The organism is Chryseobacterium tongliaonense, from assembly GCF_041224435.1.
Lineage (GTDB): Bacteria > Bacteroidota > Bacteroidia > Flavobacteriales > Weeksellaceae > Chryseobacterium > Chryseobacterium tongliaoense.
This window is the reverse complement of sequence record NZ_JBGFFD010000005.1, coordinates 1-57,671: the sequence shown is the minus strand read 5'-3', so window position 1 is coordinate 57,671 and position 57,671 is coordinate 1. Positions and strand designations below refer to the sequence as shown.

51 protein-coding genes (1 of these 51 running past the window's edge) are annotated in these 57,671 nt (G+C 36.2%); 37 read left to right on the top strand and 14 right to left on the bottom strand.

Annotated elements, in window-relative coordinates:
• From AB8P06_RS12035 to AB8P06_RS11995, 9 genes are all read left to right on the top strand, one after another.
• Positions 1–1,328, top strand: partial view of a T9SS type A sorting domain-containing protein gene (locus AB8P06_RS12035; RefSeq protein ID WP_369842059.1) — the 3' portion only. 259 nt of this gene lie to the left of the window's left edge; 1,328 of the gene's 1,587 nt are visible here — the last part of the coding sequence; the start codon falls outside the window, past its left edge; the stop codon is at positions 1,326–1,328.
• A 288-nt stretch (positions 1,329–1,616) separates the two neighbouring features.
• On the top strand, positions 1,617–4,463 hold the full coding sequence (locus tag AB8P06_RS12030; RefSeq protein ID WP_369842057.1) for a SusC/RagA family TonB-linked outer membrane protein: 2,847 nt from the start codon (positions 1,617–1,619) through the stop codon (positions 4,461–4,463).
• A 10-nt stretch (positions 4,464–4,473) separates the two neighbouring features.
• The gene (locus AB8P06_RS12025; protein ID WP_369842056.1) at positions 4,474–5,940 is read left to right on the top strand and encodes a RagB/SusD family nutrient uptake outer membrane protein; all 1,467 of its coding nucleotides are present in this window, start codon (positions 4,474–4,476) and stop codon (positions 5,938–5,940) included.
• A 15-nt stretch (positions 5,941–5,955) separates the two neighbouring features.
• Complete coding sequence (locus AB8P06_RS12020) at positions 5,956–6,939, top strand: LamG-like jellyroll fold domain-containing protein (protein WP_369842055.1); 984 nt, start codon at positions 5,956–5,958, stop codon at positions 6,937–6,939.
• 46 nt (positions 6,940–6,985) lie between these two features.
• Positions 6,986–8,374: a glucoamylase family protein gene (locus tag AB8P06_RS12015; RefSeq protein ID WP_369842053.1), complete on the top strand. Its 1,389-nt coding sequence runs from the start codon at positions 6,986–6,988 to the stop codon at positions 8,372–8,374.
• Between the two features lie 12 nt (positions 8,375–8,386).
• A complete protein-coding gene (locus AB8P06_RS12010) occupies positions 8,387–9,778 on the top strand; it encodes a glucoamylase family protein (RefSeq protein WP_369842051.1) in 1,392 nt (463 codons plus the stop codon).
• Between the two features lie 214 nt (positions 9,779–9,992).
• Positions 9,993–10,709, top strand: coding sequence for a carboxylesterase family protein (locus AB8P06_RS12005; protein ID WP_369842048.1), 717 nt, complete (start codon positions 9,993–9,995; stop codon positions 10,707–10,709).
• A gap of 128 nt (positions 10,710–10,837) precedes the next feature.
• Complete coding sequence (gene bglX, locus AB8P06_RS12000) at positions 10,838–13,165, top strand: beta-glucosidase BglX (RefSeq protein WP_369842045.1); 2,328 nt, start codon at positions 10,838–10,840, stop codon at positions 13,163–13,165.
• 113 nt (positions 13,166–13,278) lie between these two features.
• The gene (locus AB8P06_RS11995) at positions 13,279–13,689 is read left to right on the top strand and encodes a hypothetical protein (RefSeq protein ID WP_369842042.1); all 411 of its coding nucleotides are present in this window, start codon (positions 13,279–13,281) and stop codon (positions 13,687–13,689) included.
• Positions 13,690–13,723: 34 nt separating this feature from the next.
• On the opposite strand, the gene AB8P06_RS11990 is transcribed toward AB8P06_RS11995, so the two are convergent.
• A complete protein-coding gene (locus AB8P06_RS11990; protein ID WP_369842039.1) occupies positions 13,724–13,873 on the bottom strand; it encodes a bacteriocin-like protein in 150 nt (49 codons plus the stop codon).
• A gap of 362 nt (positions 13,874–14,235) precedes the next feature.
• On the opposite strand from AB8P06_RS11990, the gene purB reads away from it, so the two are divergent.
• The 6 genes from purB (at position 14,236) to AB8P06_RS11960 (ending at position 22,115) form a co-directional block, all read left to right on the top strand.
• Positions 14,236–15,663, top strand: a complete 1,428-nt coding sequence (gene purB, locus AB8P06_RS11985; RefSeq protein WP_369842037.1) for an adenylosuccinate lyase — start codon at positions 14,236–14,238, stop codon at positions 15,661–15,663.
• 42 nt (positions 15,664–15,705) lie between these two features.
• Positions 15,706–16,236 carry a hypothetical protein gene (locus AB8P06_RS11980; protein ID WP_369842035.1) on the top strand — a complete coding sequence of 177 codons (531 nt, stop codon included), beginning with the start codon at positions 15,706–15,708 and terminating at the stop codon, positions 16,234–16,236.
• 15 nt (positions 16,237–16,251) lie between these two features.
• Positions 16,252–17,214: a WG repeat-containing protein gene (locus AB8P06_RS11975; RefSeq protein WP_369842033.1), complete on the top strand. Its 963-nt coding sequence runs from the start codon at positions 16,252–16,254 to the stop codon at positions 17,212–17,214.
• A gap of 29 nt (positions 17,215–17,243) precedes the next feature.
• Positions 17,244–20,939, top strand: a complete 3,696-nt coding sequence (locus AB8P06_RS11970) for a phosphoribosylformylglycinamidine synthase (RefSeq protein ID WP_369842030.1) — start codon at positions 17,244–17,246, stop codon at positions 20,937–20,939.
• The gene (locus AB8P06_RS11965; RefSeq protein ID WP_369842027.1) at positions 20,917–21,333 is read left to right on the top strand and encodes a barstar family protein; all 417 of its coding nucleotides are present in this window, start codon (positions 20,917–20,919) and stop codon (positions 21,331–21,333) included. Before AB8P06_RS11970 ends, AB8P06_RS11965 begins: the two co-directional genes overlap by 23 nt.
• Positions 21,334–21,488: 155 nt before the next feature.
• Entirely contained in the window at positions 21,489–22,115 is a 627-nt protein-coding gene (locus AB8P06_RS11960) for an SGNH/GDSL hydrolase family protein (protein ID WP_369842024.1), read from the top strand.
• A gap of 319 nt (positions 22,116–22,434) precedes the next feature.
• Here the strand turns inward: AB8P06_RS11960 and AB8P06_RS11955 are convergent, their stop codons facing one another.
• The gene (locus AB8P06_RS11955; RefSeq protein WP_369842022.1) at positions 22,435–22,797 is read right to left on the bottom strand and encodes a diacylglycerol kinase family protein; all 363 of its coding nucleotides are present in this window, start codon (positions 22,795–22,797) and stop codon (positions 22,435–22,437) included.
• A 197-nt stretch (positions 22,798–22,994) separates the two neighbouring features.
• Between AB8P06_RS11955 and dnaN the strand changes: the two genes are divergently transcribed.
• The 4 genes from dnaN to AB8P06_RS11935 all read left to right on the top strand — a co-directional run bounded on the left by dnaN (position 22,995) and on the right by AB8P06_RS11935 (position 28,758).
• On the top strand, positions 22,995–24,125 hold the full coding sequence (gene dnaN / locus AB8P06_RS11950; RefSeq protein ID WP_369842020.1) for a DNA polymerase III subunit beta: 1,131 nt from the start codon (positions 22,995–22,997) through the stop codon (positions 24,123–24,125).
• Between the two features lie 72 nt (positions 24,126–24,197).
• Positions 24,198–25,031, top strand: coding sequence for a M23 family metallopeptidase (locus tag AB8P06_RS11945; protein WP_369842017.1), 834 nt, complete (start codon positions 24,198–24,200; stop codon positions 25,029–25,031).
• 196 nt (positions 25,032–25,227) lie between these two features.
• Positions 25,228–27,630, top strand: a complete 2,403-nt coding sequence (gene pheT / locus AB8P06_RS11940; protein ID WP_369842015.1) for a phenylalanine--tRNA ligase subunit beta — start codon at positions 25,228–25,230, stop codon at positions 27,628–27,630.
• Positions 27,631–28,347: 717 nt separating this feature from the next.
• Positions 28,348–28,758 carry an META domain-containing protein gene (locus AB8P06_RS11935; protein WP_369842013.1) on the top strand — a complete coding sequence of 137 codons (411 nt, stop codon included), beginning with the start codon at positions 28,348–28,350 and terminating at the stop codon, positions 28,756–28,758.
• 52 nt (positions 28,759–28,810) lie between these two features.
• Here AB8P06_RS11935 and AB8P06_RS11930 read toward each other — a convergent pair whose 3' ends face one another.
• The 7 genes from AB8P06_RS11930 to AB8P06_RS11900 all read right to left on the bottom strand — a co-directional run bounded on the left by AB8P06_RS11930 (position 28,811) and on the right by AB8P06_RS11900 (position 35,750).
• On the bottom strand, positions 28,811–29,050 hold the full coding sequence (locus AB8P06_RS11930; RefSeq protein ID WP_007845674.1) for a DUF8828 family protein: 240 nt from the start codon (positions 29,048–29,050) through the stop codon (positions 28,811–28,813).
• Between the two features lie 36 nt (positions 29,051–29,086).
• A complete protein-coding gene (locus AB8P06_RS11925) occupies positions 29,087–30,400 on the bottom strand; it encodes a hypothetical protein (RefSeq protein WP_369842009.1) in 1,314 nt (437 codons plus the stop codon).
• 54 nt (positions 30,401–30,454) lie between these two features.
• Positions 30,455–31,345: a 3-hydroxyacyl-CoA dehydrogenase family protein gene (locus tag AB8P06_RS11920; RefSeq protein WP_369842415.1), complete on the bottom strand. Its 891-nt coding sequence runs from the start codon at positions 31,343–31,345 to the stop codon at positions 30,455–30,457.
• A gap of 18 nt (positions 31,346–31,363) precedes the next feature.
• The gene (locus AB8P06_RS11915; protein ID WP_369842006.1) at positions 31,364–31,774 is read right to left on the bottom strand and encodes a hypothetical protein; all 411 of its coding nucleotides are present in this window, start codon (positions 31,772–31,774) and stop codon (positions 31,364–31,366) included.
• A 33-nt stretch (positions 31,775–31,807) separates the two neighbouring features.
• Positions 31,808–32,686 carry a CGA/CIA family class A beta-lactamase gene (bla-A, locus tag AB8P06_RS11910; protein ID WP_369842003.1) on the bottom strand — a complete coding sequence of 293 codons (879 nt, stop codon included), beginning with the start codon at positions 32,684–32,686 and terminating at the stop codon, positions 31,808–31,810.
• Between the two features lie 65 nt (positions 32,687–32,751).
• Positions 32,752–34,482, bottom strand: a complete 1,731-nt coding sequence (locus AB8P06_RS11905; RefSeq protein WP_369842000.1) for a cellulase family glycosylhydrolase — start codon at positions 34,480–34,482, stop codon at positions 32,752–32,754.
• Between the two features lie 302 nt (positions 34,483–34,784).
• Positions 34,785–35,750: a Gfo/Idh/MocA family protein gene (locus AB8P06_RS11900; protein ID WP_369841997.1), complete on the bottom strand. Its 966-nt coding sequence runs from the start codon at positions 35,748–35,750 to the stop codon at positions 34,785–34,787.
• Between the two features lie 132 nt (positions 35,751–35,882).
• On the opposite strand from AB8P06_RS11900, the gene AB8P06_RS11895 reads away from it, so the two are divergent.
• The 4 genes from AB8P06_RS11895 to AB8P06_RS11880 all read left to right on the top strand — a co-directional run bounded on the left by AB8P06_RS11895 (position 35,883) and on the right by AB8P06_RS11880 (position 38,412).
• Complete coding sequence (locus AB8P06_RS11895; RefSeq protein WP_369841994.1) at positions 35,883–36,536, top strand: protein-L-isoaspartate(D-aspartate) O-methyltransferase; 654 nt, start codon at positions 35,883–35,885, stop codon at positions 36,534–36,536.
• A gap of 3 nt (positions 36,537–36,539) precedes the next feature.
• Entirely contained in the window at positions 36,540–36,932 is a 393-nt protein-coding gene (locus AB8P06_RS11890) for a DUF1801 domain-containing protein (protein WP_369841992.1), read from the top strand.
• 158 nt (positions 36,933–37,090) lie between these two features.
• Positions 37,091–37,354, top strand: a complete 264-nt coding sequence (locus tag AB8P06_RS11885; RefSeq protein WP_369841989.1) for a prevent-host-death protein — start codon at positions 37,091–37,093, stop codon at positions 37,352–37,354.
• Between the two features lie 80 nt (positions 37,355–37,434).
• Positions 37,435–38,412 (top strand): 2-hydroxyacid dehydrogenase, encoded by a 978-nt coding sequence (locus tag AB8P06_RS11880; protein WP_369841987.1) that lies wholly within the window; start codon positions 37,435–37,437, stop codon positions 38,410–38,412.
• A 40-nt stretch (positions 38,413–38,452) separates the two neighbouring features.
• Here AB8P06_RS11880 and AB8P06_RS11875 read toward each other — a convergent pair whose 3' ends face one another.
• Positions 38,453–38,842: a hypothetical protein gene (locus AB8P06_RS11875; protein ID WP_369841984.1), complete on the bottom strand. Its 390-nt coding sequence runs from the start codon at positions 38,840–38,842 to the stop codon at positions 38,453–38,455.
• The gene (locus tag AB8P06_RS11870; protein WP_369841981.1) at positions 38,829–39,374 is read right to left on the bottom strand and encodes an RNA polymerase sigma factor; all 546 of its coding nucleotides are present in this window, start codon (positions 39,372–39,374) and stop codon (positions 38,829–38,831) included. Before AB8P06_RS11870 ends, AB8P06_RS11875 begins: the two co-directional genes overlap by 14 nt.
• Positions 39,375–39,481: 107 nt before the next feature.
• On the opposite strand from AB8P06_RS11870, the gene AB8P06_RS11865 reads away from it, so the two are divergent.
• The 7 genes from AB8P06_RS11865 (at position 39,482) to AB8P06_RS11835 (ending at position 46,740) form a co-directional block, all read left to right on the top strand.
• Positions 39,482–39,814: a DUF6249 domain-containing protein gene (locus AB8P06_RS11865; protein ID WP_369841978.1), complete on the top strand. Its 333-nt coding sequence runs from the start codon at positions 39,482–39,484 to the stop codon at positions 39,812–39,814.
• Between the two features lie 93 nt (positions 39,815–39,907).
• On the top strand, positions 39,908–42,268 hold the full coding sequence (locus tag AB8P06_RS11860) for an outer membrane beta-barrel protein (protein ID WP_369841975.1): 2,361 nt from the start codon (positions 39,908–39,910) through the stop codon (positions 42,266–42,268).
• A gap of 87 nt (positions 42,269–42,355) precedes the next feature.
• Positions 42,356–42,643, top strand: a complete 288-nt coding sequence (locus AB8P06_RS11855; RefSeq protein ID WP_369841972.1) for a hypothetical protein — start codon at positions 42,356–42,358, stop codon at positions 42,641–42,643.
• A gap of 149 nt (positions 42,644–42,792) precedes the next feature.
• Entirely contained in the window at positions 42,793–43,209 is a 417-nt protein-coding gene (locus AB8P06_RS11850) for an endonuclease domain-containing protein (RefSeq protein WP_369841969.1), read from the top strand.
• 158 nt (positions 43,210–43,367) lie between these two features.
• Positions 43,368–45,353 (top strand): urocanate hydratase, encoded by a 1,986-nt coding sequence (gene hutU, locus AB8P06_RS11845; protein WP_369841966.1) that lies wholly within the window; start codon positions 43,368–43,370, stop codon positions 45,351–45,353.
• 18 nt (positions 45,354–45,371) lie between these two features.
• On the top strand, positions 45,372–45,926 hold the full coding sequence (locus AB8P06_RS11840; RefSeq protein ID WP_369841963.1) for a Crp/Fnr family transcriptional regulator: 555 nt from the start codon (positions 45,372–45,374) through the stop codon (positions 45,924–45,926).
• Positions 45,927–45,978: 52 nt separating this feature from the next.
• The gene (locus tag AB8P06_RS11835; protein ID WP_369841960.1) at positions 45,979–46,740 is read left to right on the top strand and encodes an MBL fold metallo-hydrolase; all 762 of its coding nucleotides are present in this window, start codon (positions 45,979–45,981) and stop codon (positions 46,738–46,740) included.
• A gap of 326 nt (positions 46,741–47,066) precedes the next feature.
• Here the strand turns inward: AB8P06_RS11835 and tpx are convergent, their stop codons facing one another.
• The gene (tpx, locus tag AB8P06_RS11830; protein ID WP_369841957.1) at positions 47,067–47,624 is read right to left on the bottom strand and encodes a thiol peroxidase; all 558 of its coding nucleotides are present in this window, start codon (positions 47,622–47,624) and stop codon (positions 47,067–47,069) included.
• 176 nt (positions 47,625–47,800) lie between these two features.
• Between tpx and AB8P06_RS11825 the strand changes: the two genes are divergently transcribed.
• The 6 genes from AB8P06_RS11825 to AB8P06_RS11800 all read left to right on the top strand — a co-directional run bounded on the left by AB8P06_RS11825 (position 47,801) and on the right by AB8P06_RS11800 (position 54,343).
• Positions 47,801–49,429, top strand: a complete 1,629-nt coding sequence (locus AB8P06_RS11825; RefSeq protein WP_369841954.1) for an NADP-dependent glyceraldehyde-3-phosphate dehydrogenase — start codon at positions 47,801–47,803, stop codon at positions 49,427–49,429.
• A gap of 215 nt (positions 49,430–49,644) precedes the next feature.
• Positions 49,645–50,148, top strand: coding sequence for an RNA polymerase sigma factor (locus AB8P06_RS11820; protein WP_369842413.1), 504 nt, complete (start codon positions 49,645–49,647; stop codon positions 50,146–50,148).
• Positions 50,149–50,165: 17 nt separating this feature from the next.
• Positions 50,166–50,978, top strand: coding sequence for a hypothetical protein (locus tag AB8P06_RS11815; protein WP_369841951.1), 813 nt, complete (start codon positions 50,166–50,168; stop codon positions 50,976–50,978).
• A gap of 111 nt (positions 50,979–51,089) precedes the next feature.
• Positions 51,090–53,102 carry a M4 family metallopeptidase gene (locus AB8P06_RS11810; protein ID WP_369841948.1) on the top strand — a complete coding sequence of 671 codons (2,013 nt, stop codon included), beginning with the start codon at positions 51,090–51,092 and terminating at the stop codon, positions 53,100–53,102.
• Between the two features lie 128 nt (positions 53,103–53,230).
• On the top strand, positions 53,231–53,731 hold the full coding sequence (locus AB8P06_RS11805) for an RNA polymerase sigma factor (RefSeq protein ID WP_369841945.1): 501 nt from the start codon (positions 53,231–53,233) through the stop codon (positions 53,729–53,731).
• Between the two features lie 18 nt (positions 53,732–53,749).
• Entirely contained in the window at positions 53,750–54,343 is a 594-nt protein-coding gene (locus AB8P06_RS11800) for a hypothetical protein (RefSeq protein ID WP_369841942.1), read from the top strand.
• 70 nt (positions 54,344–54,413) lie between these two features.
• Here the strand turns inward: AB8P06_RS11800 and AB8P06_RS11795 are convergent, their stop codons facing one another.
• Complete coding sequence (locus tag AB8P06_RS11795) at positions 54,414–55,925, bottom strand: S41 family peptidase (protein ID WP_369841939.1); 1,512 nt, start codon at positions 55,923–55,925, stop codon at positions 54,414–54,416.
• 167 nt (positions 55,926–56,092) lie between these two features.
• Here AB8P06_RS11795 and AB8P06_RS11790 point away from each other — a divergent pair, with 167 nt between their 5' ends.
• Positions 56,093–57,190: an MBL fold metallo-hydrolase gene (locus AB8P06_RS11790; protein WP_369841936.1), complete on the top strand. Its 1,098-nt coding sequence runs from the start codon at positions 56,093–56,095 to the stop codon at positions 57,188–57,190.
• Here the strand turns inward: AB8P06_RS11790 and AB8P06_RS11785 are convergent, their stop codons facing one another.
• Entirely contained in the window at positions 57,191–57,478 is a 288-nt protein-coding gene (locus tag AB8P06_RS11785; protein ID WP_369841933.1) for a GNAT family N-acetyltransferase, read from the bottom strand.
• Positions 57,479–57,671 lie beyond the last annotated feature (193 nt).

Sequence of the window (57,671 nt, the reverse complement as noted above, 5' to 3'; positions counted from 1 at the left end):
TTGCCACTGCTATTGATGCTAATATATCATCTACCTATATCACTTATGAACCGGGTAATTATTTATCAGTAGAGCTTGTAGCACAATCTTCGGGAGCAGTTTGGTACTCTCCAAGACCGGTTGTTGTAAAAACTCCTTCGTTTACGCTTTCACCAACAAGCATTACAATACCATGTGGCTCAACATCTCCGGTTACTCTTACTTGTAACAGCAGTACAAATGTGGGAACCTATGTTTATAAATGGAACGTTGGCACTGGATGGAATAAAGATGGTAGTCCGGTTTCAGGAATCATAACAACAAGTACTAATTCTATTACTTTATCACCTACTGACCCCAATATTTTACCTTCAAATATTTCACTGGAAATTATTTGGAATACAAATTATTCTTTTGGTATGACCTGTTTAGTCAAAAGAGAAATATTTGATAGTTCAGGCTCCCTACAAATTTCAGGTGGCTCGCCAACAGTGTGTACTTTCCCGGCTACTCAATCCTTTAGTATCAATTCCGGAAGTGGGAATACTGTTTCCTGGACCAGCTCGGATAGCTCAGTCGGAGAAGTGCAGACAGTTAACGGAACTTCAACAAGTGTTATTGTCAAAAGACAGGGAGAATTCACTTTAACAGCAACGGTTTCAAATTCTTGTAACCAAACCAAAATTGTAACAAAAAAAGTCTGGGCAGGAACTCCATTGGTTTACATGCCAAATGCATATTGTGGAAATCCATATGATTCCGTTTGTTTCAATTCTAATTATAATGTACCTACCGGACAATATAGTAATGTAGTTGTTGATGCGTTAGGTTTTGATGGTACACCAAATTTAGATACAGATTTTGAATGGGAGAAAATTGACGGACCATTTACGTTTGCATCGTACGGTAATGGTTATTATTCAAATGTATCAAACAACGGGACTAAAGTAACCGGAAGAATGGCAATATTGTATATAACTTCAGGGTATAATTATATGCAGGTAAGAGCAAGAGCAAAGAATAGTTGTGGTTGGGGACCCTGGAAAAATATTTTATTCCAAAGCGGAGGTTCAAAAATGTCTTTAAGTATAAAAAATTATAAAGTTTCTCCAAATCCGGCGACTGATTATATAAATATAGTTCCGGCTGATGAAAATGATACGGAAATAAATAAAAGTACAGCAATTGTTTTTGCAGAATTATTTAATGCAGCAGGAGTAAGAGTTGGTAAAACCGAATTACAGCATAATAAAGGAAAAATTTATGTTAACGGATTGAACCAGGGAGTATATACATTAAAAATATATACCAATAAACAACAGGAAGATCATCAGGTTATCATAAAATAAAGTAGAAATATATTCTTATAAAAAAAGCTGTTTTATCCTTTTAAAACAGCTTTTTGCTTTAGTTTAAGAATTTAATTGCAAAAAAATGAATACAAATTATGATTTTAATAAATTTTTAAGTTAACAAAAAAATTAAAAAAATTAAGTTAACTTAATATTGTTAGAGATATTTTTATAATTTTGAATAATGTCTTTTTTTGAGAATAACATGTTTTCCTTTATTAAAGGCAGTTTACAGGCGCTAAAGCTTGTTTTGAAATTTGATTGTACGAAATAAAAATGAACTATATGAAACAAAGTGATTTAAAGTATTCATGTCTCATTGCTGTTTTATACTTCGGTATGAATGTCAATGCGCAGGTTACCCCTCAAGATACTGTTACTAAAGAACAGAAGATTGAAGAGGTAGTAATGATCGGATATGGTAGCCGTAAAAAAGTAGATAATACTACAGCTGTAAGTTCTCTGAATGCGGAAGAAGTAACAAAAACCAAAGTATTAAATGCAACGCAGGCTATTCAAGGGAAGGCTGCCGGTGTACAGGTAACATCATCTGATTTGCCGGGGTCTACGCCTACAGTAATGATCAGAGGTCTTGGAACTGCTTTAGGGGGACGAGATCCTTTATATGTAGTTGACGGATTGTTTGTTGATAATATTAATAATATTAATTCAAATGATATTTTAACTTATGATGTGCTAAAAGATGCATCTGCTTTAGCTATTTATGGAAACAGAGCGGCAAACGGAGTTATTATTATTACAACTAAATCGGGAAAAGGAAAAGGAATCACTGTGGAATATGATGGATTTACCGGAGTAAGAATGCCTTTGAAAAAAGTGAAAATGGCTGGAAGTAATTTATTTTCCAGCTATAATAATATAGCTTTTGGAGCGACAAGATATTCCCAGGATCAACCTGTAAATACAGATTGGTTTAATGAAATTACAAGAACAGGAACTTATAATCAACATAATTTATCATTATCAGGAGCTTCAGAAAATGCTAAATATTTCTTAAGTTTAAGTAATTATGATGAAAAATCAATATTACAGGGAACAGATTATAACAGGTCTACTGTAAGAACAAATAATGAGTTTAAATTCTTGAAAAGAGTTACAATATCTCAAAATTTAAGTGCAACATTTACAAATACTACCCCTAAACCATTAAGTGCTTTCACTGCTGCATATAAACAATCTCCGATAGTTCCGGTGTATTTCCCTTCTGGTCAGTATGGAGTTTCTTTTGTAGGAAGTAATGGTTTTGCATCTCCAACAGGACAATCATTTAATAATGTCGGAAACCCTGTAGCAAGCTTAGCTTATAATAATGAAAGACAAAATTCATTTATTCTTCAAGGAGGATTAAAAATGGATATCGATCTGTTTAAGGGTCTTAAATTTACGTCTCAATTCTCAGGAGAATATTCTAATTTTAAAAGCTATAATTATGTACCTTCTTTAGCAATCTGGTTATCGCAAGATCCAACAAGAGTTCCGGGGGGATATAATACAGATCCTGATCCTGAAAAACAATTACCATTAAATTTATTAACCAATACACGGAAAGACTATTTTAACTGGGTTTTAACAAACTTCTTTACATACAATAAAAAGTTCTCTGATATTCATGATATTGAAATTACTGTAGGTACTGAATCTACCATGCGAAGTGGTGAAAATGAACTTACAATTCAGAGAAAAAATATGATTGAAAATAGTAATTATTGGGATATTTACGGTACCGGAACAGAAGCTTTTAATTACGCCGATCAAATTGTAAAAGCAAATTCAATTAATAGAAATAACAATACTACAAATTCTTACTTTGGAAGATTGCAATATAAGTTAATGAACAGATATTTATTAACAGCTACTGTAAGAAGAGACGGATCTTCGCAATTTTCAGAAGGAAATAAATGGGGGACTTTCCCATCGTTTGGAGCAGGCTGGGTAATTTCAGAAGAAGGTTTCTTAAAAGATAATTCGATTATCAATTTATTAAAAATTAGAGCTGGTTGGGGAAGATTGGGAAATCAAAGAATACCTACCAACTATCTTCCTTTTGCTACAGGAGTAGAATATAATTATGCTTTTGGTGGAAGTAGTACTTCAAACGGAACTACTATAGATCAAATTTATGATCCAAATCTAGGCTGGGAGATTACGGAAGAAACAAGTGGCGGAGTTGATTTCGAATTGCTTGACCGAAGATTAAAAGGATCATTTGATTTGTACAGCAAAATTACTAAAAATTTAATTCTAGCATCTAAACCTGTTTCTACAACTGGATTATCAAAAGTGGGATACTCTCACCTAGGAGAAGTATCTAATAAAGGTATTGAAGTCTCATTGGGATGGAGTGATACGATTGGAAAAGACTGGAGCTATTCAGTTAATGGAAACTTTTCAGTAAATAAAAATAGACTTGAGAAATTATTTGATGGTTATAACCCTATTATAGGAGGTGGATTAGGAAATGGACAAGATACGAAATACCTTAATGATAGTGCTATTGGCCAGCCTTTGGGAAGTTTTTATTTATGGGAATTTGGAGGGTTAGATTCAAATGGCAATTTTACTTATGTAGATACAAACGGAAATGGAACGACAGGATCTAATGATGCTAACGATAGACGGTTTTTTGGTTCATATATTCCCAAATCAACTTTAGGTATCAATGTTGGGGTTCAATATAAAAATGTAGATTTAAGTGTGAATGGTTATGGAGCTTTTGGACATAAAGTATATAATGGTAAAAAAGCACAGAGATTTGGTGGAGAAAATGTTGAATATGATGTAGCCAATAATTATTGGTCACCAACTAATACAGGATCATCAAATCCGGCACCATTCAATGCTGTGCCACTTGCCTCCACGTATTATTTAGAATCAGGTGATTTCTTTAGAATTAATAATATTTCTTTAGGATATACTTTAAGCAAACCGGTAGATTATCTGTCTAGTTTGAGATTTTATGTAAGTGCGATAAACCCGTTCATTTTTCAAAAATTCTCAGGATATTCTCCTGAATTGAACGCAAATGGAGATCCGTATGGTTTGACAGGTGTTGAATTGGACGCCTATCCGACATTAAGATCTTTTGTATTTGGTGTAAATGTTAAATTTTAATTAAGAATCTATGAAACGTAATATAATTTTAATTGCAGCATTATGTTCTGTTATGCTGGTAAATCAAAGCTGTGAAGGTGATTTTTTGAATACACAACCTACAGATGCAATCTCTGGACAAGAGTTGTCACTGATGAACAATAACGAAGGTGCAGAAAGTTTTGTAACTGCTATTTATGCCAAGTATTTAGATTGGAATATCAGCTCATTCGCATGGATAGGTGTTTCAAGTATTATAACCGATGACGCAGATAAAGGTTCTGATCCAAGTGATGCAGGTACTGATAAAGATATTCTAGATGCTTTAACTTTTACTGCAACTACACCTTCATTCCAATCTATTTGGGAAGGACATTATCAAGCGATAAACAGATCGAATCAGGCATTAAAGTTTTTACCATTATTAACGAATGCTGATGCAAATCTGAGAGCCAGATTAGAAGGTGAAGCAAAGTTTTTAAGAGCATTTTCTTATTTTATGCTGGTAAAATGTTATGGTGGAGTACCATTGGTTGATCATGTACCTGTAGCTGGTAATGAAGATGACAGAGTAATGACCCTTACCAGAAAATCGAAAGAAGAAATTTACACCTTTATAGAAAAAGACTTAAATGAAGCTATCAGCGCCCTTCCTGCTAAAAGTGCCTATACAGGAAATAATGTCGGGAGAGCAAGTAAAGGAGCTGCGTATGCGTTATTAGCAAAAGTTTCTCTCTACCAGAAGAAATGGCAACAAGTTATAGATAATTGTAATCTTGTAACCGGATATTCTTTAACGCCTAATTTTGCCGATATTTACAGAGTTTCAGGTGAAAATAATCAGGAATCTATTTTTGAAATACAAGGATTAGGAGGACAGGCTACTCCGGGTATTCAGCAATATTCTCAAGTACAAGGAGCGAGAGGTGCCGGTGGCTGGGGCTGGGGATTTTGTACTCCAACACAGAATCTTGTTGATGCATATAATGCGGAAGGAGATACAGAAAGAAGAAATGCAACAATTATTTTCAGAAATTCTACATTATATGATGGAAGGGTAGTTCCTTCAACAGTTGCTGCGCCATATTATAATTATAAAGCATATTCTTCAGCATTTACAGGGTCTGATGATTCGGATGCTAACATCAGATACCTGAGGTATTCTGAGGTATTATTAATGAAAGCTGAAGCAATGAATGAGTTGGGACAAACAGCTCAGGCTGCACCCTTTTTAAATCAGGTTAGAAATAGAGCAGGACTAGCAAATACGACTGCAACTTCACAAGCGGATTTAAGAAATGCAATTTGGAAAGAAAGAAGACTGGAATTAGCATTTGAGCATGACAGATGGTTTGATTTGATAAGAACAGGCCAGGCACAAGCTGCTATGGCTGCAAATGGTAAAACATTTGTAACAGGAAAACATGAGCTATTTCCAATTCCGAATTCGTTTATTATAGAATCTAAAGGGATGTCTGGTCAAAATCCTGGTTACTAATTAAAAAAGTGAAAGATGAAAAATAGAAATATCATAAAATCCATAGGTGTAATCTTTTTATTAGGATTAATTACCCTAAGTTGCGAAGATAGTATTGACAAAGATAACCCACCTATTCCATATGCAGAGATTGGAGGATATCAGAATTCAGATGACATTGCTTCAGGAAACTTAATAACAAAACTAAGTTTCGAAAACAATTTGGAAGATAAAACGAATAATATAACAGGACAGATGCCTGTAGGTATTACTTATACTTCAGGAATTAAGGGAATGGCATATAATGGTTCTTCGTCAGAAATGAGATATTCTGTTGGAAATGCTTCAACAGCTCTAATTGGTCTTAATGGTAGTTTTACAATTGCATTCTGGATGAAAAGTGATGGTACTGTTGATCCTGGAACTCCGGGGCAAGGAAAAGGTGCTCAAGGAATATTTACCATTGTCCGCCCTACAGAATTCTGGGGAGGAATTAATCTATTTATTGAAAACCCTGATGCTTCTAAACCTGATAGAATTAGATTGAAATTAGGATTGGAGAGTGGAAATCCTGCGGTTTCTTGGAAAGGTCAGGGAGTTATTGCAAACTTAGATGGTTACAAAGGGAAATGGGTTCATATAGTTTTTGCATATGATGCTACTGCAAGCAAATGTTATGTTTATCAAGATGGAGCGCCTGCTAAAAATCTAGATGGTTTTGCATATTCTCCAGCAGGAGGTGAACTTGGAGGTTTTGCCAGTTGGTTTGCAAATGACCCAGGAGGGATAAATAATCCAAATGGTGTACCGGGCTACGGAAATTTCCAAATGACAGCAACAAATGGTAAAGTTGTCTTAGGTTCTCATCAATTTGAAACTGTTCCACCTCAAAATAATGGATCACAACAAGATTGGGCAACAAGTTTTGCAGGGCAGATGGATGAATTTAGAATTTATAATGTGGCTTTAAAGTCTTCAGATGTTATAGCTTTATATAAACTTGAGAAGGATAACAGATAACGACAAAAGAGCCTCGAAAAAGGCTCTTTTTTTTACAAAATTAAATATGAAAAAAATACTGACGACAATATTATTCTTAGGACTGATATTCAATTCCTGTTCATCAGATGATTCACCATCGGGTCCGGGAACGCCAATAGGTGGAGGAAATACGGAAACTCCTAATAATTATAGCGATGCCCAGCTTATAGAAATGGTACAAAAAGATGCATTAAAATATTTTTGGGATTATGCAGAATCAGGATCAAAATTGGCTAGAGAGAGATATCATACAGATAATCCCTCACAAGATGCTAATGTAGTAACTACAGGAGGATCTGGATTTGGATTAATGACAATTCTGGTTGGTATTAAAAATGGTTATATTGCCAAGCCGGAAGCCGTTTCGAGACTTACGACTTCACTGAATTTTTTACAGAACGCCAATCGCTTTCATGGTGCATGGCCGCATTGGATGAATGGCGCCACAGGCCAGGTTATTCCCTTTAGTACAATGGATAATGGCGGGGATTTAGTAGAAACCGCATTTTTGGCTCAGGGGTTAATTTGCATCAGAGAATATTTTAAAAACTCTTCAGATTCTGCTGAACTAGCCCTTTCTCAAAAAGCAGATACACTATGGAAAGGAATAGAATGGAGCTGGTATACAAAAGGAGAAAATGTCCTGTACTGGCATTGGTCTCCAAACTATGATTTTCAAATGAATATGCAGCTAAAAGGATTCGATGAAACATTGATTACTTATATTTTGGCCGCCGCTTCACCTAATTATTCAATTGGCAAACCAGTCTATCAGCAAGGGTGGTCAAGAAACGGAAGCATAAAAAGCACAGCAACACAATATGGAATTCCCGTTGTTGTTAATCATAACGGAGCTAATGGATCAGTTGGTCCAATGTTCTGGTCACATTATTCATTTTTAGGATTAGATCCCAGAGGCTTATCAGACGAAAACGTAAATTATGGAGATGCAACCACAAACCATGCAAAAATTATGTATCAGTATTGTCTGGCAAATCCAAAAGGTTGGCAAGGATATAATTCTAAAAGCTGGGGCCTAACAGCAAGCTATTCCAGAAATACTGATGGGACTACAGGATATTCTGCCCATCAGCCTAATAACGATTTAGGAGTAATTTCTCCTACTGCTGCACTTTCAAACATGCCTTACACACCAACGGAAAGTATGAATATGTTGAGGTTTTTATATAATGAAAATTATAATAAATATATTGGGGTTGCAGGTCCTTATGATGCCTATTCTGTACACTATAATTGGGTTACACCAAGATATTTGGCAATAGATCAGGGAACCATTGCGCCTATGGTTGAGAATTATAAAACTCAGTTTTTATGGCAGTTGTTTATGAATGCTCCGGATGTTAAGCAAGGTTTGGTTAAATTAGGATTCCATTCCACACAATACGGATTTTAAAAAAATGATATAATGAAAAGGATTACATTATCGATTGCTGTTGCATCAATATTTTTTGCTTATTCCTGCAAAAACTCCCAAGCCTCCAAACCAGAGATTTCAAAAGTTGAGGCAGTAAAAAGTAATATTACTGATGACCAGCTGATGGACAGAGTTCAGAAAGATGCCCTGAAATATTTCTGGGATTATGCAGAACCGCATTCGATGCTGGGAAGAGAGCGTTACCATGAAGACAATATTTATCCGGATAATGATAAACATGTAATAACTACAGGAGGTTCGGGATTCGGATTGGCTACCGTTCTTGTTGGGGTTGAAAGAGGATTTGTCCCAAGAAAAGAAGCCGTAAAAAGACTGACCAATATGATGGATTTCCTTGCAAAGGCAGACCGTCATAAAGGAGCCTGGTCACATTGGATCAATGGAGAGACAGGAAAAACAGTGCCTTTCGGTAAAAAAGATAATGGCGGGGATCTTGTGGAAACAGCATTCTTAACTTCAGGAATTTTAATGGTCCGTGAATATTTTAAAAACGGTAATGCTGAAGAAAAAGCCTTGGCTCAGAAATGCGATGACTTATGGAAAGGAATTCAATGGAACTGGTATACAAAAGGCGGTGAGAAAGTATTATACTGGCATTGGTCTCCGGATTACCAGTGGGAAATGAATTTCCCGTTAGAGGGGTATAACGAATGTTTAATTACCTACATTTTAGCAGCTTCATCACCCACCTACGCCATTGATGCAGAAACTTACTACAAAGGCTGGGCAAGAAACGGCGGCATTGTTTCCGATAAAACCCGGTACGGATTACCCATGTACGTAAAGCATAATGGTGCACAGGAATACGGCGGTCCTTTATTCTGGGCTCATTACTCCTATATCGGATTAGATCCTACAGGATTGTCTGATAAACTGGTGAAAAATTACTTTGATCTGAATAAAAACCAGGTTCTTATCGATTACAAATACTGCGTTGAAAATCCGAAACAATGGAAAGGCTACGGCCCGAATTATTGGGGACTGACAGCCGGCTACACAAGAAATGATGATGGAAGTACAGGATACAATGCCCACTTTCCGCAAAATGATCTTGGAGTGATCACACCCACTGCTGCATTAAGCAGTTTTCCGTACACGCCTAAAGAATCAATGGATTTTTTAAGGTTCATTTATACTCAAAAACCTCAGTTTATAGGTTCCGCAGGTCCTTATGATGCCACATCAATCAATTACAACGATTGGTTTACACCAAGATATCTGGCAATTGATCAGGGAACCATTGCGCCGATGATTGAAAACTATAGATCCGGATTTTTATGGAAACTATTCATGAATGCTCCGGAAATCCAGCAGGGGTTAAAGAAATTAAGCTTTAAATCTGAAAAATATAACATTAAATAATATGTTTTAAGAGCTTAATCCCGCTTTCCGCACTCGCTATTTTGAGGGTTTGGGCGGCGGCAAAGCCGCCGCCCAAACCCTCAAAATGAGCTCAAACAAATGCTGCAATCGGGGCTAAATAATAATTGACATTTTTACATCGATAGGAACGGGCTTTAGCCCGTTTAAATAAAAAAACAAAATCAAACGGCTTTAGCCAAAATCTGAATATTAAATGAAATTTAAACTAAAATTTATTCCTTTTTTATTTCTGCCATTTTCCATAAGCATCACTGCCCAGGAAGTAAAAGCAGAACTGAATAAGGATTTTAAACGGACAGAAAAAATATCCTATATTTTAGATTACCCACAGAAAGTTAAAGGAAATGTCCCCTTGATCGTTTTCCTTCACGGTTCCGGAGAAAGAGGAAGTGATCTGGAAATGGTAAAAGCACACAGTCCTTTCACATACAAAAATCTGATCAAGGAGCCGGTAGCTATTTTAGCTCCCCAATGTCCTGCAGATATGTGGTGGGATACTGTGACGGTTTATCATCTGATTAAAGAAATTCAGAGAAAATATAAAATTGATGCCTCCCGTATTTATCTTACGGGCCTTTCAATGGGAGGTTGGGGAACGCTGAAACTCGCTATGGAACACCCTGAAATGTTTGCAGCCGTTGTTTCCGTTTGTGCTCCCACAGATAAAGTGATGCAGGCCAATATCAATCAGTATAAAAATTTGAACATGAAAATTTTTCATGGCGGAATGGATGATGTAGTGCCACCCGAAAATGCTTTTAATTTTTATCAGAAATTACATCCGGTAAACCCGACTGCAGAATTGACGATTTTCCCAAATGATAACCATAATTCATGGGATTCAGCCTATTCAAATCCGGATTTGTATCAATGGATGCTGTCAAAAAGAAAAGAATTAAATAAAAATTAATCGTCAGGACAAAAAACTTCGCGATCTTAGCTAAGCAGAACGTTTTTGCACTTTAAAGCCTTATCTGTGCCTTGCGTTTGACCTGAAAATTAAAACAAAATTGAACTATAATTTAAGAAGATAGATTTATGAAAAAGTTAATTGTAATCGCCACTTTAGCATTGGCACCTGTGTTTTCGGCCCAGGAAATGGTATCGAAACCGGTTCAGTCTTACCAGACGGCTCAATATCAGGCCAAGAAAAAAGCTTTTGTAAATAATCTCTTGTCGAAAATGACTTTAGATGAAAAGATCGGACAGCTGAATTTACCAAGTTCAGGTGATTTTACAACAGGTTTGGCTCAGAGTTCTGATATCGGAAAAAAAATCGAACAAGGTTTAGTCGGCGGACTATTCAATATAAAAGGTGCTGATAAGATCAGAGCCGTTCAAAAGGTGGCAGTGGAAAAAAGCCGTCTTAAAATCCCGTTGATTTTTGGAATGGACGTTATCCATGGTTACGAAACAACTTTCCCGATTCCATTAGGGCTCGCAGCTTCATGGGATATGAATCTGGTACAGCAGTCGGCGAGAGTAGCAGCCAAAGAAGCTTCTTCAGACGGTATTAACTGGACGTTCTCCCCAATGGTGGATATTTCCCGTGAACCGAGATGGGGAAGAGTTTCCGAAGGTTCCGGAGAAGATCCGTATTTAGGAAGTGAAATTGCTAAAAATATGGTGTACGGATACCAGGGTAAAGATTTATCCGTAGGAAATACCATTTTAGCCTGTGTAAAACACTTTGCGCTGTACGGAGCAGGAGAAGCGGGAAGAGATTATAATACCGTTGATATGAGCCATGTGAGAATGTTCAATGAATATTTTCCACCTTACAAAGCAGCCGTAGATGCGGGAGTAGCTTCCGTAATGGCTTCTTTCAATGAAGTGGACGGAGTTCCTGCAACCGGAAACAAATGGCTTCAAACCGAAGTTTTAAGAAATAAATGGAACTTCAAAGGCTTTGTAGTAACCGATTATACAGGAATCAATGAAATGGTAGACCACGGAATGGGAGACCTTCAGCAGGTTTCTGCCTTAGCTTTAAAAGCAGGAGTTGATATGGACATGGTTGGTGAAGGATTTTTAACGACCCTGAAAAAATCTTTATCGGAAGGGAAAATTACCCAGGCTGATATCGACGTTGCTGCAAAAAGAATTTTGGAAGCAAAATATGATTTAGGATTATTTGATGATCCTTACCGTTATGGAGATGCAAAGCTGGCTGCGAAAGAAGTGTATAATATGGAAAACCGTAATATTGCCAGAAACGCTGCCGCTCAATCGATGGTTTTGATGAAAAATGACAACCAGGTCCTTCCTTTGAAAAAATCAGGAACGGTTGCCGTAATCGGGCCATTGGTGAATAATTCGTTAAACATGGCCGGAACATGGAGTGTAGCTGCAAAACATGATCAGGCAGTTAATCTGATGCAGGGCCTTCAGACTAACTTCGGAAAAGAGGTGAAATTCATTTCTGCCAAAGGTGCCAACATCGATTATGATGCTAAGTTAGAAGATATCTATGCAGCTCACGGTAAAAAAACAGACAGGGATAACCGTCCTAAAGAAGCTTTATTAAAAGAAGCCGTAGACGTTGCCAACAAAGCTGACGTTATTGTTTTAGCTATCGGGGAATCTGCAGAAATGAGTGGTGAATCCTCCTCAAGAACTGAAATTACCATTCCTCAGTCTCAGGTAGACCTTTTAAATGAATTGAAGAAAACAGGAAAACCAATTGCTGTAGTACTTTTTACAGGCCGTCCTTTAGCTTTGACGAATATAAAAGATACTCCTGATGCGATCCTGAATGTATGGTTTGCCGGCTCTGAAGCAGGAAATGCAATTTCTGATGTTTTATTTGGAAAAGTAAACCCTTCAGGGAAATTACCGATGACATTCCCGAGAAGCCTTGGCCAGGTTCCTATTTATTACAATGCCAAAAATACGGGCCGACCGCTAAGTCAGGAACTTACCGATAAATGTGAATATCAGAGATTCCGTTCCAACTATATGGATGAGTGTAATACACCATTATATCCGTTTGGGTATGGATTGAGCTATACAAAATTCAGTTATTCGGATGTGACGGTTTCCAATGCAAACCCGAAAGGAAATCAAACCATTCAGGCTTCAGTTACGGTAACCAATTCCGGAAACTATGACGGCGCTGAGGTTGTTCAGCTGTACATCAGGGATATGGTGGGAAGTATCACAAGACCGGTTAAAGAGCTGAAAGGATTCCAGAAAGTAATGCTTAAAAAAGGAGAATCTAAAAAAGTAACCTTCGACATTACTCCTGAAAACCTGAAATTCTATAACGGAGATTTAAAATACGACTGGGAATCCGGAGAGTTTGATATCATGATCGGAACCAATTCCGAAGAAGTGAAACATTCAAAAATCAACTGGACAAAATAATATTTTTAAGCCGCTCACAATGAGCGGCTTTTTTTGTATCTTAGAATTAAATTAACTAATACCATATTTTTGGCATACTTTTTACCAAATTGAAAACCATTAAAAATTTAAATATGAAAAAAACAATTTTACTCAGCGCGATCTTCTTAGGCTCTTTTTCTTTTGCACAAAAAGTAGGAGGAGACAGAGACGTTCACGGATGCATCGGGTCGGCAGGTTATACCTATTCACAAATCAAAAATGACTGTGTAAGGGTTTTTGAGCAAAAAATCAAATTAAACGAAGTAAGTTCTGATAAAAGTTATACTTCAATGACAGCTGTTATTTTTAGTAAAGACATGAAAAAAGCTGAAATTTTCATTCCGGAAGGAGCTGCAAAAAGCATTATCCTTGAAAAAGAAGGAAAAAACAAAATCTGGAAAAGCGGAAGCTACATTAAAGAAAGCTATGTTTTGACGCCCTATAAAAAGAATAAAAAAAGTGGCTACCAGCTTAAAAAAGACAATGTGGTCATTTACAAATAATAAAAAGCCTGATTGGAAAATCAGGCTTTCTTTTTTAGATGCATTTTTCTTCATTGTAAATTCTGCATGGCCCGTTTTCCATATACTGGCATGTTCCGCTGGGACAGCTTTGCCCTGGTTGTGGTACCCAACCTCCTGAAATCATTTTTAGATCTGACTTTGATAATTTTTTTAGATTTTTCATAGTAAATTGAGTTTGATTTGTTTCTCTACTCTCTAGGCTTTTCGAGTTCCGCTGTTCAACGAATATATAAAATAAATTTAAATAAATCACTTAGTTTGGAAAAATAGTACAGTGACAGTTATATGGAAATCCCTGTTCTGGAAGAATAAATATTTTTCATAAAATACTTTATTTAATATTAAAATTTTCAAAATGCTAAACAGAAAATATAATTCAAAAATATTTAATGGAAAGGGGCTTCTGACCATTTAAATAATAAACGGAATTCATCTGGCTTCAGCCAAAATTTAAAACAGCATCCGCAATTTTTATCTCTCAACGAAAAATCGTATTTTTGTACATCTAAAAAGTAATAAGAAAGAATGAATTCCTACAAAAATCCATTGGAAGAGCGCTACTCCAGTGAAGAAATGTTATTTAATTTCTCACATAATAACAAATTCCGTACCTGGAGACAACTTTGGATCGCTCTTGCAGAAATCGAAAAAGACCTCGGTCTTGAAATTTCAGACGAGCAGATTGCAGAGTTGAAAGCCAATGCTGAAAACATCGATTATGACAAAGCAGCAGCGTATGAGAAAAAATTCCGTCATGATGTAATGGCTCACGTTCATACCTATGGAGATGTAGCACCATCAGCAAAAGGAATCATCCATTTGGGAGCTACCTCGGCATTTGTAGGAGATAATACAGACTTAATCCAGATCCGTGACGGGCTCTTAATTTTAAAGAAAAAATTAGTAAACGTTATCAAAAACCTTGCGGATTTTGCAATTCAATATAAAGACTTACCGACTTTAGGATTTACTCATTTTCAACCGGCTCAGTTAACGACGGTTGGGAAAAGAGCAACCCTTTGGTTACAGAGTCTCGTTCTCGATATCGAAGAGCTTGATTTCTTCTTAGAAACATTAAGATTCAGAGGAGTAAAAGGAACGACAGGAACTGCTGCAAGTTTCCTTGAGCTTTTCAACGGAGATTATTCCAAAGTGAAACATTTAGATAAAGAGCTTTCAAAAAGATTCGGTTTCGAAAAAGTTTTTGGGGTTTCCGGGCAGACGTATGATAGAAAAATCGATGCTAAAGTCGTGGCCTTATTAGGAAATATCGCTCAATCAGCCCATAAATTTACAAACGATTTACGTCTTCTTCAGAATCTTAAAGAAATTGAAGAACCGTTCGAGAAAAACCAGATTGGCTCATCAGCGATGGCTTACAAACGTAACCCGATGAGAAGCGAAAGAATCGGTGCACTGGCAAAATATGTAATGTCTTTAACTACAAGTTCTGCAATGGTAGCTTCTACACAATGGTTTGAAAGAACATTGGATGATTCTGCCAACAAGAGATTAACAATTCCTCAGGCGTTTTTAGCAGTTGATGCAATTCTGTTAATCTGGAATAACATCATGAATGGGATTGTTGTATATCCGAACAGAATCAACAAACATATAATGGAAGAACTTCCTTTCATGGCGACAGAGTACATCATCATGGAAGAAGTGAAAGCAGGAGGAGACCGTCAGGAAATCCACGAAGTGATCAGAGTTCATTCTATGGAAGCTTCTAAAAAGGTAAAAGAAGAAGGAAAAGAAAATGACCTTATTGAAAGAATCTTAAACGACGATTCTTTAAAACTGGATAAATCAAAATTAAAAGAAGTTTTGGATCCCAAGAATTTTATCGGGTTTGCACCGATTCAGACGGAAGAATTCATCAGCAATGAAGTTCAGCCGATTCTGGACGCAAACAAAGACCTGATAGGATTGGAAGCTGATCTTAAAGTATAATACATGCAGCTTCGGCTGCATTTTTTTGTAATTAATAGCTGTATGAAAATAGTTGTTTCCTTTATATTCTTTATTTTTATGACACTCTTCGGAACCTGTTCTGCTCAGATAAAAGGATCGGATCTGAAAGATTTTCAGCTTTCCAAAGATGAGTATAAAGAATTGAAAAACTATTTAATTTCAAAGAATTTAAAAATTAAGGATACGATTTTTATCAAATACGATTTTAACGGTGAAAACTGTTGGAACCGTTTAGATAAAGAAGATGACGCTCAAATAAAACATATCTTACAGGGCTTCCAGGATCATATCTCAAATTCTAATACAACTTTTGAAACTGCTGTCGCATATAATTTCAGGGAAGAAGGAAAGAACCTCAATAAACTGAAACTTTGGGATAACACCATTATGATTGATGATCAGAAGATTCTCAGAAGGTTGATCTTTAAGCATAAAAAGCAATGTGGTTCCTCAGCTGTTATTTTGAATGACGGTTCATATCTGGTGTATGAAAAAGATCCTCATTTTGAACTCCTGAGCCTGCATCACAACTATAATGGAAAAGAGTTCTGATTATATTGAAGTTACATGAAAAAAATACTTTTATTCATTTTATTGATTCCCATAATTTCCTTTTCACAAAAAAAGGAGGTTTTAAAGTATTTTAAATCAAAAGATTCTTTGGTTGGTGTAAAAAACCAGGATGGTAAAATCATCGTTCCTGCACAGTTCAAAGTTTTTTCATATTTGAAGGACGGGGAATTGGTTCAGGAAAATACCATTTACTTTGACGGTTTCAAAGAAAATGAGGCTAAAGAGAAAAATGCATGGGGATACGTCTATGACAGAAACGGAAATTTCCTGTACAGACCTTTCCTTTATGACAATGGAGCTGATTATTTTGCAGAAGGAGTAAGAAGGTTTGTTAAAAATGGGAAAGTGGGCTTTGCAGACAGAAACGGAACCGTGATCATAAAACCTGAACATGATTTTGTTTCTCCTTTTAATTATGGTTATGCTGCATTTTGTGACGGTTGTGACTGGGAGAAAACAGAAGACGAACACAAAGCAATGGTGGGTGGTACATGGGGCGTGATGAATTTCAAAGGCGAAACCGTTCAGCCGGTAGAAAAGAAATCGGAAAAAAATATAGAAGTAAACGGAAAATATTATCCATATCCATTTACATACAACGAAAAAGAGAAGAATATTCTTCAGTTTTTCGAAAAACAAAATAAACAACTTTCCGAGATCTATTATGTTAATCATTATACTAAATTATCTCAAGATCAAAAGAAATTATACTTTGAAATTGTTGAGAGACCAAAAAATGATTTTCCATTTTATCAGGTATACGCCTATGATTACAGAAAAGTAGAAGCAGGAATATCAGATTTTAAATTTTTAGTTTCAGAAGACGGTAGAAATGTTCTGGCCCTGGAATTTGAAAATGAAAAAATCCCTTTTGAAAAATGGCTGAAACAGGAAAAAGAAGATGCCATTCAGTTTCAAAAGGAACATCCGGATAATCCGAATAAATTAAGTAAATAAGTCTAATAATATTTAATATCTGGCATCTAATGTCTAATAACAAAAGAATTTTCGTAGAAAAGAGAGGAATTTTCGATGTAGAAAGTCCAAAAATTTTTGATGAAGTAAAAGCGGTTGCTCCATCGGTTAACAAGGTAAAAGTATATAATGTATACGATATTTTTAACCTGAACGACGGTGAATTCGAAAAAGTGGTAAATAACACCTTCGTAGACCCTGTTACTGATATTCTGCACATTGAAAACCCTGCACAATCTGTTCATTTTGCCATGGAATTTTTGCCGGGCCAGTACGACCAGCGTGCTGATTCCGCAGAGCAGTGTATCGCTTTACTGACGGAAAATGAAAAGTCTAAAGTAAGAAGTGGAAAGCTGATCGAATTTGAAGGAGTTTCTGAAACCGATTTAGTAAAAATCAAAGACCTTTTAATCAATAAAGTAGAATCTCAGGAAAAAGATTTATCAACGTTAAACATTCCTGCGGATGAAACCCCGTCAAAAGTTTTAATTCACGAAAATTTCATCAATTTTAATGATGCAGAACTTGAAGATTTCTTTAATAATCACGGATTTGCATTAGGATTGGATGACCTGAAATTCATTCAGGAATACTTTAAAACAGAGCAGAGAAATCCTACAGAAACAGAACTGAAAGTTTTAGATACCTATTGGAGTGACCACTGCCGTCACACCACTTTCGAAACAGAATTGTCAGATATCCAGTTTGAAGGACAGTTTAAACATACATTGGAAACCATTTTCAATGATTATATCGAAAAAAGAAAATTCTTAGGCCGTGAATTAAAGCCGATCTCCCTGATGGATCTGGCGACAGTTTGCGGAAGATATTTCCATAAAACAGGGAATCTGGAGAATCTTGTGGTTTCAGATGAGATCAATGCATGTACGATCCAGATTGAAGCCGAATACGACGGTAAAAAAGAACCGTGGTATTTATTATTTAAAAATGAAACGCACAATCACCCTACGGAAATTGAGCCTTTTGGTGGAGCTTCAACATGTTTAGGCGGAGCAATCAGAGACCCTTTATCCGGAAGATCTTTTGTGTTTCAGGCGATGAGGTTGACCGGTGCTGCCGATGTTTTAGAACCGGTTGATCAGACTTTACCGGGGAAATTACCTCAGAAAACCATTACAAAACAGGCTGCCAACGGATACTCTTCATACGGTAACCAGATTGGTTTGGCAACAACTATGGTTTCTGAAATCTATGACGAAGGTTATAAAGCAAAGAGAATGGAAGTTGGTTTCGTTACCGGAGCCGTTCCTGTAGATTGGGTAAGACGAGAAAAACCTGCAACCGGAGATTCTATCATCATTTTAGGTGGTGCAACAGGTCGTGACGGTGTTGGTGGAGCAAGCGGAAGCTCAAAAGAACAGGACGAAACCTCTATTCATACCATGAGTTCAGAAGTTCAGAAAGGAAATGCCGTTGAAGAACGTAAAATCCAGAGACTGTTCAGAAATCCGGAAGTGACAAAGCTGATCAAAAAATCAAATGACTTCGGAGCAGGCGGAGTGTCTGTAGCCATCGGAGAAATTGCCGATTCTTTAGAAGTAAACCTGGATGTTTTACCATTAAAATATGAAGGATTAAACGGAACCGAGCTTGCTATTTCCGAATCTCAGGAAAGAATGGCTGTGGTGGTAGATCCGAAAGACAAAGAAAAATTTATCAAATATTGTGAAGATGAGAATATTGTTGCGGTAGAAGTGGCAAAAGTTACAGATTCAGGAAGAATGCAGATGTTCTGGAAAGGAGATAAGATCGTTGACCTTTCAAGAGCGTTTTTAGACACCAACGGATGTGCTAAAAGCCAGGAAGTGAAAATTACCCATCTTGAAGAGGTTAAAACAGAAAACAAGCCTTTCTCTGAAGAAGAATTCCTGAAAATCTTAAGCGATAAAAATGTAGCTTCCCAGAAAGGATTACTGGAAATGTTTGACGGATCAGTTGGCGGAACCACAGTAGCAATGCCTTTAGGAGGTAATTACCAGCAGACTTTGATGGAAGGAAGTGTTCAGACATTGCCGATCTTAGGTGCAAAAAATATTGAAACGGTTTCCCTGGCAAGCTGGGGATTTGATGCCGGAATTTCAAAACAAAACTCATTGTTGGGATCAGCCTATGCCGTAGTGGAAAGTGTGGCTAAGATCGTTGCAATGGGCGGAGATTATAAAAATATCAGGCTGAGTTTCCAGGAATACTTTGAAAAACTGGGCCAGAATCCTGAGAAATGGGGAAAACCTTTAGCTTCTTTATTGGGAGCTTATGATGCTCAGATTAATCTTGGTTTAGCTGCCATCGGAGGAAAAGATTCAATGAGTGGAACCTATCAGGACCTGAATGTACCGCCGACATTAATTTCTTTTGCCTGCGCCAACGGAGAAAAGAAAAATATAATCTCTCCCGAATTTAAAAAAGAAGGAAATAAACTGTATTTTTTCAATCATATTCCACAGGAAAGCGGACTTCCTGATTATAACGGCTTAAAAGGAATTTTCGATTTCATTTTCGATAATATCAAAGCCGGAAAAATTGTTTCTGTGAAAACCGTTAAAGATGGTGGTGTTGCCGTAGCTTTAGCAAAAATGAGCTTCGGAAACAGACTGGGAGCTGAAATTAATGTTGATGAAAAAGCTTTATTGACGAAAAATATCGGAAGCTTAATTATTGAATCTACAGAAGAATTAAGCTCAGTATCCCTTCAGCTGATCGGAGAAGTTAAAGATTCAGGTACTCTGAAAATAAACGGCCTTGAATCCAATATCCTGGATCTTGTGTCCGCTTATACAGGGACATTTGAAAACCTTTTCCCAACCGTTGAAAAAGAAAAACTGACGATTGAGCTGGATGAGAAGTCAAACTCTGTCCATCCGAGAAATATGATCATTAAAAAACACGGAATTGCACAGCCTAAAGTATTTGCACCGGTTTTTCCGGGAACAAACTGTGAATACGAAACACTAAATGCATTCCAGAAAGAAGGAGCTGTAGTAAGCAGCCTGCCTCTTAAAAATATAAGCCACCAACTGCTTGAAGAAAGTATTGATGCCTGGGTGGAAGAAATCAGACAGTCTCAGATTCTGGCTTTCTCAGGAGGATTTTCCGCCGGGGATGAGCCGGACGGTTCTGCAAAATTCATTGTAAACGTTTTGAAAAACGAAAAAATGAAAAACGCAGTTCACGAGTTGTTAGACAGAGACGGGATGATCATCGGGATCTGTAACGGTTTCCAGGCATTGGTGAAATCAGGATTGCTGCCTTACGGAAGAATCAAAGATTTAGACGAAAACTCTCCTACGTTGGCTCACAATGCCATCAGAAGACATATTTCCCAGATGGTGAATGTGAAAGTGGTGAATGACGAAAGCCCATGGTTGAAAGGAATGAAAGATCAGGTATTTACCATTCCGATTTCTCACGGTGAAGGCCGTTTCATGGCTTCAGAAGCAGAAATTCAGAAACTGTATGAAAACGGGCAGATAGCAACCCAATACATCGATTTCGACGGAAATATCGCTCACGGAATGCCTTTCAATCCTAATAATTCGTTATTCGGAATTGAAGGAATTACCAGCCCATGCGGAAAAATTTACGGTAGAATGGGACATCCGGAACGTTTTGCTGAAGGTCTTATGAAAAATATTCCAACTGCGAATTATCATAACATCTTTAAAAATGGAGTCGAATACTTCAAATAAAAATAAAAAGAAAATGATCGTCATTAATGGCGGTCATTTTTCTGATCTGCCGGAATTCTATGAAGAAGTCTCCAATGTTCTTACGCAGGATGCAGACTGGAAGATCGGAACCTTAGATGGTTTCAATGATATTTTATACGGTGGTTTTGGTACTTTTGAAAACGGGGAAGAAGTTGAAATAATCTGGAAAGAATCTCAAAAATCAAAAAATGATTTAGGGCTCAATGCTACCCGTGAATTTTATGAAAGAAAAATCAGACAGGGGAAGCCTTTTAATACAGAACTGATCCAACAAAAACTGGATGATTTAATTTCAGGAAAAGGGCAGACGTTATTTGATATTTTAATAGAAATTATAGAAGATCATAAAAATATAACATTGATTTTAGATTGAAATTGGAACCATTAAGGAGAATGAAGATTTTAAGTTAAATTAAGCTGACTGGGATAAATAAGTCTATACTTAAATAGCTTTAGCTATGATCTTAATCTTTCTTAATTACTTAATAGCTCTTAATGTTTCAAAATATATCAGTAAATAGTTTAAAAATGAAGAAAATAAGATATGGTTTATTCTTCGGCGACAGTATCACTTACGGAGAATATGACGGTGTTTTTGGCGGTTGGGTAGACATTCTGAAAAGATATGCATTGCAAAAATTTCATGAAGGAAGCGATGAGCTGATCCTTTTCAATCTTGGGATCGGAGGAGAAACCACCAATGGTCTCGTGAAAAGAATTCCACATGAACTAAGTGCCAGAAATTCAGCAGAAGGAAATATCGTTTTCATAGGATACGGAGCCAATGATCTGGCCATAAAAGATGGAATTCAGATGGTGAATCCTGAACAGTTTAAAAACAATATCCAATCTGCAGTTCAGACGGCAAAACAATATGCAGATGATATTTATCTGGTCAGTATTCTTCCTTTTTCTGAAAAAATTAATGGAGTAGTGACAGCTTCCGGGAAGTTGAGAATAAGTGAAGATGTTTTACGCTACAATCAGATTTTACAAAACATTTCAGCTGAAAATTCATTGAAGTATATTGATTTTTATTCGGCATTTTCAGAAGATAAGGAAATCCTGCTTTCAGATGATGGTGTGCATCCCAATGAAAAAGGATACGGAATGATGGCTGAAATTGCAATGCCAATCATTGAAAAATATTTATAATGCCTCATTTATTTTGGTACGGGACTCTGTAGAAAGAAGAAGTTCAGAAGGCTGCTGAATGAGGAGATTTTTTAAACACAATTAGCACAAATATTTTCACGAATAACACAGATAATATTTATAATTTATATCAATAGAAACGGGCTTTAGCTCGTTTGCTCATTTTTACATATTATAATTTAGCCAACCCTATTCTCAAGAAAATAATCAAAATATTTTCACAATCAAACACAAACATCCGTGCAAATCCGTGAAATCAGTGGTTAAAAAATATAAAAACTTATACACAGTTCATTCTGTAGCAATCTTAAGTTTAAAGTTAAATGCATTCAAAAATATATTTCCAATAAACGATAATTCCCACCACAATCGAAGCGACGGTCATCAGCAAGGTAGCTCCCGCTGAAACATCTTTAATAAAGCCGATTCTTTTATCAAAGTCAGGCTGTATCATATCGCAGGCCTTTTCAATAGCCGTATTGAAAATTTCAGCACTTAAAACCCCGAAACAAACAGTAAGAATAAGTGCAGCATCAGTCCCGGAAAGCTTAAAATAAAAAATTAAAAAAAGATTGACCAGAAAAGCAGCAACTTCTATCCGGAAATTCCTTTCCGTTTTCATCATTAAAAAAACACCTCGGAAAGCATTGAAAAAACTTTGATGAATGGGTGGTTTTCGCATGAGAAAAAGATTATGTACAAATATAATTAATTGCTTAAAGAAAATCCCTATCTTTAATCCGTAATGATGATCAGGTCATCAAAAACGGAGCTGGAAGTGGTTTTGAAAATCTTTTGATGGTTGTTAATAACTCTCAGGATTATATTTTTTAATCTATTTTCTATTTATTATATTTGTAAAAATTTATTTTTAAATCTATGAAATTTATTATTTCAAGTGGTGAACTGCAGAAGGCTTTGCAAACTGTAAGTGGCGTAATATCAAGTTCTCAGTCGAGACCTATTTTAGAAAACTATCTTTTTGAGTTAAACGAAAATAATGTTACCATTACAGCATCTGATGGCGAAACAACTCTTGTAACTTCTCTGGAAGTGAAGTCTGATGATTCGGGTAAATTTGCTGTTCCTGCTAAGATTTTTCAGGATTTTATCAAGACTTATGGCGAACAGCCTTTAACGTTGTCTGTGAAAGATAATGCTGAAGGTACGGGAAGCCAGCTTGAGATTTTAGATGAAAAAGATAATTTCGCTGTGGCACTGGATAATGCAGACGATTACCCGGAATTACCGGAATTTGATGCTTCCCAGAGTGTGACAATGCCGGCGGGAGTTTTATCTGAAGCATTGACCAATACTCTTTTTGCAACAAGTAATGATTCTCTTCGTCCGGTAATGACAGGAGTTCTTTTCCAGTTTGGAGAAAATGAAACCAACTTCGTTTCTACAGATTCCCACAGACTGGTTGTTTATAAAAGAACAGACCTGATGAATGCCGAACCAATGGAATTCATCATGCCTAAAAAACCTCTGAATATTTTCAAAAATATTTTAGCAAGCTCTAACGACGATGTAAGCATCGATTTCAATGAGAACATGGCTAAATTTACTTTTGATAAGCATATCTGGATCTGTAGACTGATTGACGGAAAGTACCCTAACTATACAGCGGTAATTCCAAAAGAGAATCCAAATGTACTGACAATCAATAGAAATCTTTTATTGGGAGCTATCAAAAGAGCATCGATCATGTCTAACAAATCTACCAATCAGGTAAGATTCAAGCTGTCTGCCAATATCCTTCACCTTCATGCAGAAGATACGGAATATGCAAACAAAGCAGATATGCAGATTCCTTGCGACTATAATGGAGAAGATATCAATATCGGATTCAGTTCTAAGTTTTTAACTGAAATGTTGACGATTCTTGGTTCAGACGATATCACCATGAAAATGTCACAACCCAACAGACCCGGAATCATTGAACCGCTTGACGGCCTTGAAGAAAATGAAAATATCTTAATGTTATCCATGCCGGTAATCGGATTATAATATTAAACCAAATAATAAAAAAGAGATTGATTTTTTCAGTCTCTTTTTTAATGCATTAATTTTTGAATCAATATGAAAAAAATATTTATTGTATCATTCATATTTCAGTTTATCATTTTGTTTTCTCAAAAAAACACCAGAATATATTTTGAAAGAAAAGGAGATGTAATTACGTATTATGCCGACAATCAGGAGATTTTTCCTGTATCTTTCGTGTTTTCTGCTCAGCCTGAGTTAGAAAATATGAATAAGCCTGAAGCTTTTAAATTGACTCAGGTTTTGCCCCCAAAATCATTGAAAAACAAGGTCGCTGATTTTGTGGTTAATGATAAAACAAAGAGATGGGCAGTGAAAAAAATGCCGGGCTATCTGATCTATATTGGAGACATCACTTTAAAGACCTATGATTCCGGATATGTATATGATCTTCCTTTTCCAAAAGGAAAGTCATTTAATGTATATCAGGGATATGACGGAAAATTTTCCCATCAGAATGAAAATTCTATAGATTTTTCCATGCCCGAAGGCACTGAAATTCTGGCGGCAAGAGAAGGACTGGTTGTTGATCTGGTTAAGCATAATAATTCAGGTTGCGCCACGATAAACTGTGCCAATCAGGCGAATTATATTACCATTTTACATTCGGACGGAACTTTTGCCCAGTATTATCACCTGAAACAAGACGGAGTACTGGTGAATATCGGAGATCAGGTGAAGAAAGGCGATACAATAGGATTAAGCGGGAATACAGGCTGGAGTAACGGCCCCCATTTACATTTCGTGACTTATCTTTCCAGTTCGACCGGCGATAAATTAAGAACCACTCTTAAGACCCTTTTCAGAACGGGTGACGGCAGTAAAACAGAATTCGTTTCAGAGAAAAAAACGTATTCAAAAAACTATTGATTTAAAAATGTTTTTCCGGTATCTGACTGATTTTTTATCTGGAATCGGGATGATAAAAAACGGGAGAAACATACAAAAACAATAAACTATTAACCTTCAAAATTTCGCTGTTTCTCAAAAAAACACGACATTTGTACGGGAAAAAATGTGCAGTAAAAATAGCACAAAATTCAAATAAAATTTTCAAAATAAACGGATGAAGATATCAAATAACTGGCTGAAAGATTATATAAAAACGGAATTGAAGCCTGAAAGAATCGGGGAATTCCTTACAGATATAGGTCTTGAGGTAGAAGGGATAGATAAATTTGAAAGTGTAAAGGGAAGTTTGGAAGGTATTGTAGTAGGTAAGGTTTTAACCTGCGAAAAACATCCGAATGCTGATAAACTGAAGAAAACAACAGTAGAGGTAGGAAACGGAAAGGTGTTGAACATCGTTTGTGGTGCTCCGAATGTAGAGGCAGGGCAAACCGTTCCTGTTGCAGTTGTTGGAACAAAAATCTATGACAAAACCGGAAACTTTTTTGAGATCAAGGAAGCAAAAATAAGAGGTGAGGTTTCACAGGGAATGATCTGCGCTGAAGACGAATTAGGGCTGAGCGAAGATCACGGTGGAATTATGGTTTTGGATGAAACCCAATATGAAGTCGGAAAGAATTTTGCAGATTATTTTGAATTAACCAATGATGACGTTTTTGAGATCGGTTTGACACCGAACAGAACTGATGCAATGTCTCATTACGGCGTTACAAGAGATTTATATGCTTTTCTTTCAACCAACAAACAGAAATCTGAATTTGAAAAAGTAGCTTCTGAAGCCCTGAACGGTGAAGGAGCTCACGATTTCACTTTAGAGGTGGAAGACGCTGAATTATGCCCAAGATATATCGGCGCTGTCATTGAAGATGTAAAAGTAGCTGAATCTCCGGTTTGGTTAAAAAACAGACTGAAAGCTATCGGATTAAGTCCGATCAACAATATTGTAGACATTACGAATTATATTCTTCATGGTTTCGGACAACCGCTTCATGCTTTTGATGCAGATAAAATTGCAGATAAAAAAGTAAAAGTGGGAACCGTAAAAGAAGGAACTAAATTTACCACACTGGATGGTGTTGAAAGAACTTTAAACGGTTCTGAAATCATGATCAAAGACGGAAAAGATAATCCGATGTGTATTGCCGGAGTTTTCGGAGGAGCCCATTCAGGAGTTTCAGATGAAACGAAAACCATTTTCCTGGAAAGTGCTTATTTCAATCCGGTAGCGGTAAGAAAAGGGGCTAAATTCCATGGTCTGAATACTGATGCATCTTTCAGATTTGAAAGAGGAGTAGACCCGAATATTACAAGAACGGCAATTACCCATGCCATCAAAATGATTCAGGAACTGGCAGAAGGAAAGCTGGCAGGAGACCTGCTGGAAGAATATCCGGTGAAAATTGAAGACAGCTATGTCATTATAAGATTTTCTAAAATTGAACAGATTCTTGGAACCAAAATTCACAGGGAGAAAGTAAAAGAAATTTTAAAAGCTCTTGAGATAAAAGTTCTTAATGAAATTCAAAACGGACTGGAAATTTCTGTTCCTGCTTACAGAGCGGATGTTACAAGAGAAATCGACGTTATCGAAGAAATTTTAAGAATCTACGGTTACAATAAGATTGATGCCCCACAAAAGATTTCTTTTACACCGGTGAAGCTTAGTGCAAATGATCAGGATGAACTGGAAAACAACTGGGCAAGAACTTTACAGAGCTTAAGTTTCAATGAAGTGATGAATAATTCACTGACTTCTGTGAAAGACGAAACAGACGCTGTAAAACTACTGAATCCGTTGAGCAATGATTTAGCATTCATGAGAAAGTCTTTATTAGAGGGACTTCTTCAAAATGCAATCTACAATATCAACAGAAAGAATCAGGATATTAAATTCTTTGAATTTGGTAAAATTTATCATAAAAGAGCCCAATACGAAGAAAGAAAGCAATTGGCTATTTTAGTTTCAGGAAGAAATGTTGCTGAGAACTGGTTACAGCCAAAATCCGCTACTGATTTCTATAATCTGAAAGCATATGTGAAGGTTTTATTGGAAAGACTGGCTTTAGATTACAAAGAGGTTGCCTTATCTGATGAAAGATTTTCTGATGCCCTGGCTTATGAAGTGAATGGAAAAACGCTGGTAAGAATCGGAAAAGTAGCTCCGGCTTTATTAAAAGACTTCGATATTGAACAGGATTGTTTCTATGCAGAAATAGAACTGGAATATGCTCAGGAATTACGTTCCGGAAATGAATTGAAGTTTAAGGATATTCCTAAATTCAATAAGATCAGAAGAGATTTAGCATTGCTGATTGACAAAAATATTAACTATCAGGATCTGTATCAGACTGCTAAAAAGAATAAGTCTCCATTCATTAAAAGCATCAATTTGTTCGATGTATATGAAGGGAAAAATCTTCCGGAAGGAAAGAAGTCTTATGCAATGAGTTTTGAGCTACTTAATGAAGAGAAAACACTGGAAGAAAAAGAAATTGCAGAAGTAATGGATTCTCTGGTGAAGTCTTTTCAGAAAGAATTTAATGCAGAGTTGAGATCTTAAAATAATAAAGATTATATCATCATATTAATGGAAACGGGCTTTAGCCCGTTTTTTTTATGTTTAAGAATATTGTGAACGGATCAATAGGAAAGTACTTTAGTCAAAACTTAATTTAACCATTAAGAAAATTGAAGGTTTTAAGCTAGGTTAAGAAATATCTTGCGATATTTTAAGGAGGTTTTTATGATTCAATTGTCAGAGAAAATCTGCACAATCTGCTTGATAAAATAGATATCAATTCAATAGAAACGGGCTTTAGCCCGTTTAATTTAAAAGATACGCTGATTGGCTTTAGCCAAAACTTAATTAACCATTAAGAAAATTGAAGGTTTTAATTTGAGTTAAGAAATATCTTGCGATATTTTAAGGAGGTTTTTATGATTCAATTATCAGAGAAAATCTGCACAATCTGCTTGATAAAATAGATATCAATTCAATAGAAACGGGCTTCAGCCCGTTTAATTTAAAAGATACGCTGATTGGCTTTAGCCAAAACTTAATTTTAACCATTAAGAAAATTGAAAGTTTTTATGATTCAATTATCAGAGAAAATCTGTACAATCTGCATAATTTACATGAGAAAAATTTATTTAATAGAAACAGGTTAAAACCCATTCCTGCTTCCGTAAAAAAAATCCCGTCAGATAATAAAAATGCATCCCAAACCGTTTAAATAATATAATTTCCGTAAATTTGATCAAATCAAAAAAGAAAAAAATGAAAAATCTTTTTTTAAGTATATGTGCAGCAGCGGTTTTGGCGTCGTGTGGAACAATGTCGAGTGCTTCCGCTTCAAAAGTAGGAAAGTCACAGCCTTCATTGGCGAATACAAAATGGACCTTGGCTGATAATGTAAAAGGAAAAGTGCCGACCTTACATATTGAAGGGGATAAAATCAATGGAAATGCAGGATGTAATAATTATTTCGGAACTGCCAAGATAGATCCTTCTACAGGTGATTTTTCTGCCGGACAAATGGGGTCTACAAAAATGATGTGTGACAACATCAGTGTAGAACAAAATTTTATGGATATGATGGGGAAAGCCAATAAATATGTAATCTCCGGAACAACTTTAGAATTGTACAAAGACAATCTTTTACTATTGAAATTCAATAAATCTGAATAAAATAAAAGGAACTCAAATCTGAGTTCCTTTTTTTATCGTGTTAACGTTGGTTTTATTCTTCTTCCTCTTCGTCGTATTTAGCTAACTCTTCATCACACCATTTGAAAGCAGCTTCAACAACCTTGGTAGCTTCATCTGCCATTGTTTCTTCGTCATCGCCTTCCAAATCATCTAACCACTCCACTTCTTCTTCCTCTACATTTAAGATAAATCTTGGATATTCTGTATGAACTACGAATAAATCTTCTGGAAATTCCGAATTATCTGCTAATAAAAACTTTGGTAATTTCATTTTTTTAATGTTTTAACTTTCTCAAAGATAATAAAATTATTGATATTTGTTCTTGTCGATTTTAATTTTTTGTAAAACTTTATATCTGGTGAGCGTGGTTCTTTGCAAGGTATCTTTAGGTTTAAAAGTAATGGTTATATCAGCATTTACAGTACTTATTAATTCTGCGATTTGTATTTTTTCCAGATCTTCCGCTTTTTCCAGATAGAATTTCAATGGAACGTCATTTAAATGCTCAGACTGTAAAAACTGCCTGATCTCTTTTCTGTTTTCAAGATAATCTCCTTTTGAAAGCCAGGTGAAAATAAATCCCGATGCAAGGCTTAAAATACCTATAGCATATACTTTAATATCCAGCATTTCATATAATTTTCTGAAATAAACCAGCCATATCGGAAAGCTGAACGGAGCAATCAACCGGTAATCAATCGGATTTACCGAATAGAAATATTGTATAAAATAAGAGCAGATAATCCCGAAAACTCCTGTAAATACAAAGAAAGATTCCGGGCTTGAAAGCTTGTTTCTAATGAAAAGAAAAATAATGAAAAAAATGTTCAGGAGACCGATCCCGTAAATCCCATAATTGATAATTCCTCCACCCGGATTAGCCATATGAATAAACGGATTAAAGGCAGTCGTTAACCCCTGAAACAGCTCTGTCAGTAATTGTGAAGTAGGATGCAATCCCATTTCCAGAAACTGATTGACATAGTTTTCATTAAAATAATCAATAAATAAAAACTTATACAAAATGATAAACAGACCACAGATAACAGAAGAAATGATCAATACTGCAGAATACTTTCTTTTCAGGAAAATAAGTCCGTAAAGTCCTGTTCCGCCAATAAAAAATAAAGCGCTGTATCTGATGTTATACAGGGCAATTAAAGACAGGGATAAATAAAATATAGCTTTTCTTTTTTCTAAATTTCCATTAATAATCTGGTTCGTGATGTATAAAAAAAGAAACACAAAAGGAAGAGTGAGCGCTTCACTCATTGTAAATGCATAAATAGAAACAAAGCTGAACAAAGCACTTACAATGATAGATTCTCTCAGATAGAACTTCTTTTTCCAGGCGAAAAAAACAATGAAAAGAAAAGCCAGAATCCCGATCACCTTACTGCTCCAGAACTCATCAAACCCGAAAAGCGTAAAGAATTTTATGCTTAAAGGATATCCTAAAGGCGTTGTAGTATTGTCAATCGTGGGAAAAACGTGGGCAAACCTCATATACCGTATGGAATCGGGGCTTATCCTGCCTTTTTCATTCAGTAAAAAACGTAAAATGGTCATCACTAAGGTAATGATGACCAATATAATCTGGATATTTTTTTCTTTTTTCATTAAGGTTGCGGTTTTATAACTCATAACTCATAATTCACAACTCACAACTCATAACTATTTCAAGAACATTTTCGAAACTTTCTCCGCTTTTTTGCTTTCAGAATAATCATAGAAGCCTTCACCTGATTTTACACCCAGTTTTCCGGCCATTACCATATTGACCAATAATGGGTTTGGTGCGTATTTAGGATTTTTGAAACCGTCATACATAACGTTTAAGATAGCTAAGCAAACATCAAGTCCGATGAAATCTGCCAGCTGAAGCGGTCCCATTGGATGAGCCATTCCTAATTTCATTACCGTATCAATCTCTTCAACACCCGCAACACCGTTGTAAAGTGTTTCAATAGATTCGTTGATCATCGGCATTAGAATTCTGTTAGCCACAAAACCCGGATAGTCATTCACTTCTACAGGAACTTTTCCTAATGTTTTGCTCATTTCATAAATCTGATCAAAAGTCTCTTTAGAAGTGGAGTATCCTTTAATGATCTCTACCAGTTTCATGATCGGAACCGGATTCATAAAGTGCATTCCAATTACTTTTTCCGGTCTTTTGGTTGCAGAAGCGATCTTAGTAATTGAAATAGAAGAAGTATTGGTGGCCAGAATACAGTTTTCAGGAGCGAATTCATCCATCTGTCCGAAGATTTTTAATTTTAAATCCTGGTTTTCTGTGGCAGCTTCCACAATTAAATCAGCTGATCCTACAGCATTTTTAAGCTCAGTGAAAGTCGTAATATTTCCTAAAGTTTCTGCTTTTTGCTCTTCCGTAAGGTTACCCTTTGCAATTATTCTGTCAAGGTTACTGGTGATGGTTTTAATTCCTTTGTCTAGCGCATCCTGGGATACGTCTACCAGATTCACATTAAAACCGCTTTGTGCAAATGTATGTGCAATACCGTTTCCCATGGTTCCGGCTCCAATAACTACAATGTTTTTGATCATTTTTCCTTTAATTAATTATTTTTTATAGAGAGTTAAATTTCTTGCTTTCGATAAATCTTCTTTTGTGATGATGGTTGCTTCTTCAAAATTAACGATTCCGTCCCTGCTCTGGTTTCTTTGTCCGTTTTGTGACCTTATCGCAGCCTGAAGCCCTTTGATAAAATTGCTTTTCTGAACTTTTGAAAGCTTATCAATGCCGATGTACAGATTGAATTCACCTTCCCGGCCCAATCCTCTTTGTTCATAAATTTCAAAAGCCCTGATTTTATTTTTTTTCTGGAATTTCTTCACATAATTCAGTACAGGATCTGCAGACGGAGTTCCACAGCAGATGCTGGCATAACCGATTTGCAGGTAGCTTTGATTCTTCTGTGAGAAAAAGAATGTGGAACAGAAAATACTGAATATTACGACTGCTTTTTTCATCTTGATTTTGGCTTTAAAAGTAAGCTTTAAAAATTACTTATTAAAATATTCCCAGACCGTCTTTGAAACATCGGAAATAACCTTGCAGTTTACCGCATCAGTTTCCGTGGAATTGCTTACAAATACGGCAATTGCATAATGTTTTCCATCAGGAAGGGTTACAATTCCCATATCATTTTCAGCACCGGTTAATCCATCCTTATTCTTTCCGGAAGATCCCGTTTTGTGGGCAACAGGTGTGTTTTTGGGTAACTGCTCTACCAGTTTGTTGGTTCCTGTTTTTGTCCCGAGCATTACTTTCATCAGGTATTCCGTAGATTTTTTGGAAAGAAATTTTCCGTCATAAAACTTTTTCAAAACCTGTACAATAGAGTTGGTGGTAGAGTAGTTTTCATATTGTGCATTCCAGTCTTTATGCATTTCTTCTTCATTAAATCTGATCTGAAAACCCTTCACCCCTTTAGAATCCATGAATTTCTGAACTGTTGATGTTCCGCCGATTAATTTCAAAAGAATATCACAGCCATTGTTGTCACTCTGGGCAACGGTAAAATCGATGATCTCACTTAATGGAATTTCAATATTCCCGGCAGGATATTTTTCGCGAAGGGGAGACCAGGTATTCTCCAGAAGATCTGTTTTTTTAACGAATATTTTCTGATCCAGGGAAAGTTTTCCTTTATCAACAAAATTCAATACTGCAGCAGCAATATGGAATTTGAATACACTCTGCATCGGAAGCTTTTTATCACCGTTTTTATTATAGGTAAAACCGTTTTCAAAACCCAGGACCGAAACTCCCACAGTTGCTTTTTTATCTTTTATAATTGAATTGATTTTCTGCTCAAGTACTGAGTTCTGAGCAAAGGTAAATGTTGAGATCAGAACAAAAAGAAATCCTATTTTTTTCATAGATGTAAATTTAAAAAAAAATCCCTTTTAGCATCTAAAAGGGATTTGTTAATTTGTATCAAATATTATTTCACTTCAAAATAATTCAGATTGACCCCGTCATTTTCAAAAACGATCCTGATTTTATTTTCCCCTTTTTTCAGGCTGATATTTTTGACAGAAGCTGTTTTCCAGTTTTCATTTCCGCCTGTGGCAGTGAGTGAAACATTAGCGAGTTTTTTTCCTGAGACATCTTCAATTCTTATTTTTGAATCGGTGTTGGCTGCATATCTTATATCAAAAGTATAGGTCTTGTCTGCCTTGCTGTTGATGGTATACTGGATCCACTCTCCGGCTTCGGTTTTCCCGACGTAATACTGATTGGTGATTTTATCATTACACAAATAAATGTCAACCCCGTCATTTCTCATTTGGTGGCCGGCATTCCATTCAGATCTTTTGGCAGGATCACTTACCCAGAGGTTGGTAAAATCTTTATCTGTGTACGCAGAACCCATTCTTCCCAGATCATATTCGGTAGCGAAAATTCTTCCCGGAGCTGAATGATTTTTAAAAGGCTTTGTAGAATCATCGGTTACCTGTCTGAACATCGCATCCACCACATCCGTTTTAATTTCTACATTGCTGAATTTGTAATTGTCGGCGATCTTCATTAAAGCTTTATAAGCAAAATCCCTTGAAGGTTTTTCGCCGCCGTTTTTCCAGTAATCCAGTAATTTCTGATATTCAGGAGTGATTTTTACACTGGTAACCCCTGCGGTATTATCGATTTTCTTCATCGGCCAGAATGCATATCCGATATTATGTTTATTCAGCAGCTGGATAAGCTCTGTAAACCACACATTCGAGTTTTCTCCCGTTTCTCCGAGCCAGATCGGCATATTGTGCTGTTCTCTTAAATCCAATGCGTTTTTCAGCGTTGCATCATCATTATTATTCCAATACTTATGGAAACTGAATACCATATTGTTGTCCCAGATCGGAATCAATCCGTTATAATTGTTTCCCCAGCCGTTTCCTTCAAGAATAATGATGTGTTTCTGATCAACTTCCCGGATCGCTGCTGTAATTTCTTTCTGTAATTTCCAGAGTGGGGCATTGGACATCTCGTCGGTACCGTTCGGGTTTTTTCCGGTAAAATTGATATTCGGCTCATTAATCAAATCATAGCCGCCAATCCATGGTTCATTCTTGTATCTTTCTGCCAGTTTTTTCCAGAGGGCAATCGTTTTTTTCTGGTTTTCCTCACTTTCCCAGAGAGAAGGTTTTGATTTGTCATTATCAGAAATATTCACATCATTTCCCTGTCCGCCCGGAGCAGCATGAAGATCTAGAATCAGGTAGATTTTGTTATCGGCGCACCATTTCAGCAGGTCATCCGTCATTTTAAAACCTTCTTCCAGCCATGTATTTTGACCTTTTACAGGCTCCTTTTCAATTGGCAGTGTGTAAAGATTATAGTGCATCGGCAGCCTGATAGAATTGAAGCCTGATTTTGCCAGAAAATCGATGTCCTGTTTTGTAATGCCGTTTTTCAGATAAGCTTTATAAAACTCATTCATGCCATCTTCACCGATCAGCTCTGCAATTTTTTGCTTGATTTTATATTGTGGGCCTGCAAAATCAGCTGTTTTCAGCATATAACCTTCCTGCAGCATCCATCCTCCCAACCCGAGACCTTTAAGCTGAATATTTTCACCTTTATCATTCACGATTTTTTGACCATTTGTTTTCAGTAATTGAGATGTCCCAAATTGAGACAATAAAACTGCGGATAATAGAATGGCTCTTTTCATAGTTTTGATTTTAAAATATTAGGAGATTGTTTTAAGAATTACTTTTTTTAAGTAATCACAAATATATTTAAAAATTATTGAATAAAAATTAAAATTCCTCTCTGGATAAAAAATTTTCAGAGAGGAAATAAGATGTAATATTAATGGAATTTTAAACCATTAAGAATTTAGTTAAGTAATTAAGGATATTAAGTTTGCTTTGCTTAAGATTAACATCTTAAAAATCAGGATGATTAATCTTAGCTCAACTTAATTTCTTCAAATTCCTTAATGGTTCAAAAAAAATTACTTTAATATCTTAATTATTTAGTAATCAGTTTCATAATTTCCAGCGCTACTTTTAATGCTTCCGTTCCGTCTTCCAGGGAAACTTCCACATTTTTATTTTCAGTAATGGCATCCGCAAAAGAGTTTAATTCATCCAGGATGGCATTATTAGGCTGAATATTCGGATATTCGAATAAAATCTGATTCTTTTCTCCATCTGCATTTTCGATGATCATATCAAATGGAGTAGGATTTTCAGGGGCATCTTTCATACGGATGACTTCTGCTTTTTTTTCAAGAAAATCTACGGAAATATAAGCGTCTTTCTGGAAGAAACGGCTTTTTCTCATGGCTTTCATTGAAATTCTTGAAGTCGTAAGATTGGCCACACATCCGTTTTCAAATTCTATTCTGGCATTGGAAATATCCGGAGTTTTACTTACTACACAAACACCGCTGGCATGGATGTTTTTAACTTTGGATTTCACAATACTTAACAAAATATCCAAATCGTGGATCATTAAATCCAGCACTACGGAAACATCGGTCCCGCGTGGATTGAATTCTGCCAGTCTGTGAATCTCAATAAACATAGGATCTTTAATATATTCTTTAGTCGCCATAAATGCAGGATTGTATCTTTCAACATGTCCTACCTGTGCTTTGATCCCGTTTTCACGGCATTTGTAAAGAATTTCCTCTGCTTGCTGCAAGGTCTGGGTAACAGGTTTTTCTATGAAAAAATGAAGTCCTTTCTGAATGGCTTTTAAAGCGTAATCATAATGATAAAGAGTGGGCGTTACGATATCCAGCATATCGATCTGATCCAGAAGATCATCAAAATTTTCAAAATATTTGTAACCGAATTCGGCTTCCAGTTTTCTTCCGTTTTCTGCATCTTTATCATGAAAACCCACGAATTCATATTTATCCGATTGATTGAGAAGCTTTAAATGTATTTTTCCCAAATGTCCGGCACCTACCAAACCTGCTTTCAACATAGCTTTTTTTAATTTTTGTAAAGATAATAAATTTAGGTATTAGGAAACAGATAATAGGTTTTGGGTTGATAAATACTAATTGTTTTTTTACATTTGTAGGAATAGAACCCGCTCCCTAATAACGATCATCTCATGACGCACGATTCATTTGTACATAAAGGAAAAAGAAAGATTTTGGTGGATTATCTCCGGTATAAGATCGGAATTTCAGATGAAAGTGTACTTTCAGCAATGAATGAAGTTCCGCGACATCTCTTCATTGAAAGTATTTTTGAAGATTTTGCCTATGAAGACCGTGCTTTTCCGATTCTGGCCCATCAAACCATATCTCATCCGTCAACAGTAGCGGAACAATCCGAGCTTTTACAGGTGAAACCAGGTGAGAAAATACTTGAGATCGGTACGGGTTGTGGCTACCAGACAGCTGTTTTACTGGCAATGAAAGCTTTGGTATATACGGTGGAAAGACAGAAAGATCTGTTTGATTTTTCAAAGAAAAAATTCAGGGAAATGCACCTGTTTCCAAAATTTCAGAGTTTTGGGGATGGTTTTGCAGGATTGCCGACTTTCGCTCCGTTTGATAAGATTATTGTAACCTGTGGAGCATCCGTTTTACCCACGGAATTATTAAAGCAGTTAAAAGTGGGGGGTAAAATGGTGATTCCATTAGGACCTACTGATGAACAGGTTTTATACAGATTCACAAAAATTTCTCCCACGGAAATTGAAAAAGAGGAATTCGGAGCCTACAAATTTGTTCCGATGCTTAATAATACCAATCAATAAGCCATGATAAATCCCGATATCATCGACTATAATGAAATGCAGGCTGAGTCTGATAAAGAGATCTGCCGTTTGCTTTCCACAATAATCGACCGTGAGTTGGATAATGCAGAAAATAAGATCTGGCACCGGCATCCCGTATGGTTTTTGGAAGGAAATCCGGTTGCAGGATATAGTAAACTGAAAGATTCCGTAAGATTACTTTTCTGGAGCGGACAGTCTTTTGATGAAGAAGAGCTCAAAGCCGAGGGAACATTTAAGGCTGCAGAAAAAAGATATATTTCAGTTCAGGAAATTGATGAAGATGATCTGAAAAGATGGTTGGCAAAATCCAGGGATATACAGTGGGATTATAAAAATATTGTCAAAAGGAAAGGGCAGCTGATCAGATTAAAGTAAATATTAATCGCAAAGATTGACAATTTATATCATGTCAATCTATCCTTTTACTGAAGCAAGACAAAATAGAATTAAGATGATAAACTATAAATCCAGATGATTTTTCGGAACGGAAGTTGAAGTATTTTCATCACCTAATCACTTAAATTTTTATGATCATGGATACGAATAGATTTAAATCTTCTCACGATTTCAGTAATATTCAGAAAAACCTGCATAATAATCCGGGATACCACGCAGAAAGCTATTCCCAACAGGTGAAGGATTATCTGAATGACATGAAAAGTAAGAACCAGGAAGCTACGAAACAGGGATTTATGGCCCATGCTCAGAAATCAGCGAAAGATGTATGGGAAGAGATTCAGGAAATGGCTTCAGAAGCCTGGGAGAAAAATAAAGACAATTCGGATGAAAATCAATAATTTTTAATAGCAAAGTAAAAAACCTCACTTTTTAGCAGGAGTGAGGTTTTTTATTTCTTAACATTTTAAGTAAAACAATAATGAAAGTATTTGTAAACAAAAGAATTCCGGAAGCAGGAATTCATATGCTTAAAGAAGCAGGACTGGAAATTTTCATACCTGAACATGACAATCTTTCTCATGAAGAATGGCTGATTTATTGTCAGAATACCGACGTCATTTTAAGTATCGGCGGTGAATTTAAATATGATAAAGATTTTTTTGATCAATGTCCCAATATAAAGGCAATTGCTCTTTATTCCGTAGGTTTTGACCATGTCGATATAAAAGAAGCCAATCGCAGAGAAATTCCGATCGGAAATACACCTGATGTTCTAAGTAAAGCCACTTCTGATGTTGCTTTTTTATTGATGCAATCGGTTGCAAGAAGAGCGATCTATTATTTCCAGAAAGTAAAAGACGGGAGTTGGGGTGATTTTGATCCGCTGCATGCATTAGGCCAGGAGTTGTATGGGAAAACATTAGGCGTTTTCGGATTGGGAAGAATTGGTTTTGAAATGGCCAAAAAATCCCGGAAAGCTTTTGATATGAATATCATTTACCATAACCGCCACCGCAATGAAGAAGCGGAAAAAGAACTGGATGCAACCTATGTTTCTTTTGAAGAATTAGTTTCACAGTCGGATGTACTGAGCATTCATGCGAATTTTACCCCACAGCAGAATGAGCTTTTTAACGGACCTGTTTTTGAGAAGATGAAGCCCAATGCAATTTTCATCAATACGGCAAGAGGTGGTTTTCAGAATGAAAAAGATTTGTACGAAGCCCTGATTTCAAAGCAGATCTGGGGAGCCGGTTTAGATGTTACAAACCCTGAACCGATGTCCAAAGAAAGCTCACTTCTGGGACTTTCAAATGTCTGCGTTTTGCCTCATATCGGTTCTGCAACGATTGAAGCGAGAACCGGAATGGCAAAGATGGCGGCAGAAAATATCATTGCTTTCTCCAAAGGTGAAAAAATGCCTTATTGTGCGAATCCTGAAGTATATAAAAATTAAAAACTTCAAGAAAAATAATACATAAAAGAATTGGAAAGGATCAGCTTTCCAATTTTTTTAAAGCTGAAAACCGACTGCTTAATTGAACGGAAATCACCATGAAAAGTATAAAAATCACCATGAATTTATATTTCAAAAAGGTAGATGTCATTATTGGAAATTGATTCTCACTAAAAAATGTAAACAGAAAGCCAAGTCCCACTATAAGCAATACTGAAAATAATATGGATAATTTCAGATTGAACCGACGTTCCTGTCTGGCCTCAATTTTTTGGATGATCTTATCAGAAAATCCAAGGGGAAAGCCTGCATCCTGTTTTTTTTCTAAAATTGTATCGATCAGATCATACATTTTCAGATCATTTTCGGATATCTCCTGCTGATCTTCCGAATTACCGGGATATTTTTGATTTTTTTTACTGGTAGCCATCTTTTTCAAGTTTTTCTTTTAATAATTTTCTTGCCCTGAATAAATATCCTTTAATAGTTCCTTCCGGAAATTTTGTAATATTCTGTATCTCCTGAATGCTGAAATCATCCATGTGATACAGAGTAATAACCGTTCTGTACTGTAAAGGCAGCTCATTGATCAATCGGTTGATATAAAGGTCAAATTCCTTTCCGATAAGCTTCGTTTCAGGGGTTTCAGAAGTAAAACGGAAATCTGAATATTCATCGATCGTATTGAAATGCTGTTTTGAATTTTTCTTTATATAATTGACTGCAACATTATACGTAATCTTAGCGATCCAGGTTGAAAGTTTGGATTCTCCTTTAAAACTTTTGAGATGATCATATACCTTAATAAATACTTCCTGACCTACATCTTCTATATCTTCATCATTGCTGAGCATTCTGTTTAAGATAGAATAAACCAGATTCTGATACTGCTTTACAATATGCTGAAAAGCGTTGAGGTTTCCCTTCAGAATTTCGTTAATGGTTTTTTCTTCATCAAACATATCACATTAGACAAGTTTTTTAGTTTCAGGTTACAAATTTCTAATTTATTCTAATTTTTGTAACTTTTTATGATCATCTTTTGTCTATTGGCAAAATATAAATCGATATGAAACAATTAGCACCCTTTATAGTCATGATTGCCTTATTGATCGCTATATCCGTAGTCATCGTGGTGATCACCAATTATAATCTGAAAAAAAAGATCTTGAATAAGGAAAATGCAGATGAGAAGCTCTATGTAATTCTTAACAACCTTACCGGATTCAATTCGGAAATGCTGAAATGGGGAATTATCCTGTTATTCGGCGGAATAGGTTTAATTGTTCTGGAATTTCTTCCGTATGATGAAAATACTCCTCTTCCTTATGGTGTAATGACAGTCTTTGTTGCGCTCGGCTTTCTTACCTATTATTTCCTGATGAAAAATCAGAAGAAATAAGCTTCTTTATTTAATCTAATCAATAAAATCCCCGACTATTTTAAGGACAAAAAATTTTGTTCCGGGGATTTTATGTCCATAATCCAACTTATTATGAAACCCATATATGCTATTACAGTTTTTACCTGCCTGCTTTTTACGGCTCAATTATATGCCCAGAAAACATTTTCCGGTATGCTCAAAGATTCCGTTTCAGGAAAACCCGTAGCGTTTGCTTCACTGAAGATTTTAGACCGGAATCAGAATATTATTGCTGCGGAAATATCGAAAGAAGACGGAACATTTTTAATCCATACTCAACTCGATGCAGATAATTTGAAACTTTTGATTACCGGTTCGGAATTTCAAATGAAAATGCTCAGGTTTAAAGGCGGTCAGCCGGATTTCGGAACGATATTTCTAAATAAAGAAACGGCTATTAAAGAAGTGATGATCAGTATCAGGAAGCCAATAATTAAAACTAAGATTGACGGTCTGGTATATGATATTCAGGCAGATCCCGAAAGTCAGTCAAAAAACCTGATAGAAATGATGAAAAAATTACCGTACCTGTCTGTAGATGTCAATGATAACATCCTTTTTAAAGGAAATACCAACTTTAAAATTATGATTAACGGTAAAGAAACACAGCTTCTGAATACCAATGCAAAAGAAATCCTGAAAAGTATTCCGGCCCATACGGTTCAGAATATTGAAATTATTACCAACCCGTCTTCAAAGTATGATGCAGAAGGTGTTTCCGGAATTATTAACATTATTACCGTAAAAAAGATGAGTCACGGTTACAATGCTTCAGTGAATTTTGGAACCAGATTTCCCAAACAGGAACAAAACCTGGGATTCTCCTTAAACCTGAAACAGAAAAAGCTTGGCATTTCAGCATATGGAGGTGGTTTTTTGCGGAATAATCCCGAAATCAATTATTATAACGATCAAAAAGCTGTTTCAGGTGCTCTTCAACAGGATGGAAGAACTTCCAACAAAGGAAATGGCGGGTATTTCAATGCGAATATGAGTTATGAAATAGACAGCTTACAATTACTGACCGTTCAGTTAGGTTCAAACCTTTCCAGCAATACTTCGAAAGATTTTCTTCATTCATATTTTTATCAGCAAAATATCGTAACGGAAAATAATAATTCAGACAACCATTCGGAAAACAAAGGAAACGGTTTTGAAGCTTCCGCTAATTACCAGATAGGTTTTAAACGGGATAAAAGCCAGCTTTTAACAGTGTCATATAAATTCAATCGCTATAACGATGACATCACAAATATTTCAGATATTCAAAACATCATTACCCATTCTTCAAACCGAATTGATCAGAATAATACAAATCAAAACAATGAACATACTTTTCAGATTGATTTTGTAAAGAATATTAAAAAAGTCTATTTAGAAACAGGAGTGAAAGCTATTCTCCGTAAAAACAGCAGTGATTATATTTCGGTTCCGGAAAGTTTAAACAATTCGGATGAGTTTATCAATACACAAAACATTTACGGAGCTTATATTTCAACAAGGTTTTCCTTAATGAGCTGGAATTTGCAGTTGGGTTTAAGGGCAGAAGCTACGGAGACCCATGTGAATTTTACATCCACAGGCACAGAAGTTAACCAAAACTATTTCAATTTTATTCCGAATATTTCGATCGGAAAAAACTGGAAAGACCAAAGCATTAATTTCGGTTTTTCGCAACGGGTCAAAAGACCGGGAATCAACCGGCTGAATCCCTTTGTCAATAAATCGAATCCGTATTTTGAGACCAGCGGAAATCCATATTTGAAATCAGTGATTAATAATGATATCATGGCCAGTTATTCCTATAATAAAAAAATAAACCTGAATGTAGGGCTCTCATACTCCTTTTCCAATAAGATAGATCTGAAAGTGTCTACCTATGACCCTGTTGCCAATATCACAAAAACAACATTTGAAAATTCCAGTAAAGCAGGAAGATTAGGAATTGATTATTATTTCAATTACCCCGTAACCAGGAAAATGAATGTGAGCATCAACGGAAACTCCGCAATGTTTTTCATTAATGGAAAAGTGAACGATGCCCGGGTTGAAAATAATCTGTTTACCTATTATCTTAATCTGTCGGCAGGCTATCAGTTTGAAAATAACTGGAGCATAAATTCAAATCTGGAAATCAACAGCAAAATGCCTGCGGGATTACAAAATACAACCAATGCTTTCACAGGCTTATCTTTCAGCATCAGTAAAAGTATATTGAATAAACAGCTTTCTTTTTCAGCTTTTATTAATAATCCGTTCAATACCTACAGAAAATCAGTTACGGAGACTTTGGGTGATACCTTTTATCAAAATAATTACATAAGAGATTACTACAGATCTTTTGGTCTTAACATCGGTTATAAATTCGGAAAACTGAAAGATGAAATTAAAACCACCCGACGGAAAATAGACAATAATGATCTTGCCAACTAAAGATTAATCTTTTTTTAAATAACTCCCATGAGCTTATAGTTGGAATTATTTTTGTTCTATCTAATGAAACATTTAAATACTAAGATTATGATACCAGAAGACAACCTCAATGAGCAAAACAGAAAATTAGACCAAATGGATTACAATCCGAATGAAGATATGTTTAACAAAGAAAAGCATATTTCATTGGATGGAGATGGAAATCCAATCGATGATGAAGAGTATGATGATATGGAAATGGGCCTTGATGTTCCCGGTTCTGATGAAGATGATGATATGGAAGAAATAGGATCTGAAGATGAAGAAAATAATTACTGGAGCCTCAGTGATAATGAAGATGACCATGAAGAAGAAAATGATGACCTGATCAGTTGATATACGGCCTTACTTATTGAGTAAGGTTTTTTATTTTAGACCATCACATTTCCCGGCTTCTTTTTTAAGAGGGTAAATTCCCCTCCTTTGGAGGGGGCTTCGAACTGAAAGGAGAAGCGGGGGTGGTTTAAAAATATAAAAACACAAACATGAATGAAATTCTTACCTACATCAACGAAGTTCCTATCCGAAAGAACTTCGTTGAAAAAATTCCCTACAATCCACATCTGAAAAGTCTTCTAAGAGATAAGCGCCAGGCAGGAATTCTGAGTGAAGTTCTTTTCTGGAAACAGGTCCGTGCCCGGTCTTTCTACAATATTGATTTTGACAGGCAAAGAATCATCGGAAATTATATTGTAGACTTTTACGTAAAAAAATTAGGTCTGGTCATTGAAATTGACGGTTGGAGCCATGATAAAAAACAAATTTATGACAAAGAAAGACAGAAGTATCTTGAATCTCTGGCTTTAAAAGTCTTTAGAATTACGGATTTTGATATCAGAAATAATTTGGCTGTGGCGATGAAAGATCTGGAGATTTTTATTATCGAACATTATCAATATTAACCACCCCGTCTTCCAAAATTTATCAAATTTTGGAATCCACCCCTCCGGAGGAGGGGAATTTTTTCGTTTTTCTTTGCATTGTATTTTCTAATTTGAATATCTTTAAAACGTCAAAAATTTTGAAATTCAGACGTTAAACATTGAACTTAAACAGTAATATGACTTTTCAAGAACAAATACAGCAGGGTATACCCAATCAGCTGCCTCCATCTAAACCATACGAAACCAATATCAATCATGCTCCGAAGCGTAAAGAAATTTTAGCTGACGAAGAAAAGAAGTTAGCCTTAAAAAATGCTTTACGTTATTTTGAACCTCAGTTTCATGAGGAGTTACTGCCGGAATTTAAGCAGGAGCTTGAAGCGTATGGAAGGATTTATATGTATCGTTTTCGTCCGGATTATGAAATGAAGGCAAGACCGATTACAGATTATCCCGGAAAATCTGAGCAGGCAAAATCTATTATGCTGATGATTCAGAATAATCTGGATTATGCGGTAGCTCAACATCCTCATGAACTGATTACTTATGGAGGAAACGGTGCTGTTTTTCAAAACTGGGCACAGTATCTTCTGACGATGAAATATTTGTCAGAAATGTCTGATGAGCAGACTCTGGTGATGTATTCCGGCCATCCGATGGGATTATTCCCGTCTCATAAAGATGCGCCGAGAGTGGTGGTCACCAACGGGATGGTGATTCCGAATTATTCAAAGCCGGATGACTGGGAAAAGTTTAATGCACTGGGTGTTTCCCAATACGGCCAGATGACGGCGGGAAGCTATATGTATATTGGTCCGCAGGGAATTGTTCATGGGACAACGATTACAGTGCTGAATGCTTTCAGAAAAATTAAAAAAGAACCTAAAGGCGGACTTTTCGTGACTTCCGGATTGGGAGGAATGAGTGGTGCCCAGCCAAAAGCAGGAAATATTGCAGGCTGTGTGACGGTTTGCGCCGAAGTAAATCCTAAAATCACAAAAATCCGTCATGAGCAGAAATGGGTGAATGAAATCCATGAAAACCTTGATGAATTGGTAGAAAGGGTAAGAAAAGCCCAGGAAAATAAAGAAACAGTTTCTTTGGCATATCTTGGAAATATCGTTGAGGTTTGGGAGAAATTTGATCAGGAAGATCTAAGAATCGATATAGGTTCAGATCAGACTTCATTGCATAATCCGTGGGCGGGTGGATATTATCCTGTGGGACAGAGTTTTGAAGAATCCAATACGATGATGGCTGAAAACCCTGAATTATTCAAACAGAAAGTACAGGAAACCCTGAGAAGACACGCAGCAGCGATCAATAAACATACAGAAAAGGGAACATATTTCTTTGACTATGGAAACGCGTTTTTACTGGAGGCTTCAAGGGCCGGAGCCGATGTAATGTCTGAAAATCCAACCCTGGGAAGAGAATTCAGATATCCGAGCTATGTTCAGGATATTATGGGGCCGATGTGTTTTGACTATGGTTTCGGGCCGTTCCGTTGGGTATGTACAAGCGGAAAACCTGAAGATTTACAGAAAACAGATGATATTGCATGTCGGATTTTAGAAGGAATTCAGCAGAATTCACCGGAAGAAATCCAGCAGCAGATGAAAGATAATATCCAATGGATCAAAGGCGCTCAGGAAAATAAGCTGGTTGTAGGTTCACAGGCGAGAATTTTATATGCTGATGCAGAAGGCAGAATGAAAATTGCCGAAGCATTCAATAAAGCAATTAAAAATGGTGAAATCGGACCTGTAGTTCTGGGAAGGGATCATCATGATGTTTCAGGAACAGATTCGCCTTACAGAGAGACCTCGAACATCTATGACGGATCAAGGTTTACAGCAGATATGGCCATCCATAACGTGATTGGTGACAGTTTCCGTGGGGCAACCTGGGTTTCCATTCACAATGGAGGCGGAGTAGGCTGGGGCGAAGTGATCAACGGTGGTTTCGGAATGTTGCTGGATGGAAGTGATGATGCAGACAGAAGACTGAAATCTATGCTGTTCTGGGATGTAAACAATGGAATTTCAAGAAGAAGCTGGGCCAGAAATGAAGGCGCGATTTTCGCAATAAAAAGAGCAATGGAAGTGGAACCGAACCTGAAAGTGACGCTTCCCAATATTGTAGACGAAAGTTTATTTTAAAACTTAAAACGATCAACATTGACAGGCATTAACAAAAAACTTTTTTCACATCTTAATATCGACGGGAAAGATCCTGCGTGGGAAAAATTTATTAAGCTTGAATTTTCAAAGAAAAAAATATTTTCGGACAATAAGGTTTATCTCGTTGAGGAAGGCCTTGTCCGGAAATTTTATACCAAAGAAATATCGGACATTGACCAGGAAATATCGGCTGATTTTTATTTTCCGGGAGATGTTTTTGTGATCGGGGAAAATGCTAAAGAAAAAACGGCTGAAGCTGTCTTTGAATCTATAGATAAAGGCTTTGTTTGGGAAATCGGATTGGATGAAGTGAAAGAAATGTTTACGCTCAATCCTGACTGCCGGTTTGTCCAGAATTACTATCTGAGCAAAAAACTGAATGCAGCTATGAAAAGGGAAATGCTGCTCCTGAAAAACACTCCGCAGAACTTGTACGAATATCTGTTGAAGCATAAGCCTCATTATATTCAGCATATTCCGCTGAAATACCTCGCCTCTTATATCGGAATTACTCCTATTTCTTTAAGCCGGATCAGAAAGAGAATTAATTAACTTTTGTTTATTGTTTCGCTCTCTGTAAGTTATTTCCTTTGTTGGAAAAAATATGGAAATACAAAAACTAAACTGGGCCGGAATAAAGATAGTTTCCAACGGTAAAACCATTCTGGTTGATGCTGTAGAAGATTTTTCCAACTACAAACCTGTTTTGGGAGAAGCTGTTGAAAAATTACTGACTTTTACAGATGATCTGGAAGCAGATTATATTCTTTTTACCCATATGCATCTGGATCATTTTGATAAAAGTGTGATAGAAAAATGTCTTAAAAAAGAGGGTAAGCTAATCGTTTATTCAGAACTTGAGCCCTTTGTTAAAAAAAATATCGGAGACAAAGACATGATCATTTTAGAGCTTGATGAAGTTTTTACAGACAATAATCTCAGATTTAAGCCCGTATTTGCGATGGATGGCATTGGTGAAATACAGTCTTCATGGATCATAGAAGACCAGGATACAAAAATTTTTCACGGCGGTGATACAATCTGGCACAATCAGTTCTGGAAACTGGGAAAAGAAAATGAAGGGATAGACTATGCGTTTTTACCGGTGAATGGAGTGGTGGTGGATTTTGGAGTTATAGGGTTGGAATACAGTCCCATTCCTGCATCTCTTGATCTGGAGCAGGCTTTTGCTGCAGCCCGTTTATTACACGCTGGAAAACTGGTTCCGATACATTATGATTTGTTTGAACATGAAAAATTCTATATCCCCAAGAAATTTAATGAGGATAATCTGAAACGCATTTCAGAGGAAACAGGACAGAAGTATATGATCTTAAAAGATGGGGAGATGCTGATGAATGCTTAAATAATGAGGTGTTTTTTTCGTACGCTGGTGCGAGCAGCTCTTTTTTACTTTAGGTAACTATATATTATTTACACTAATTTTTTATTAACGCAAAGCTTTAAAATCTGACTGCTATATTTAAAAAAAGCAAAGAAAAGCAGCAAGGCTGCTGTGAAGCATTCTTTTGAAAATCTATTTTATAGATTAAAAAACTTTGCTCATCTTCGATAGGTCTGATTCATAATTTTTCTTTGCGATATAAAAACCAATTATTAAAGAAACCAGAAACAATAAGTCTAAAATAGTATATAGTTACCTTATTTTATAATTACCCTTAAAGCAAGAAATTACTTTTTTACTGCTGTGATAGCCGCTTCATAATTCGGTTCATGTGAAATATCAGCAACCTGCTCTTCATAAACGATTTTTCCTGACGGATCGATCACCACAACAGCTCTGCTTAAAAGACCTTTCATCACAGAATCTGTGATTTCCACACCGTAAGTTTTTCCGAAATCAGAACGGAAATCCGAAAGCATTACTACATTCTTTATTCCTTCTGCTCCACAAAATCTTTTTTGGGCGAAAGGCAAATCTTTGGAAATACAAAGAACAACCGTATTCGGGATATTGGCGGCGTCTTCATTAAAATGACGCACAGAAGCCGAGCAAACACCGGTGTCTACACTTGGAAAAATATTAAGGATCAGAAATTTTCCTTTATAAGAATCTAATGTCTGATCTTTCATCGTAACATCTGTAAGGGTAAATTTTGGAGCTGCTTTATTTACCGATGGCAATTTTGCGTAAGTATGTACAGGCTTTCCTCCCATCAAAACGGTGTTCTGAGCAAAAGTAAATGCTGAGAAAAAGAATAACGCGCTGAAAATTAATTTTGAAAACATGAATTTTATTTTTAAGTAAAATTATTCATTTTTTTAGTACCCAACATTAATTTTAATTCAAACAACCTTCAAATAGAGCAAATCTATTACCTGACTATTTTTAAAATCAATTTTAACATCTACCTTTATTCTGACAAAAAATTTACTATTAATTATTAAAAAAAATAAAAAGATTTATGGATTCAATACAAAGGCCGTCATTTCACGAAATTTTTAAAAGCGAAAACGAAATCCCTGAAGAATATAAAGTTCCTGAAATCCATCAAAGAACTTATCTGCTGAATGGTGAGCTTGTAGAATGGAAAGGTGAGGTTACCAATATTTATTCTCCGGTTTGCATTCCTACAGAAAACGGATTGGAAAGAAAACTGTTGGGAAGCATTCCTAATATCAGCCCGGAAGATGCAATGGAAGTTCTTGAAGCTTCAGTTAAAGCCTATGACAATGGTTTGGGAGAATGGCCAACGATGTCCGTTGAAGGGCGTATACAATGTATGCAGAAGTTTGTATACCTGATGATTCAGCAACGGGATCTGATTATAAAACTATTGATGTGGGAAATCGGAAAAACCCTGGCTGATTCTACCAAAGAATTTGACCGTACCGTAGATTACATCAACCAGACTATTGATGCTTTGAAAGACCTTGATCGTGAATCGTCGCGTTTTCAGCAGGCGGAAGGAACAATTGCCCAGATCAGAAGAGCTCCGTTGGGTGTGGTATTGAGCATGGGACCGTTTAACTATCCTTTAAACGAAATATTTACCACTTTGATTCCCGCATTGATTATGGGGAATACGATCTTATTTAAACTGCCTAAACATGGAGTTTTAGCCCATTATCCACTGTTGAATGCCTTTAAAGAAGCTTTCCCGAAAGGTACCGTGAATACATTATATGGAAAAGGTTCCGAGATCATTACCCCGATTATGGAAAGCGGAAAAGTGAATGTCCTGGCTTTCATCGGATCGAGTAAGGTAGCCAACGGACTGAAAAAATTACACCCGAAAGTTAACCGCTTAAGAGCCATATTAAGTTTAGATGCTAAAAATGCAGCGATCGTAACCAAAAATGCAGATCTTGATGTAGCGGTAAGCGAATGTATCCTGGGTGCACTTTCTTTTAACGGTCAGCGTTGTACTGCCCTTAAGCTGATATTCGTACAGAAAGAAGTTGCCGCTGAATTCACTGAAAAGCTAAATGCCGCAGTATCTGCTTTAAAACCCGGACTTCCATGGGAAAAAGATGTGAAGATTACACCGCTTCCTGAAGTTAATAAACCGCCGTACCTTAAAGAATGTATTGATGATGCTCTGGCAAAAGGTGCGAAAGTATTAAATGAAAACGGAGGTTATAATGAGGCATCTTTTGTGTTCCCTGCGGTAGTATATCCGGTGAACAGTGATATGAAATTATACCATGAAGAACAGTTCGGACCTGTGATTCCGGTGGTTCCCTTCGAGAATATTGATGAACCTATTGACTATCAGGTGAATGCTTCACACGGGATGCAGGTAAGTATTTTCAGTGAAGATCCGCATGAAGTATCAAAATTAATTGATGCGTTTGTGAATCTGGTGAGCCGTGTGAATATCAATTGTCAGGCTCAACGTGGTCCGGATGTATTCCCGTTTACCGGAAGAAAAGACAGTGCGGAAGGTACCCTTTCGGTTTTTGATGCGCTTCGTTCATTCTCAATCCGTTCTCTGGTAGCGGCAAAATTAACGGATTCCAACAAGAGTTTGTTAAACACCATTGTAAGAGAACATGATTCCAACTTCCTGAGCACAGATTATATTTTTTAGTTAAATGATTACATAAAAGAGCTCCGGCAAGAAATTTTAATTTCTTGCCGGAGCTCTTGTTTTGCATTCAATGTAGAAATCATCTTTCATAAATTTTATTCAACAAAGCAAAAACTTAGATTGATTTTATTAAAACTTAATGTAAAATAGATTTTTTTTGTTAAAATATGTAACATTTGTGTAAAAATGTTACTAACTGTACAGAGAAAAGTGGGATGTCTTTATTGGAAAAAGAATTTCTGGAGAAGATTGAAAAACATAAAGGTGTGGTTTTCAAAATCTCTAAGATGTATATGGATAATCAGGAAGATCAGAATGATCTCTATCAGGAGATTATTTACCAGGCCTGGAAGTCATACAAAGATTTCCAAAGGAAAAGTGATTTCTCAACCTGGCTCTACAGAACCGCACTTAATACAGCCATTGTATTTCTACGAAGTGAAAAAAAGCGCCATTTTATACAACATCAGAACATTGAAAATTTTACCACTCATCAGGAAAATTACAATGACACCGATGATAAAAACATGAAGATGATGTACGAAGCGATTCATCAGTTAAGTCCTATTGATAAAGCACTTATTTTTTTCTTTTTGGAAGATTTTCCGGGTAAGGAGATTGCCCGGCAGTTGGGAATTACGGAAGTAAATGCAAGAGTGAAGCTCAACAGAGCCAAAATAAAACTGAAAGAAATAATTGAAAAACAAAGGACGGCTTAAACCTAAACAATAAGGAAATGGAATTAGAAAATTTTAAAGAACTTTGGGACAAAGATAAACAGGATCTTCCGGAGATCTCTTTGGAAAAACAGAATGAGATTCATTCTCCCCTGGAGATGATAAGGATCAATATGAAAACCGAATTTTGGCTAATGATCGTCACATTACCTACCATTTTATACGGTTTTCCTTTTGCTACCCATGATTCGAACATCAAAACAATATCGATGTTTGAAGTGATTTTATCACTAGGCTTTATCATTTATTTTTATTCCAGGTTTATCAAACTATACGGATTGCTTAAAAAAAGCAGTATCAATACCAATTATGACCTGTTTAATATCAAAACCCAACTTTTGATCTCCAAGGAAATTTATATTGCCTATTATATTTCTTATATTCCTCTTGCCTTTCTTTTATGCCTTATTCAGATAGGCTTTCATTTTGAAGAGCGGTATAATGTTGCCATTTTCGCAGTGAGCCTTATTATAAGTATTTTACTGATCTGCTTCATTATAAAATACTGGATCTATTATATGTATGGCAAATACATTGAAAATGTGGTCAGTCTGGTAGACGAGCTCAACGGAATTGAAGTAAGGCCGAAAGCAGTAAGAAAAAAAACATGGTTTGAAAAATCACAGCAGTTTTTTATGAATAAATATGGGATTACCGGCAATATTATCAATACGGTATTATGGTTTGTGGGGGTGTATATATTCATTATATTTTTTCTGACACTGATACTTCTGATCATTATTATTGCTGCTGCCAAGCTCGGTTATATAGACTTAAATATTCTTCTTAACACTTTAGACGGATTAAATTGATTCAGTGTATGTTATCCTGTAAATAAGAATTTTTTTGTTAAAAATTTTCAACAATTCTGTAACATTTATAATTTTTTTCTACTAACTGGGAAATTTAATCAAGTAAATATTATGAAAAAAACAACTACTTTCGTTAAAGCATTAGCTTTTACCCTTGCTGTTGGTGTAGCCCCGCTTTCACTGGTGCAGGCCCAAAACCAAAATAAGGACAGATCGGAAATTTCTGTCAAAGATTTGCCCCGAATTTCCACCTCTTCTTTAATGGGGACTTTTCAGGCTAATTTTAGCGGTCAGAGTGTTTCTTCAGATTTTTTGATTAATCATTTAGGTGAATGGTTAGGGACAGGAAGTGATCACACTTTTAAATTTGTTAAAGCATCGACAGATGAATTGGGAATCAAACATTCCATATATCAGCATTATTTCCAGGGAATTAAAGTAATGGATGATATTATTTCGATTCATGAAAAAAATAACCTGGTAACCTATGTAAATGGTGAGGTGATTAATAACATTGCTGTAACGGCAGGTCAGCAGATCTCTTCCCAGGAACTGAAAAATATTATCTCTTCCGATACTAATACCGCGGCCAATGATTTGATCTTTTCCGATATTGAAAATGTAATTGCAAAAGTTTATAACGGAAGAGGAATAAGCCTGCACAGCACATCAATGGTTTGGGCTTCTGCCATGAAACCTCTTTTCTCTAAAGTATATTATATAGATAATTCATCTAAAGAGATCGTTAAATCACTTTCTCAGATTCATACTGTAGATACCCCTTCCGTAAGTGCTACATACTACAAAGGTAACCAGTCGATCACAGTAGATTCATACAATGGTGCCTACAGATTGCTGGATAATGCAAGAAAGATCCGTACGATGGATGCAACAAGCATTGATGGGCAGATTGGGCTTGATGCCAATGGATATATTATCCTGAACGGAGCAACGGAATATACAAATGCTACCGCAAACTTCACTGCAGCAGCTACAAAAGCACCGGTAGAAGTACACTGGGCCATTAAATCTTCCTATGATTATTATTTAAACAAATTCAACAGGAATAGCTACGACGGACAGGGTGCGCCGATCTCCAATTATTATAATATGGATTTTTCCAACTTAAATCCGAGCCTTCCTGCAGGATACGGTTTCAATGCTACGGCTGTAGGTCTGTCCAACGGAATGCAGTTTATGGCATTTGGAAACGGTAATATACCTGCTCAACCCGGAGTAGCCAATACAATGGCTTCTATTGACGTAGGTGGTCACGAATATTCTCACATGATTATCTCCAGAAACGGAACCGGAGGTCTTAATTATCAGGCGGAATCAGGAGCATTAAATGAATCTTTTGCCGATATGTTCGGAACTGCAATTGAATTTTACGGAGCGCCTTCAATGGCAAACTGGACGATGGGAGAAGGAATTCTTAATACCTCTGTGAATTATATCCGTAATATGAGCAACCCGAATGCCGGGCTTCAGTCGCTTGGTAAACAACCGGATACCTATCAGGGAACCTTTTGGGTAAATACGGCCAATACCTCTGCCGATAATGATTACGGCGGTGTACACGCTAATAGCGGAGTAGGAAACTATTGGTTCTATTTGCTTTCACAAGGCGGATCCGGAACAAACGATATCGGAAATGCTTATAATGTTACAGGAATTACCCTTGCAAAGGCTGAAAAAATTGCTTACAAAACATTAACGACTTATTTAACGCCTAACAGTACTTTTCTTGATGCTTATAATGCATCAAAACAAGCGGTTACAGATTTGTATGGTGCAGGAGGAACAGAACAGCTTCAGAATGTGAATGCCTGGTATGCAGTAGGTATCGGAAGCGGTGTATTGGCAACTAATGAAGTTTCCAAACTGGAAAGCCAGTTCAGTGTTTATCCGAACCCTGCTAAAAACGGTGTATTTACGATAGATAATAACAAGAATAACGCAACATTTGAAATCTATGATGTTTCAGGAAAACTTGTTAAACAAACTGAGAAATTAAATAAAGGAGCAAATAAAATTAATATAAACGGAACTCTAAAAGGAGTTTATGTATTAAAAATTAATGCAGACGGCAATACTGTTTCCAAAAAAATAGTAGTTGAGTAAAATTAAAAAACAAAAAAACACACAATGGAGCCCGGCAGAAATTTTTCTGTCGGGTTTTTTTATTATTTTTTATAAATGGTTTGTAACATATTTTTCAAACGCAAACTAACTCTGTAGAGTAAAAAACCATGACCTCATTAGAACAAGAATTTTTAGATAAAATTGAAAAACATAAAGGAATCATTTTCAAGATTTCTAAAATGTACATGGATGAAAAAGATGACCGTGATGATCTTTTTCAGGAAATCACCTATCAGGTCTGGAAAGCATATCCGGGCTTCAAAGGGCAGAGTGAGTTTTCTACCTGGCTGTACAGGATTGCTTTGAACACCGCTATCATTTTCTTAAAATCCGAAAAAAGAAGAAGCTTTATAGCCAACGAAGATTTTTCCCATTACAAAATTGAACAGGATGAATATGATCATGGGAAAGAAGAAAAACTATCAAAAATGTATCATGCCATTCATCAGCTCAATCCGATAGACAAAGCTTTTATTTTCTATTACCTGGAGAATTTCTCCGGAAAGGAAATCGCCGATCAGATGGGAATTTCTGAGGGAAATGTAAGAGTGAAAATGAACCGCGCCAAAAATAAATTAAAAGATATCTTAAATTCAAATACCTACTAATTTTTAAATCAATACCAAATGAATATAGATGAACTAAAAAATGCCTGGAATGAAGATGTTTTTGAAGAAACACCGGAAATCAGCATTGAACAAAATAAAAAGATCAGTCTTCCCCTGGAAAAAATGCGTAAAAATATGCGCATGGAATTCTGGTCGACCGTAGGAATATTTATTTTCGGATTTACCATCGTCTGGCTGTGTGGTGCTCCTTTTAAATTTAAATTTTATCTCACCATACTGCTGGCTTCCATGGGACTGGTTACCTTTTTCTTTTTCAGCAAGTTTTTCAAGCTTTATAAAGATATTGGCAATCCGATGATGAGAACGTATGATGCCTTACGAGATCTGCTGCATCAGCTCAATCTGAATAAACAATATTATCTTTCGTTTTATCTTGCCTTTATTCCGTTTCTGGTTTGTGAGCTGATTATTGTCATGGAATTTATCCCACGTCCGGTACCTATAAGTGATTTTACAATAGCAACCACAATTCTTACCTCTGTAGTTGGTGGCTTGTTTCTTCTTTATCTTCTCGGGAAGTTCTGGTTTAAAACCTTCTATGGGAAGTATATCATTCAGATTGAAAATCTTTTAAAAGAATTGAAAAAATAAGGTTTCGGCGGGCAGAATGCCCGCCGAAACCTTATTTTCATAACAAGAATACACGAAATTTTTTTAACAATTATTTCGGAGTATTCTTTTTCTCTTTTTCAATCTGATTTCTTACCCAGTTCAGCTGCACATCATTTTTGCGGATGATATCTTTAAGGGTCTCCCGGATTTCAACATCCGGAATAACACCTCTCCGGGAATGGGAAAGGGTAATATTCGGACTTACCTGAAGTATACCGATAGGAAGGGTGATTTTAGAATTGGGAAGTACCTGGTATGAATAAAATCCGGCAACCGTACCATCATTGGCTCCGCCGCTTTCTTCCCCAACCAGAACAGCCCGGCGGTCAAATTTAAGTTTAGAGCTGAAAATAGAAGAAGCTGAAAAACTTCCGCCGTTAATGAGAACATACACTTTTCCATGGAAGGCATCTTTGCTGGGTTGGGTAATATTATCGGCTTTTATTTTGTAATACGATTTACCGTCCTTTCCTTTATAGGTATTAAGCGTTTTAAGGAAGAAAAAAGTAGGATAGGTGATACCCTTCAAAGCATATTCCCATGTGCTGCTTTTCCTGAAATAATTGGTTTTTAAAGGAGAAAACTCCGATTTGATCCTTGAGGGTTTTATAAGCGTAAAAGGCTCGGAAACCAGATACGAATACAGATTGTTGATTTCCTGTAGCGAACCCCCATAATTATTTCTGATATCAATAATAAGATAAGAGGATTTCGCTTCCTTTATCCTTTCAAAAGCCTCTTTATAAAACTTATCGGAATCATAATGTGAAAACCTTTTTATGCTCATATAAGCAACAGAATTATCAGGAGTTAAAAACTTAAGATCCCTGTTGGTGGTACAATTCGCAGGGCCAGCCTGTTTATGGGGTTCATTAGCCTGTAGCAGGTCTTTTTCATTAATCTTTTCCCTTTCAATAGTATAAACCTGTGTTTTATGCTTATATAAAATTTCAAGTTGTGCATGATCTGAAAACCCGTTTTCCAGGACATAAAAAAAGAAAAACGTATCCCTTAAATAATACGGCAGAAAAGTGGAATTAAAACCATCGCTGCTGATCATTTTTTTGTATTTTCCAATATATTGCGAAACAGGAACATTGTTGATTTTCAGGATCTCGGAGCCGGGTTGTATAGGATACACGGAATCTTTATTTTCTGCGATATACAGATGATTACCATGGATGTAATAACCAAAATGACCGAATAAGCGGTTTCTGTAACCGAGAAATTTGTTTTTATCCCTAGCCGGTCTGTTGACAGGCGCCTGAAGAGAAAGATGCCCTTCATGAATACTGGCAATGACAGGCTGTAATTTGAAATAAAACTGAACCGGATTCAGGGGTTTATTAATAGTCTGTTTCAGGCTGTCCATTTTATAATCCAGATCCCTTTTTGAAATATACAGGTACAGCTGGGGGTGGATTTGCTTAAGTTTTGTATAGGCATAATCAACATCATTTTTAAGCTTATCCGGAGCTATACATACGTCCTGTTGCTGCTGAACGACAGCAGAAGAGCAGGAGGTAAGGATGATCAGTCCAAAAAATAATATAATTTTCAATGGTGTTTTTTGTGTGTTTTTTTGAAAGGGCAAATTTAACGGTTTAAATTAAATCCGGATAATGGAAACGGATATTTTTTGTTAATGATTGATTTTAGCTAAAAGAGATTAAGTTTCTTTCTTTTATAGATCAAAAGTTAATACATTTGAAGGTTTATTTTATTAGAATGATTTACATAATTATAGCAATATTAATCTTAATCGTACTGGCTTATTATATGATCACCGGTATGGAAGCTTTCGGAACGGAACCCAAAGGAAAAAGGCTGGAAAGAATGAAGCAGTCCCGGCTTTACAAAAACAAACAGTTTCATAATCTTAGTCATACTCCCTCACTTGCCGAAGGTTACAGCATGTCTAAAGTGCTGTATGATTTTTTTATTGCTAAAAAAGATCCGCTTTTAAAACCGCTGAAAAGTATTCCTGCTATTCATACCGACCTGAAGATGCTTCCCAAAGAAGAAGATGTTTTTATATGGATGGGGCATTCGTCCTATTATATTCAGACCGATGGGGTTTCTTTTTTAATTGATCCCGTTTTAAGCTCTTATGGTTCGCCGTTTAAGTTTTTTAATAAAGCTTTTACAGGCTCGGATATATTTAAACCGGAAGATATTCCGGCTATCGATTATCTTATCATCACCCATGATCATTTTGATCACTTGGATTATCCTACGGTAAAAGCGATCAGGGAAAGAGTAGGAAAAGTAATTCTGCCTTTAGGAGTAGGTGCACACCTTGAAAAATGGGGCTATCAGGAGAATCAGCTGATTGAAGACGAATGGGGCGGAATGTCAGATTTAAAGAATAATATTAAAATTACCTTTACTCCGGCAAGGCATTTTTCCGGAAGAAAAACAAAAAGAAACAACACCTTATGGACTTCTTATGTACTGGGAACTCCAACCAAAAAAATATTCCTGGGTGGTGACAGCGGCTACGACAGCCATTTTAAAATGATTGGTGAAAAATATGGGCCGTTTGATTTTGCCATCATAGAAAACGGACAGTACAATGCAGCATGGAAATATATACATGCCCTTCCGGAAGAAGTAATACAGGCCAGTATTGACGTTAACGCCAGAAATATTATTCCCGTGCATTCTTCAAAATTTGCACTGGCTCTTCACGCCTGGAATGAACCTCTGAAAAAGGTAGCAAGCCTCGGAAAAGAAAAAAATCTGAATATACTCACTCCAATGATTGGTGAAAAAGTTGATCTGAATACTTCTGAGAACAGGTTTAAAGCCTGGTGGGAAGATTAATCAGGCATGCCAGATATCCTTGTATCGTTTCGGATGATTTTCAAACTGTTGTCTTACGAAATCGCATTCAGGATCTACCAGCAGGTTTTTTTCTTCGGCATAGCGTACCAGCTCATCCAGAAGCATCTTGGCGTATCCTTTGCCTTCAAGCTCTTCGTTGAGTTTGGTGTAGTAAACAATCAACAGCCTTCCGTCAATCTCAATAGACATGTAGCCTGCTTTTTTTTCATCAATTAATATCTGCAATTCATCTTGATATGGAGATATTTCAAATTTTATATTTTCCATAATTTTTGAGATTGGATTGAATTTAAAATGGTTATAAAAGCTTTTCTCTCTTAAAATTACAAATTAAATTGATATGACGACTGAGTTTTCAGGAATATTTAACGTAATTTATAATAAGATTAAAAGATTAAAAGATTAAAAGATTAAAAGATTAAAAGATTAAAAGATTAAAAGATTAAAAGATTAAAAGATT

Excerpts from the sequence above, each read along its gene's own strand:
- AB8P06_RS11980 (WP_369842035.1), top strand. The coding sequence starts at position 15,706 with ATGAAAATAGTTGTTTCCTTTATATTCTTTATTTTTATGACACTCTTC.
- AB8P06_RS11960 (WP_369842024.1), top strand. The coding sequence starts at position 21,489 with ATGAAGAAAATAAGATATGGTTTATTCTTCGGCGACAGTATCACTTAC.
- AB8P06_RS12015 (WP_369842053.1), top strand. The coding sequence starts at position 6,986 with ATGAAAAAAATACTGACGACAATATTATTCTTAGGACTGATATTCAAT.
- AB8P06_RS11860 (WP_369841975.1), top strand. The coding sequence starts at position 39,908 with ATGAAACCCATATATGCTATTACAGTTTTTACCTGCCTGCTTTTTACG.
- AB8P06_RS11975 (WP_369842033.1), top strand. The coding sequence starts at position 16,252 with ATGAAAAAAATACTTTTATTCATTTTATTGATTCCCATAATTTCCTTT.
- AB8P06_RS12005 (WP_369842048.1), top strand. The coding sequence starts at position 9,993 with ATGAAATTTAAACTAAAATTTATTCCTTTTTTATTTCTGCCATTTTCC.
- pheT (WP_369842015.1), top strand. The coding sequence starts at position 25,228 with ATGAAGATATCAAATAACTGGCTGAAAGATTATATAAAAACGGAATTG.
- AB8P06_RS11995 (WP_369842042.1), top strand. The coding sequence starts at position 13,279 with ATGAAAAAAACAATTTTACTCAGCGCGATCTTCTTAGGCTCTTTTTCT.
- bla-A (WP_369842003.1), bottom strand. The coding sequence starts at position 32,686 with ATGAAAAAAATAGGATTTCTTTTTGTTCTGATCTCAACATTTACCTTT.
- AB8P06_RS11885 (WP_369841989.1), top strand. The coding sequence starts at position 37,091 with ATGGATACGAATAGATTTAAATCTTCTCACGATTTCAGTAATATTCAG.
- AB8P06_RS11855 (WP_369841972.1), top strand. The coding sequence starts at position 42,356 with ATGATACCAGAAGACAACCTCAATGAGCAAAACAGAAAATTAGACCAA.
- AB8P06_RS11820 (WP_369842413.1), top strand. The coding sequence starts at position 49,645 with ATGTCTTTATTGGAAAAAGAATTTCTGGAGAAGATTGAAAAACATAAA.
- AB8P06_RS11810 (WP_369841948.1), top strand. The coding sequence starts at position 51,090 with ATGAAAAAAACAACTACTTTCGTTAAAGCATTAGCTTTTACCCTTGCT.
- AB8P06_RS11970 (WP_369842030.1), top strand. The coding sequence starts at position 17,244 with ATGTCTAATAACAAAAGAATTTTCGTAGAAAAGAGAGGAATTTTCGAT.
- bglX (WP_369842045.1), top strand. The coding sequence starts at position 10,838 with ATGAAAAAGTTAATTGTAATCGCCACTTTAGCATTGGCACCTGTGTTT.
- AB8P06_RS11965 (WP_369842027.1), top strand. The coding sequence starts at position 20,917 with ATGGAGTCGAATACTTCAAATAAAAATAAAAAGAAAATGATCGTCATT.
- AB8P06_RS11905 (WP_369842000.1), bottom strand. The coding sequence starts at position 34,482 with ATGAAAAGAGCCATTCTATTATCCGCAGTTTTATTGTCTCAATTTGGG.
- AB8P06_RS11865 (WP_369841978.1), top strand. The coding sequence starts at position 39,482 with ATGAAACAATTAGCACCCTTTATAGTCATGATTGCCTTATTGATCGCT.
- AB8P06_RS11880 (WP_369841987.1), top strand. The coding sequence starts at position 37,435 with ATGAAAGTATTTGTAAACAAAAGAATTCCGGAAGCAGGAATTCATATG.
- AB8P06_RS11800 (WP_369841942.1), top strand. The coding sequence starts at position 53,750 with ATGAATATAGATGAACTAAAAAATGCCTGGAATGAAGATGTTTTTGAA.
- hutU (WP_369841966.1), top strand. The coding sequence starts at position 43,368 with ATGACTTTTCAAGAACAAATACAGCAGGGTATACCCAATCAGCTGCCT.
- AB8P06_RS12030 (WP_369842057.1), top strand. The coding sequence starts at position 1,617 with ATGAAACAAAGTGATTTAAAGTATTCATGTCTCATTGCTGTTTTATAC.
- AB8P06_RS11990 (WP_369842039.1), bottom strand. The coding sequence starts at position 13,873 with ATGAAAAATCTAAAAAAATTATCAAAGTCAGATCTAAAAATGATTTCA.
- dnaN (WP_369842020.1), top strand. The coding sequence starts at position 22,995 with ATGAAATTTATTATTTCAAGTGGTGAACTGCAGAAGGCTTTGCAAACT.
- AB8P06_RS11935 (WP_369842013.1), top strand. The coding sequence starts at position 28,348 with ATGAAAAATCTTTTTTTAAGTATATGTGCAGCAGCGGTTTTGGCGTCG.
- AB8P06_RS11825 (WP_369841954.1), top strand. The coding sequence starts at position 47,801 with ATGGATTCAATACAAAGGCCGTCATTTCACGAAATTTTTAAAAGCGAA.
- AB8P06_RS11890 (WP_369841992.1), top strand. The coding sequence starts at position 36,540 with ATGATAAATCCCGATATCATCGACTATAATGAAATGCAGGCTGAGTCT.
- AB8P06_RS11895 (WP_369841994.1), top strand. The coding sequence starts at position 35,883 with ATGACGCACGATTCATTTGTACATAAAGGAAAAAGAAAGATTTTGGTG.
- AB8P06_RS11875 (WP_369841984.1), bottom strand. The coding sequence starts at position 38,842 with ATGGCTACCAGTAAAAAAAATCAAAAATATCCCGGTAATTCGGAAGAT.
- AB8P06_RS11945 (WP_369842017.1), top strand. The coding sequence starts at position 24,198 with ATGAAAAAAATATTTATTGTATCATTCATATTTCAGTTTATCATTTTG.
- AB8P06_RS11925 (WP_369842009.1), bottom strand. The coding sequence starts at position 30,400 with ATGAAAAAAGAAAAAAATATCCAGATTATATTGGTCATCATTACCTTA.
- purB (WP_369842037.1), top strand. The coding sequence starts at position 14,236 with ATGAATTCCTACAAAAATCCATTGGAAGAGCGCTACTCCAGTGAAGAA.
- AB8P06_RS12010 (WP_369842051.1), top strand. The coding sequence starts at position 8,387 with ATGAAAAGGATTACATTATCGATTGCTGTTGCATCAATATTTTTTGCT.
- AB8P06_RS11870 (WP_369841981.1), bottom strand. The coding sequence starts at position 39,374 with ATGTTTGATGAAGAAAAAACCATTAACGAAATTCTGAAGGGAAACCTC.
- AB8P06_RS11930 (WP_007845674.1), bottom strand. The coding sequence starts at position 29,050 with ATGAAATTACCAAAGTTTTTATTAGCAGATAATTCGGAATTTCCAGAA.
- AB8P06_RS11790 (WP_369841936.1), top strand. The coding sequence starts at position 56,093 with ATGATTTACATAATTATAGCAATATTAATCTTAATCGTACTGGCTTAT.
- AB8P06_RS12025 (WP_369842056.1), top strand. The coding sequence starts at position 4,474 with ATGAAACGTAATATAATTTTAATTGCAGCATTATGTTCTGTTATGCTG.
- AB8P06_RS12020 (WP_369842055.1), top strand. The coding sequence starts at position 5,956 with ATGAAAAATAGAAATATCATAAAATCCATAGGTGTAATCTTTTTATTA.
- tpx (WP_369841957.1), bottom strand. The coding sequence starts at position 47,624 with ATGTTTTCAAAATTAATTTTCAGCGCGTTATTCTTTTTCTCAGCATTT.
- AB8P06_RS11915 (WP_369842006.1), bottom strand. The coding sequence starts at position 31,774 with ATGAAAAAAGCAGTCGTAATATTCAGTATTTTCTGTTCCACATTCTTT.
- AB8P06_RS11805 (WP_369841945.1), top strand. The coding sequence starts at position 53,231 with ATGACCTCATTAGAACAAGAATTTTTAGATAAAATTGAAAAACATAAA.
- AB8P06_RS11835 (WP_369841960.1), top strand. The coding sequence starts at position 45,979 with ATGGAAATACAAAAACTAAACTGGGCCGGAATAAAGATAGTTTCCAAC.
- AB8P06_RS11785 (WP_369841933.1), bottom strand. The coding sequence starts at position 57,478 with ATGGAAAATATAAAATTTGAAATATCTCCATATCAAGATGAATTGCAG.
- AB8P06_RS11955 (WP_369842022.1), bottom strand. The coding sequence starts at position 22,797 with ATGCGAAAACCACCCATTCATCAAAGTTTTTTCAATGCTTTCCGAGGT.
- AB8P06_RS11900 (WP_369841997.1), bottom strand. The coding sequence starts at position 35,750 with ATGTTGAAAGCAGGTTTGGTAGGTGCCGGACATTTGGGAAAAATACAT.
- AB8P06_RS11850 (WP_369841969.1), top strand. The coding sequence starts at position 42,793 with ATGAATGAAATTCTTACCTACATCAACGAAGTTCCTATCCGAAAGAAC.
- AB8P06_RS11815 (WP_369841951.1), top strand. The coding sequence starts at position 50,166 with ATGGAATTAGAAAATTTTAAAGAACTTTGGGACAAAGATAAACAGGAT.